This is a genomic window from Gaiella sp. (assembly GCF_057140465.1).
Genome location: NZ_DBNHWK010000068.1, coordinates 1 through 57,671, shown reverse-complemented (window position 1 = coordinate 57,671; position 57,671 = coordinate 1). Strand labels below are relative to the sequence as shown.

At 71.9% G+C, this 57,671-nt stretch carries 50 protein-coding genes and 1 tRNA gene (1 of these 51 running past the window's edge); 42 read left to right on the top strand and 9 right to left on the bottom strand.

The genetic code is table 11. The annotated features are described in order from the left end of the window. Positions 1-154, bottom strand: the 5' portion of a protein-coding gene (gene lysA, locus AC162C_RS10310) for a diaminopimelate decarboxylase (RefSeq protein WP_484097468.1). The gene continues 1,112 nt to the left of window position 1, outside the view; only the first 154 of its 1,266 coding nucleotides appear in the window; the start codon lies at positions 152-154; the stop codon falls past the left edge of the window. Positions 155-381: 227 nt separating this feature from the next. Between lysA and leuS the strand changes: the two genes are divergently transcribed. The 4 genes from leuS to holA all read left to right on the top strand — a co-directional run bounded on the left by leuS (position 382) and on the right by holA (position 6,909). Next, positions 382-2,826 carry a leucine--tRNA ligase gene (leuS, locus tag AC162C_RS10305; protein ID WP_484097467.1) on the top strand — a complete coding sequence of 815 codons (2,445 nt, stop codon included), beginning with the start codon at positions 382-384 and terminating at the stop codon, positions 2,824-2,826. Between the two features lie 178 nt (positions 2,827-3,004). Then, positions 3,005-3,601 (top strand): helix-hairpin-helix domain-containing protein, encoded by a 597-nt coding sequence (locus tag AC162C_RS10300; RefSeq protein ID WP_484097466.1) that lies wholly within the window; start codon positions 3,005-3,007, stop codon positions 3,599-3,601. Then, positions 3,598-5,889 carry a DNA internalization-related competence protein ComEC/Rec2 gene (locus AC162C_RS10295; RefSeq protein ID WP_484097465.1) on the top strand — a complete coding sequence of 764 codons (2,292 nt, stop codon included), beginning with the start codon at positions 3,598-3,600 and terminating at the stop codon, positions 5,887-5,889. The genes AC162C_RS10300 and AC162C_RS10295 overlap by 4 nt, the downstream gene beginning before the upstream one ends. A gap of 9 nt (positions 5,890-5,898) precedes the next feature. Beyond that, on the top strand, positions 5,899-6,909 hold the full coding sequence (gene holA / locus AC162C_RS10290; protein ID WP_484097464.1) for a DNA polymerase III subunit delta: 1,011 nt from the start codon (positions 5,899-5,901) through the stop codon (positions 6,907-6,909). 51 nt (positions 6,910-6,960) lie between these two features. On the opposite strand, the gene rpsT is transcribed toward holA, so the two are convergent. Next, positions 6,961-7,221 (bottom strand): 30S ribosomal protein S20, encoded by a 261-nt coding sequence (gene rpsT / locus AC162C_RS10285; protein ID WP_462973287.1) that lies wholly within the window; start codon positions 7,219-7,221, stop codon positions 6,961-6,963. A 173-nt stretch (positions 7,222-7,394) separates the two neighbouring features. On the opposite strand from rpsT, the gene murJ reads away from it, so the two are divergent. The 22 genes from murJ to AC162C_RS10175 all read left to right on the top strand — a co-directional run bounded on the left by murJ (position 7,395) and on the right by AC162C_RS10175 (position 30,870). Beyond that, a complete protein-coding gene (gene murJ, locus AC162C_RS10280; RefSeq protein ID WP_484097463.1) occupies positions 7,395-9,014 on the top strand; it encodes a murein biosynthesis integral membrane protein MurJ in 1,620 nt (539 codons plus the stop codon). Between the two features lie 3 nt (positions 9,015-9,017). Then, complete coding sequence (lepA, locus tag AC162C_RS10275) at positions 9,018-10,808, top strand: translation elongation factor 4 (RefSeq protein ID WP_484097462.1); 1,791 nt, start codon at positions 9,018-9,020, stop codon at positions 10,806-10,808. A gap of 85 nt (positions 10,809-10,893) precedes the next feature. Next, complete coding sequence (gene hemW / locus AC162C_RS10270; protein WP_484097461.1) at positions 10,894-12,060, top strand: radical SAM family heme chaperone HemW; 1,167 nt, start codon at positions 10,894-10,896, stop codon at positions 12,058-12,060. A gap of 2 nt (positions 12,061-12,062) precedes the next feature. Further along, the gene (hrcA, locus tag AC162C_RS10265) at positions 12,063-13,094 is read left to right on the top strand and encodes a heat-inducible transcriptional repressor HrcA (RefSeq protein WP_484097460.1); all 1,032 of its coding nucleotides are present in this window, start codon (positions 12,063-12,065) and stop codon (positions 13,092-13,094) included. Between the two features lie 80 nt (positions 13,095-13,174). After that, on the top strand, positions 13,175-14,293 hold the full coding sequence (locus tag AC162C_RS10260) for a J domain-containing protein (RefSeq protein WP_484097459.1): 1,119 nt from the start codon (positions 13,175-13,177) through the stop codon (positions 14,291-14,293). A 17-nt stretch (positions 14,294-14,310) separates the two neighbouring features. After that, positions 14,311-15,057 carry a 50S ribosomal protein L11 methyltransferase gene (locus tag AC162C_RS10255; RefSeq protein ID WP_484097458.1) on the top strand — a complete coding sequence of 249 codons (747 nt, stop codon included), beginning with the start codon at positions 14,311-14,313 and terminating at the stop codon, positions 15,055-15,057. Positions 15,058-15,141: 84 nt separating this feature from the next. Then, positions 15,142-16,338, top strand: coding sequence for a MiaB/RimO family radical SAM methylthiotransferase (locus AC162C_RS10250; RefSeq protein WP_484097457.1), 1,197 nt, complete (start codon positions 15,142-15,144; stop codon positions 16,336-16,338). Then, positions 16,328-16,660 (top strand): HIT domain-containing protein, encoded by a 333-nt coding sequence (locus AC162C_RS10245; RefSeq protein WP_484097456.1) that lies wholly within the window; start codon positions 16,328-16,330, stop codon positions 16,658-16,660. The genes AC162C_RS10250 and AC162C_RS10245 overlap by 11 nt, the downstream gene beginning before the upstream one ends. A 13-nt stretch (positions 16,661-16,673) precedes the next feature. After that, positions 16,674-17,117, top strand: a complete 444-nt coding sequence (locus AC162C_RS10240) for a GatB/YqeY domain-containing protein (RefSeq protein WP_484097455.1) — start codon at positions 16,674-16,676, stop codon at positions 17,115-17,117. Between the two features lie 190 nt (positions 17,118-17,307). Beyond that, on the top strand, positions 17,308-18,267 hold the full coding sequence (locus AC162C_RS10235) for a PhoH family protein (RefSeq protein ID WP_484097454.1): 960 nt from the start codon (positions 17,308-17,310) through the stop codon (positions 18,265-18,267). A 5-nt stretch (positions 18,268-18,272) separates the two neighbouring features. Continuing rightward, entirely contained in the window at positions 18,273-18,650 is a 378-nt protein-coding gene (ybeY, locus tag AC162C_RS10230) for an rRNA maturation RNase YbeY (RefSeq protein WP_484097453.1), read from the top strand. Continuing rightward, entirely contained in the window at positions 18,647-19,369 is a 723-nt protein-coding gene (locus tag AC162C_RS10225; RefSeq protein ID WP_462973299.1) for a diacylglycerol kinase, read from the top strand. Before ybeY ends, AC162C_RS10225 begins: the two co-directional genes overlap by 4 nt. Beyond that, positions 19,366-19,749, top strand: coding sequence for a cytidine deaminase (gene cdd / locus AC162C_RS10220; protein WP_462973300.1), 384 nt, complete (start codon positions 19,366-19,368; stop codon positions 19,747-19,749). Before AC162C_RS10225 ends, cdd begins: the two co-directional genes overlap by 4 nt. Then, positions 19,746-20,606 carry a GTPase Era gene (gene era, locus AC162C_RS10215; protein WP_484097452.1) on the top strand — a complete coding sequence of 287 codons (861 nt, stop codon included), beginning with the start codon at positions 19,746-19,748 and terminating at the stop codon, positions 20,604-20,606. The genes cdd and era overlap by 4 nt, the downstream gene beginning before the upstream one ends. A 159-nt stretch (positions 20,607-20,765) precedes the next feature. Continuing rightward, positions 20,766-21,485, top strand: coding sequence for an ABC transporter ATP-binding protein (locus AC162C_RS10210; protein ID WP_484097451.1), 720 nt, complete (start codon positions 20,766-20,768; stop codon positions 21,483-21,485). Further along, entirely contained in the window at positions 21,460-21,771 is a 312-nt protein-coding gene (locus tag AC162C_RS10205; protein ID WP_462973303.1) for a hypothetical protein, read from the top strand. The genes AC162C_RS10210 and AC162C_RS10205 overlap by 26 nt, the downstream gene beginning before the upstream one ends. A gap of 3 nt (positions 21,772-21,774) precedes the next feature. Continuing rightward, entirely contained in the window at positions 21,775-24,780 is a 3,006-nt protein-coding gene (locus tag AC162C_RS10200) for an ABC transporter permease (RefSeq protein WP_484097450.1), read from the top strand. 49 nt (positions 24,781-24,829) lie between these two features. Then, complete coding sequence (gene deoC, locus AC162C_RS10195) at positions 24,830-25,768, top strand: deoxyribose-phosphate aldolase (protein WP_462973307.1); 939 nt, start codon at positions 24,830-24,832, stop codon at positions 25,766-25,768. Beyond that, the gene (locus AC162C_RS10190; RefSeq protein WP_484097449.1) at positions 25,769-27,247 is read left to right on the top strand and encodes an aldehyde dehydrogenase family protein; all 1,479 of its coding nucleotides are present in this window, start codon (positions 25,769-25,771) and stop codon (positions 27,245-27,247) included. Further along, the gene (locus AC162C_RS10185; protein WP_484097470.1) at positions 27,244-28,041 is read left to right on the top strand and encodes an aldehyde dehydrogenase family protein; all 798 of its coding nucleotides are present in this window, start codon (positions 27,244-27,246) and stop codon (positions 28,039-28,041) included. The genes AC162C_RS10190 and AC162C_RS10185 overlap by 4 nt, the downstream gene beginning before the upstream one ends. Before the next feature lie 359 nt (positions 28,042-28,400). Next, positions 28,401-28,982, top strand: a complete 582-nt coding sequence (locus AC162C_RS10180; protein WP_484097448.1) for a beta/alpha barrel domain-containing protein — start codon at positions 28,401-28,403, stop codon at positions 28,980-28,982. Between the two features lie 241 nt (positions 28,983-29,223). Further along, the gene (locus AC162C_RS10175; RefSeq protein WP_484097447.1) at positions 29,224-30,870 is read left to right on the top strand and encodes a spermidine synthase; all 1,647 of its coding nucleotides are present in this window, start codon (positions 29,224-29,226) and stop codon (positions 30,868-30,870) included. Here AC162C_RS10175 and AC162C_RS10170 read toward each other — a convergent pair. Genes AC162C_RS10170 through AC162C_RS10160 form a run of 3 tightly spaced genes read right to left on the bottom strand, consistent with a single transcriptional unit; the run spans position 30,827 to position 33,886 of the window. Beyond that, entirely contained in the window at positions 30,827-31,666 is an 840-nt protein-coding gene (locus AC162C_RS10170) for a Cof-type HAD-IIB family hydrolase (protein WP_462973311.1), read from the bottom strand. The two genes, AC162C_RS10175 and AC162C_RS10170, sit on opposite strands and share 44 nt — an antisense overlap. Before the next feature lies 1 nt (position 31,667). Next, entirely contained in the window at positions 31,668-32,693 is a 1,026-nt protein-coding gene (locus AC162C_RS10165; protein ID WP_484097446.1) for a 6-phosphofructokinase, read from the bottom strand. A gap of 44 nt (positions 32,694-32,737) precedes the next feature. Next, positions 32,738-33,886, bottom strand: coding sequence for a 6-phosphofructokinase (locus tag AC162C_RS10160; RefSeq protein WP_484097445.1), 1,149 nt, complete (start codon positions 33,884-33,886; stop codon positions 32,738-32,740). A 34-nt stretch (positions 33,887-33,920) separates the two neighbouring features. Here AC162C_RS10160 and AC162C_RS10155 point away from each other — a divergent pair. The 6 genes from AC162C_RS10155 (at position 33,921) to AC162C_RS10130 (ending at position 39,636) form a co-directional block, all read left to right on the top strand. Beyond that, positions 33,921-34,004: transfer RNA gene (locus AC162C_RS10155), tRNA-Leu, on the top strand. A gap of 445 nt (positions 34,005-34,449) precedes the next feature. Next, positions 34,450-35,793 (top strand): branched-chain amino acid ABC transporter substrate-binding protein, encoded by a 1,344-nt coding sequence (locus AC162C_RS10150; protein WP_484097444.1) that lies wholly within the window; start codon positions 34,450-34,452, stop codon positions 35,791-35,793. Between the two features lie 78 nt (positions 35,794-35,871). Continuing rightward, the gene (locus AC162C_RS10145; protein WP_484097443.1) at positions 35,872-36,915 is read left to right on the top strand and encodes a branched-chain amino acid ABC transporter permease; all 1,044 of its coding nucleotides are present in this window, start codon (positions 35,872-35,874) and stop codon (positions 36,913-36,915) included. After that, positions 36,912-38,114: a branched-chain amino acid ABC transporter permease gene (locus AC162C_RS10140; protein WP_484097442.1), complete on the top strand. Its 1,203-nt coding sequence runs from the start codon at positions 36,912-36,914 to the stop codon at positions 38,112-38,114. The genes AC162C_RS10145 and AC162C_RS10140 overlap by 4 nt, the downstream gene beginning before the upstream one ends. Continuing rightward, positions 38,114-38,899, top strand: coding sequence for an ABC transporter ATP-binding protein (locus AC162C_RS10135; RefSeq protein ID WP_484097441.1), 786 nt, complete (start codon positions 38,114-38,116; stop codon positions 38,897-38,899). Before AC162C_RS10140 ends, AC162C_RS10135 begins: the two co-directional genes overlap by 1 nt. After that, positions 38,896-39,636 (top strand): ABC transporter ATP-binding protein, encoded by a 741-nt coding sequence (locus AC162C_RS10130; RefSeq protein ID WP_484097440.1) that lies wholly within the window; start codon positions 38,896-38,898, stop codon positions 39,634-39,636. Before AC162C_RS10135 ends, AC162C_RS10130 begins: the two co-directional genes overlap by 4 nt. A 32-nt stretch (positions 39,637-39,668) precedes the next feature. Here the strand turns inward: AC162C_RS10130 and AC162C_RS10125 are convergent, their stop codons facing one another. Further along, entirely contained in the window at positions 39,669-41,165 is a 1,497-nt protein-coding gene (locus AC162C_RS10125) for a lactate racemase domain-containing protein (RefSeq protein WP_484097439.1), read from the bottom strand. Between the two features lie 25 nt (positions 41,166-41,190). Then, on the bottom strand, positions 41,191-42,126 hold the full coding sequence (locus tag AC162C_RS10120) for a GNAT family N-acetyltransferase (RefSeq protein WP_484097438.1): 936 nt from the start codon (positions 42,124-42,126) through the stop codon (positions 41,191-41,193). Between the two features lie 28 nt (positions 42,127-42,154). On the opposite strand from AC162C_RS10120, the gene AC162C_RS10115 reads away from it, so the two are divergent. The 4 genes from AC162C_RS10115 (at position 42,155) to AC162C_RS10100 (ending at position 47,399) form a co-directional block, all read left to right on the top strand. Next, positions 42,155-44,731: a DNA polymerase I gene (locus AC162C_RS10115; protein WP_484097437.1), complete on the top strand. Its 2,577-nt coding sequence runs from the start codon at positions 42,155-42,157 to the stop codon at positions 44,729-44,731. Positions 44,732-44,820: 89 nt separating this feature from the next. Next, positions 44,821-46,206 carry a 30S ribosomal protein S1 gene (gene rpsA, locus AC162C_RS10110; RefSeq protein WP_484097436.1) on the top strand — a complete coding sequence of 462 codons (1,386 nt, stop codon included), beginning with the start codon at positions 44,821-44,823 and terminating at the stop codon, positions 46,204-46,206. A 9-nt stretch (positions 46,207-46,215) separates the two neighbouring features. Next, a complete protein-coding gene (coaE, locus tag AC162C_RS10105; protein ID WP_484097435.1) occupies positions 46,216-46,851 on the top strand; it encodes a dephospho-CoA kinase in 636 nt (211 codons plus the stop codon). Further along, positions 46,848-47,399 carry a lytic transglycosylase domain-containing protein gene (locus AC162C_RS10100; protein WP_462973324.1) on the top strand — a complete coding sequence of 184 codons (552 nt, stop codon included), beginning with the start codon at positions 46,848-46,850 and terminating at the stop codon, positions 47,397-47,399. The genes coaE and AC162C_RS10100 overlap by 4 nt, the downstream gene beginning before the upstream one ends. Here AC162C_RS10100 and AC162C_RS10095 read toward each other — a convergent pair. Beyond that, positions 47,372-47,968 (bottom strand): TetR/AcrR family transcriptional regulator, encoded by a 597-nt coding sequence (locus AC162C_RS10095; RefSeq protein ID WP_484097434.1) that lies wholly within the window; start codon positions 47,966-47,968, stop codon positions 47,372-47,374. The two genes, AC162C_RS10100 and AC162C_RS10095, sit on opposite strands and share 28 nt — an antisense overlap. A gap of 43 nt (positions 47,969-48,011) precedes the next feature. Here AC162C_RS10095 and AC162C_RS10090 point away from each other — a divergent pair, with 43 nt between their 5' ends. Both AC162C_RS10090 and AC162C_RS10085 read left to right on the top strand, forming a co-directional pair. Beyond that, positions 48,012-49,088 carry an aminopeptidase gene (locus tag AC162C_RS10090; RefSeq protein WP_484097433.1) on the top strand — a complete coding sequence of 359 codons (1,077 nt, stop codon included), beginning with the start codon at positions 48,012-48,014 and terminating at the stop codon, positions 49,086-49,088. 13 nt (positions 49,089-49,101) lie between these two features. Then, positions 49,102-50,313 carry an MFS transporter gene (locus AC162C_RS10085; protein ID WP_484097432.1) on the top strand — a complete coding sequence of 404 codons (1,212 nt, stop codon included), beginning with the start codon at positions 49,102-49,104 and terminating at the stop codon, positions 50,311-50,313. 15 nt (positions 50,314-50,328) lie between these two features. Here AC162C_RS10085 and AC162C_RS10080 read toward each other — a convergent pair whose 3' ends face one another. Further along, positions 50,329-51,993, bottom strand: coding sequence for a N,N-dimethylformamidase beta subunit family domain-containing protein (locus tag AC162C_RS10080; protein WP_484097431.1), 1,665 nt, complete (start codon positions 51,991-51,993; stop codon positions 50,329-50,331). A gap of 61 nt (positions 51,994-52,054) precedes the next feature. Here AC162C_RS10080 and uvrB point away from each other — a divergent pair, with 61 nt between their 5' ends. The 4 genes from uvrB to AC162C_RS10060 all read left to right on the top strand — a co-directional run bounded on the left by uvrB (position 52,055) and on the right by AC162C_RS10060 (position 57,632). Further along, the gene (gene uvrB, locus AC162C_RS10075; RefSeq protein WP_484097430.1) at positions 52,055-54,064 is read left to right on the top strand and encodes an excinuclease ABC subunit UvrB; all 2,010 of its coding nucleotides are present in this window, start codon (positions 52,055-52,057) and stop codon (positions 54,062-54,064) included. Then, the gene (locus AC162C_RS10070) at positions 54,061-54,510 is read left to right on the top strand and encodes a hypothetical protein (RefSeq protein WP_484097429.1); all 450 of its coding nucleotides are present in this window, start codon (positions 54,061-54,063) and stop codon (positions 54,508-54,510) included. The genes uvrB and AC162C_RS10070 overlap by 4 nt, the downstream gene beginning before the upstream one ends. A 128-nt stretch (positions 54,511-54,638) precedes the next feature. Next, positions 54,639-56,033 carry an HD-GYP domain-containing protein gene (locus AC162C_RS10065; RefSeq protein ID WP_484097428.1) on the top strand — a complete coding sequence of 465 codons (1,395 nt, stop codon included), beginning with the start codon at positions 54,639-54,641 and terminating at the stop codon, positions 56,031-56,033. Between the two features lie 48 nt (positions 56,034-56,081). Further along, positions 56,082-57,632, top strand: coding sequence for an outer membrane protein assembly factor BamB family protein (locus AC162C_RS10060; protein WP_484097427.1), 1,551 nt, complete (start codon positions 56,082-56,084; stop codon positions 57,630-57,632). Positions 57,633-57,671 lie beyond the last annotated feature (39 nt).

The following is a 57,671-nucleotide window of genomic DNA, read 5'->3' as shown; positions in this document are numbered from 1 at the left end:
CGGCCGCGAGGGCGCGGGCACGCGCCCGGAGGGTCTCCTCGCAGTAGACGACGAGCGGTGTCCCGTGCTCCGACGCGAGCGTCTCGGCAGCGACCCCGCCGAGGGCGATCGACCCGCGATCGACCCGTGTCGAGTCGGGGAAGAGATCGATCATCCGCCGCGGGCGACACCGAGTCGCGCGGCCGCCGACCCATCGTGCACGCTCGTCCGGTTCGCCCCTGCGTGACCCACGTCGGCGACGGTACCACCTGATAGCCTGTGGCCCGATGTGTCAGCGTCTTCCGTAGTCGAGGGAGGAAACGCGGCGATGCCGCGGCGACTCCCCCTGAGCCTCTCCCGCGAGAGGCTTTTTCGTTCCTGAGGCCGAATCCACGAGGAGAGATGGAGCGCTACGACCCGCAGGCGATCGAGGCGAAGTGGCAGCGCGTCTGGGAGGACGAGCAGGCGTTCGTCGTGCCGAACCCGGAGCCCGGAACGCCGGCCGACGAGCAGACGACGTACGTGCTCGAGATGCTGCCCTACCCCTCGGGCGAGCTCCACATGGGGCACGTGTTCAACTACACGCTCGGCGATGTCTTCACCCACGTCCGCCGCCGGCAGGGGATGCGCGTCCTGCGCCCGATGGGCTACGACGCCTTCGGCCTGAACGCCGAGAACGCTGCGATCCGCGACGGCGGGCATCCGCGCACGATCACCACGACGAACATCGAGACGATCCGCCGGCAGATGCGGCGGATGGGCTGGGCGATCGACTGGTCGCGCGAGGTCTCCACGTGCGAGCCCGACTACTACCGCTGGACGCAGTGGCTCTTCCTGCGCTTCTACGAGCGGGGCCTCGCCTATCGCAAGGAGGCCCCGGTCAAGTGGTGCCCGAACGACCAGACCGTCCTCGCCAACGAGCAGGTGATCGACGGCCTCTGCGAGCGCTGCGGCGCGGAGGTCGAGTCGCGCAGCCTCACCCAGTGGTTCTTCAGGATCACCGACTACGCCGACGCGCTCCTCGAGGAGATGGCCCTGCTCGAGTCCTGGCCGGAGCGCGTCCTCACGATGCAGCGCAACTGGATCGGCCGCTCGGAGGGGGCGCGCGTCGTCTTCACGGTCGAGGGGAGCGGGGAGGAGCTCCCTGTCTTCACGACCCGCCCGGACACGCTCTTCGGCGCCACCTTCTTCGTGCTCGCGCCGGAGCACCCGCTCGTCCCCGACCTCGTCGCCGGAGGCGAGCACGAGGAGGAGGTGCTCGCATACGTGAGGCGCACGGCCGGCAGGTCGGCGGTCGAGCGAGAGACGAAGGAGAAGGACGGCGTCTTCACGGGGCGCTACGCGGTCAACCCGGTCAACGACGAGCGCATCCCGATCTGGGTCGCCGACTACGTGCTCGTCGAGTACGGCACCGGTGCGATCATGGCCGTGCCCGCCCACGACGAGCGAGACCACGCGTTCGCCGAGACCTACGGGCTCGAGATCCGCCCGGTGGTCGAGCCGGCGGACGGCTCCGCGGTCGAGCTGCCCTGGACGGACAAGACGGACGCCGCCCGCTCCGTCAATTCGGCGCAGTTCTCGGGGCTGCCGACCCCCGAGGCGCTGTCCGCGATCGTCGCGTGGCTCGCGGAGACCCGGCGGGGCGAGGCGACGATCGGGTATCGCCTGCGCGACTGGCTCCTCTCGCGCCAGCGCTACTGGGGTTGCCCGATCCCGATCGTCCACTGCGAGGCCTGCGGGATGGTGCCCGTGCCCGACGACGAGCTCCCGGTCGAGCTGCCCTTCGTCGAGGACTACAAGCCGAAGGGTCGCTCGCCGCTCGCGACGGCCGAGGAGTGGCTGCACACGACGTGCCCGTCGTGCGGCGGGCCCGCGCTGCGCGAGACCGACACGATGGACACGTTCGTCGACTCGTCCTGGTACTTCCTGCGCTACACCGACGCCCGGAACGAGACGGCGCCCTTCGACCGCCGTCTCGCCGACTACTGGATGCCTGTGCGCCAGTACATCGGCGGGATCGAGCACGCGGTGCTGCACCTGCTGTACGCGCGGTTCTTCACGAAGGTGCTGAACGACCTCGGGCTGCTCGGCGTGCGCGAGCCGTTCGCGCGGCTGTTCACGCAGGGGATGATCTACCGCTTCGGCGCGAAGATGTCGAAGTCGAAGGGCAACGTCGTCGCGCCGGACGAGGCGATCGAGCGCTACGGCGCAGACGCGCTGCGGCTGTACATCCTCTACATGGGCCCCGCCGAGGCGGACAAGGAGTGGCAGGACGAGGGGATCGACGGGACGGCGCGGTTGCTCGACCGGATCTGGCGCCTGGTGCTCGAGGTCGCCGACGACGGACCGGTCGACGTGCCCGGCGACGGAGAGCTGATCCGCGCGTCGCACCGCACGATCGCGAAGGTGTCCGACGACGTCCTGCGCCGCTTCCAGTTCCACACGCCGATCGCGGCCCTCTTCGAGCTCGTCAACGAGACGTACCGGGCGAAGGACGACCCTGCCCGCGCCGGCGAGGTGCGGTTCACCACGGAGACGGTGCTCTCGCTGATCCAGCCCTACGCTCCGCACATCGCCGAGGAGCTGTGGTCCGTCCTCGGCGGAACGCGCCTCTGGGAGCGGCCGTGGCCCGAGCCCGACCCGGCGCTGCTCGAGCAGGAGACGGTGGAGGTCGTGTTCCAGGTGAACGGCAAGGTGCGCGACCGGGTGCAGGTGCCGGCGGGGACGTCCGAGGACGAGCTCGTCGCGCTCGCGCTCGCCTCCGACCGTGTGCGTGCGCACCTCGACGGCGGGGAGCCACGGCGCACGATCGTCGTCCCCGACAAGCTCGTGAACATCGTCGTCTAGGGCCGCGGCGGGGCATCGCCCGCCGCACCACGCGAGGTGGTCGAAGAGCGCCCGTGGTGGGTGCCCGGGCCGACTCGGCGCAGACGGTGGAGGCGGGGCGGCACCGACGTCGTCCCGGGCACGGATTCGGCACGAAGCAGGCCCACAGCCGTGACGTGCGTGGGGCGACGCTGGGCCCATGCTCTCCGTGACCCGCGCGCAGGTCGTCGGGCTCCTCGCTCCCGTGCTCGCGCTCCTCGTCTTCGTCGGGGCCCGTCACGTCCGATCGGGGTCGGCCGACGAGCAGCGCGTCGACGCCCTCCGGCCGGTCGTCGAGAACGTCCGTGGGGCCGACGGTCGACGCCTCGTCGTCCACGTGGTCGGCGCCGTCCGCCGTGCGGGCCTCTACCGGCTCGCCGACGGGGCCCGCATCGACGATGCGATCAGGCGTGCGGGCGGTGCCACGCCGCGGGCGGACCTGGCGCTCGTCAACCTCGCGGCGCCGCTCGTCGACGGCCAGCAGGTGATCGTCCCCGCCCGTCGGCGACCGGCCGGTGGGGACACCGTGGGAGCCCGGCCGGAGGGCGCTCTCCCCGGGGCCCCCGCGGCGATCAGCCTCGCAACCGCGACGCTCGAGCAGCTCGACACGCTCCCGGGGATCGGGCCGGTGACGGCGCAGCGGATCGTCGACTGGCGCCAGGCCCACGGCCCGTTCTCGTCGGTCGACGACCTCGACGCGGTCCCGGGCATCGGAGAGGCACGGATCGAGCAGCTGCGCGACCTCGTGACACCATGACGCCGTCGTTCGGTGCCAGACGGTGGCCGACGTTGCTGCTGCTCGCAGGATGTGTCGGGCTCGCACTCCCGGCCTTCTGGTCGCCGCCGGCTGCACTCGCGATCGCGCTCGGCGTCCTGGCTGGGGCCGTGGCGATCGCAGCTCCCCGGGGAGCCGCGAGGTTGCTCTGCGTCGCGGTCGCCCTCGGGGCGGTCGGGCTCGCCTGGGGCGGACTGCGCATGGACGACCTCGGGCGGAGCTCCCTGCGCCATCGGGTCGGTGAGTCGGCGAGCGCTCGGCTCGTCGTGACGTCCCCCGGGCGCCCGTGGGGCCGGTCGACACGGGTCTTCGCGGACCTCGTGCGGTTCGGCTCCGACCACCTCCGCGAACGCGTCCTCGCCGAGCTCCCGGACGAACGGGCGCCTCCCCGTGGGGCGATCGTCGAGATCGTGCGCGCGCGGCTGCGGGCGCCGCGCGGGCCCGAGACCGGCTTCGACGAGCGCGCCTGGCTCACGCGGCGAGGGATCAGCGTCGTCGCTCGCGTGGACGGGATGCGCGTCGTCGGCCGGCGGGGCGGGATCGGAGGCGTCGCCGATCGGCTGCGCGCGCACGTCGAGCACGCGCTCTCCCTCGGCGTGAGCGGTGAGCGGAGAGCCTTGCTGCGCGGGATCGTCCTCGGCGACGACGGCGACCTCGGGCCGGCGCTCCGGGACGACTTCCGCGCGTCGGGGCTCGCCCACCTCACAGCCGTCTCCGGGCAGAACGTCGCGATCGTCGCGCTCGGTCTCACGGCACTGTCGTGGCTGGTCGCGGTCGGCCGTCTGGGGGCACAGGTGGTCGCGGTCGCGGGCATCCTCGGGTACGCGCTCGCCGTCGGCTGGGAGCCGTCGGTGGCCCGGGCGACGGTCGCCGGAACGGTCGCGTGCGTCGCCGTGCTGGGGTCGCGTCGCAGCGACGGGTGGCACGCGCTCGTGCTCGGCGCCGTGCTCCTGCTGGCCTGGCGCCCGACCACCGCCCTCGACCCGGGCTTCCAGCTGTCCTTCGCCGCGGTCGCTGCGATCCTCGTGACCGTGCCGCGCGTCCAGGCGGTCGCCGCGGGCTACCCGCCGATCGCCCGTCCCGTCGTGTGGGCGGCGGTCGCGCTCGCGTGCAGCGTCGCCACGGCGCCGATCGTGTGGCTCCATTTCGGATACGTCGCGGTCTGGTCGGTTCCGGCGAACGTCGCGGCGGAGCCGGCGATGCCGTTGGTGCTCGGGCTGGCGCTGACCGGCGCGATCCTCGAGCCCGTTCTGCCCGAGGCGACGACGGCGCTGTCGTGGCTCGCCGGTGAGGCGGCAGCGTGGATCGCGGCCTGTGCGCGCCTGTTCGCCCGCCTCCCGCAGGTCGAGGCGCACGCGGGAGCCGTCGTCGGGGCGCTCGTCGTCGGGGGGTTGGCGGTGTGGTGGGTGTCACGGCTGCCGCCTCACCGTCGACGGCAGGTGTCCGTGACCTCGGTCGCCGTCGCGATCGTCCTCGCCCTCGCCGTCGTCGTGACCCAGCGCTCACCGCGATGGGTTGCTCCGTCGGGCCTGCGCGTCACGTTCCTCGACGTCGGTCAGGGCGACGCGGTGCTCCTGGAGGCTCCAGGGGCTGCAGTGCTCGTGGACGAGGGCCCGCCCGAGGCGCGCGTCGACCGGCTGCTCCGGGACCGGGGGATCACATCGCTGTCGGCCCTCGTGCTGACGCACCCGCAGAGGGACCACGTCGGCGGGGCCGCGGATGTGATCCGGTCGCTCGCAGTCGAGCGCGTGCTCGAGCCCGGTCTCGCGGTGACGAGCGAGGATCGAGACCGGGCGCTCTCGGTCGCGCGCGAGCGGGGCTCCCCCGTGTCCGTCGTCCGGGCGGGAGACGAGTTCACACTGGGGCGTCTCCGGCTCCGTGTGCTCTGGCCGTCGTCGCCGGGCCGCGCAGACGAGGACCCCAACGAGAACGCGATCGTCATGCTCGCGAGCTTCGGCCGTGTCGACGTGCTGCTGACAGCGGACGCAGAGTCGAACGTCACGGCACGGCTTCCGCTCCGCTCCGTCGAGGTGCTCAAGGTGGCACACCACGGCTCCGAGGATCGCGGCCTGCCGGCCCTCCTGCGTGTGCTGCGTCCGACGGTCGCGGTCGTCTCCGTCGGTCGCCGCAACGAGTACGGTCATCCGCGCGAGGAGACACTCGCAGCTCTGCGCGCGGTGCCCGGTCTCCGCCTGCTCCGGACCGATCGCGACGGGGACGTCGTGATCGAGTCGGACGGTCGTCGGCTGACGATCTCGAGACGCCGCTAGGCTCCCTGCGTGAGCGTCGAGCTCGGGCCCGTGTACCTGATCACCGGTTCCGACCGTCCGAAGGTGGCGACGGCGCTCGAGAGGCTCCGGCGGCACTTCGTGCCGGAGTCGATCGAGCGGGTGGCGGCGCAGGAGTCGACGGGGGACGACGTCGTGGCGCTGTGCAACGCGGGGAGCCTCTTCGGCGGGCGGCGTCTCGTGATCGTGGACGACGTCGACGGACGGCCGAACGCGGAGGGGCAGCTTCGCGCCGCCTGGAAGGCAGCGGACGTCGATGCGGTCGTGGCGTACCTGGCGTCCCCTGCGCCCGATGCGGTGCTGGCGCTCGTCGCGCGAGGGCTTCGGCGCGACGCTCCGCTTGCCAAGGCGTGTGCGAAGGTCGGCGACGTGCTCGCCTACGACGTGCCCAAGGGGCGGTTGGCGGCATGGGTGAGAGAGCGGTTCAAGGCGCAGGGTGTCACGGCCGATCCCGACGCGTGTGCTGCGCTCGTGCAGCTCGTCGGTGACGACCTCCACGCGCTCGCCGCCGAGATCGACAAGATCACGACGTGGTCGGCCGGCGAGCCGGTCGGCGCGCTCGAGGTGGAACGCCTCGTGGCGGCGTCCGCGGACACGCCGGTGTACGCGATCACGGACGCCTGGGGCCGCCGCGATGTCGGCCGGGCGCTCGAGGCGGCGGAAGCGGCGCTCGAGCGCTCACCTCGCCCGGTCGCGGCGATGGTGCCGATGATCGCTGCACAACTCGCGCGGCAGGTGGGCGTCGTCCGGCGCGCACGCCACCTGGAGGAGCACGGGGTTCGTCCGAAGGACGCGATGAAGCAGCTCGGGGTCCGCTACGAGTTCCAGGCCCAGCGGGCGTTCGAGTTCGGGCGGAACTTCAGCGACGCGGAGCTGGACGCTGCGCTCGTCCGCGTGGCCGAGCTCGACCACGCGCTCAAGGGCGGCAGTCGGCTCCAGCCCGAGCTGGAGCTGCAGCGTGCGCTCGTCGACATCACCGCCGGGGCCCGCCGCGGCACGTAGGCCGATCCCGGGTCGCGGGCCGGCGCACCGGCCCGGGTCGAGTCCGGGACGCTAGACCGTCGCGAGCATCCGCGCGGCCTGCGACTTCTTCCGCGCCGCGGTGTTCCGGTGGAGCGCCCCGCGCGCGGCGGCGCGATCGATCATCCGGACGAGGTCACGGTGCTCGCTGGCGGCGAGCTCGGCGTCGCCGTCCGCCACGGCAGTCTCGAGCCGCTTCGTCAGCGTCTTGATCGTCGATCGATAGCGCAGGTTCTCGAGCCGCTGGCGTGCGGCGCTTCGGACTCGCTTCTCCTGCTGCTTGATGTTCGGCATACCGGTCCTGTGCGAGAGAAAGCCCGCTCCCGCGGGCGCGCAGATCGTATCAGGTTCGGGCCCCACCGCTGTGGCGCCCTGCCGCAGGGGGCCACCACTCCTCCACCCCGCTGTTCATGCTATCGAGCACACGCGCGCAGGCCTGTGCCATGCCTGTGCCGAAACTGTGTCGAATGGGCGGTTCACGACCTTCGGAGGACGATCGCGAGGAGCGGGCGGCGGCATCGCCGCCTCGCCGTCGGCTGGCTCGATCGACGGCGATCTTCTCCGCCGCCACCGGCCTCTCGCGCCTCCTCGGCCTCGTCCGGGAGATGGTCGCGGCCGCACTCTTCGGGGTCACGGGGCCGATCAACGCGTTCACCGTCGCCTTCCAGATCCCGAACCTCGTGCGCGCGCTCGTCGCCGACGCCGCCCTCACGGGGGCGTTCGTCCCCATCTTCAGCGGCCTGCTCGAGTCGGGTGACCGTCGCCGGGCCTGGCGCGTCGCGTCGACGATCTTCTGGCTGGTGCTCCTCGGGCTCGGCGGGCTGACGGCGCTCTTCATGCTCGCCGCCCCGCTCGTGATCGGGGTGTTCGGCGATCCCGGCGGCGACGTCGACCTCGCCGTCGGTCTCTCCCGGGTGCTCTTCCCGATCGTCGTCCTCCTCGGCCTCTCCGGGATCGTCGTCGGGATCCTCAACGCCTACGACCAGTTCACCGCGCCGGCGCTCGCCCCGGTCGCCTGGAACCTCGTGATCATCCTCGGCCTCGTGCTCGGCGTCCCCGCGACCGACACCGACAGCGCCGCCCTCTACCTGTACGCCGGCTCGATCGTGGTCGCCACGCTCGTCCAGTTCCTCCTGCCCGTGCCCTGGCTGCGTGGGCTCGACGGACGCCTGACCGTCGTCGTCGACTGGCGCGACCCCGCCGTCCGCCGCTTCTTCGCGCTGATGCTTCCGGTCACGATCACCCTCGGGCTGATCAACGTCAGCGCCGTCATCGGCACGCTCTTCGCGTCACGGCTGATCGACCCGGAGCTCGCGCCGGCCGCCATCGACAAGGCGTTCCGGCTGTACATGCTCCCGCAGGGGATGTTCGCGGTGGCCGTGACGACCGTCCTCTTCCCGACGCTGTCCCGCCTCTCGGCCCGGCGGGACATGGCCGGGTTCGGCCGCACGCTCGACATGGGGCTGCGGCAGGTCGCGTTCCTGCTCGTCCCCGCCGGCCTCGTGGCCGCGGTGCTCGCCGCGCCGATCGTCCGGCTCGTGTACGAGCGCGGCGAGTTCACCTCCGCGGACACGACCGTCGTCGCCGGGGCCCTCGCCGCCTTCTCCGTCGGGCTCGTCTTCAACGGCTGGATGCTGCTCTTCAACCGCAGCTTCTACTCGCTCCAGGCGAACTGGATCCCGACCGCCGTCGCCACCGGCACGCTCACCCTCAACGTCGTCCTCGACATCGCCCTCTACCGCGTGGGCGTCTGGGGGATCCCGCTCGCCACGTCCCTGTCCAATCTCGCCGGGGCGACGACGCTGATCGTGCTCATGCGCCGGCGTGTCGAGGACGTCCAGGAGCGGCGCACCGCTTCGAGCCTCCTCCGCATCGTCGCCGCCGCCGCGGCGCTCGCGGTCGTCGCGCTCGGCGTCTGGTGGGCGCTCGACGCCGCCCTCGGCCGGTCGCTCTGGGCGCAGGTCGTGTCGCTCGGCAGCGCGCTCGTCGCGGGAGGCCTCGTCTACCTCGGGGCCTGCCGCGCGCTCCACGTGCGCGAGCTCGATGCGTTGCTAGCGTTGCGACGACGCCCAACAGCGGCGAAATGACGTATGGACCAGGCCGACATCCGCAACTTCTCGATCATCGCCCACATCGACCACGGGAAGTCGACGCTGGCCGATCGCGTGCTCCAGCTCACGGACGCCGTGAGCGAGCGCGAGATGCGCGACCAGCTGCTCGACTCGATGGAGCTCGAGCGCGAGCGCGGGATCACGATCAAGGCCCAGGCGGTGCGCGTGCACTGGAAGGGCTACGAGCTCAACCTCATCGACACACCGGGCCACGTCGACTTCACCTACGAGGTCTCCCGCTCGTTGCAGGCGTGCGAGGGCGCGGTGCTCGTCGTCGACGCGGCGCAGGGCATCCAGGCGCAGACCCTCGCCAACGCCTACCTCGCGATCGAGAACGACCTCGAGATCGTCCCGGTCGTCAACAAGATCGACCTTCCCCAGGCCGATCCCGAGGGGGCGGCCCGAGAGGTCTGCGAGCTCCTCGGCGGCGATCCCGGCGACGTCGTCCGCATCTCCGCGAAGACGGGCCAGAACGTCGAGCAGGTCCTCGATGCGATCGTCGAGCGCGTCCCGCCGCCGTCGGGGGACGCGGATGCCCCGGCCCGCGCGCTCATCTTCGACTCGTCGTACGACCAATACCGTGGCGTGATCGCGTTCGTGCGCGTCGTCGACGGGCGGCTCGAGACCGGTGCCGGCCTGACGACGATGGCCACCGGCACCCAGTTCCCCGCGGAGGAGCTCGGGTTCATGTCGCCGCAGCGGCGCCCCGTCACCAGCCTCGACGCCGGCGAGGTCGGCTACGTCGTGACGGGCCTGAAGGACGTCTCCCGGCTCCGCGTCGGCGACACGTTGACGACCCGGCAGCGCCCCGCGTCCGACCCGCTCCCCGGGTACAAGGACGTCAAGCCGATGGTGTTCGCGGGCCTGTTCCCGACCGACTCCGACGAGTACCCGGCGCTGCGTGACGCGCTCGAGCGCCTGAAGCTGAACGACGCGGCGCTGTTCTACGAGCCCGAGACGTCCCAGGCGCTCGGCTTCGGGTTCCGCTGCGGGTTCCTCGGGCTCCTGCACATGGAGATCGTCCGCGAGCGACTCGAGCGCGAGTTCGACCTCGACCTGCTCGTCACCGCGCCCAACGTCGCCTACCGCGTCGAGCGCCGGACCGGCGAGCTCGTCGAGGTGCACAACCCCGCCGAGATGCCGCGCGAGGCGGAGCGCGTCGAGGAGCCGTACGTCCGGGCGACGGTGATCGTGCCGAAGGACTACGTCGGCGCCGTGATGGAGCTCTGCACCGACCGGCGCGGCAGCTTCGACCACATGGAGTACCTCTCGGAGCAGCGGGTGCTGCTCGCGTACGAGCTCCCGCTCGGCGAGATCGTGATCGACTTCTACGACCAGCTGAAGTCCCGCACCCGGGGCTACGCGAGCTTCGACTACGACGTCGCGGGCTTCCGGGAGGGCGATCTCGCGCGCGTCGACATCCTCGTCGGCGGCGAGCAGGTGGACGCGCTCTCGCTCATCGTCCATCGCGCCGCCGCCCACGACCGCGGAAAGGCGCTCGTCGAGCGGCTGCGCGAGGAGATCCCCCGGCAGATGTTCGACGTCCCGATCCAGGCCGCAATCGGCTCGCGCGTGATCGCACGCGAGACCGTGAAGGCGAAGCGCAAGGACGTCCTCGCCAAGTGCTACGGCGGCGACATCTCCCGCAAGCGCAAGCTGCTGGAGAAGCAGAAGAAGGGGAAGAAGCGGATGAAGCAGGTCGGCGGTGTCGAGGTGCCGCAGGAGGCGTTCCTCGCCGTCCTCAACCTCGACGGCGATCGCGTGAAGTAGTCGCCGTGTCCCCGGCCGCCGCGGACTCCCGCTCGCACTCCCACGTCGGGCCGCGGCCCTGGACGTCCCGTGGAGCAGCGCCGTCGTGAGCGCGTCGCCCGTCAGGCACCTCTACGTCCACGTGCCGTTCTGTGTCCACCGATGCGGCTACTGCGACTTCGTGACCGCCGTCGGGGGCCACGACCTGCACGCCCGCTACGTCGAGGCGCTCCTCGGCGAGCTCCGCCGGGAGCGCCACCTGCTCGACGACACGGTCGACACGGTGTTCGTCGGCGGGGGGACGCCGACGTTCACCGAGCTCGCGTCGCTCCGCCGGCTCCTCGCGGAGCTCCCCCGGGCGCGCGAGACGACCGTCGAGGCCAATCCCGAGACGGTCACGCCCGAGGTCGCCGAGACGCTCGCACAGGCAGGGGTGACACGCGTCTCGATCGGCGCACAGTCCTTCTCGCCCGCCCTCCTCGCCGTGCTCGAGAGGACGGCCAGCCCCGATCAGGTGCGGCGTGCGGCGCACCTGCTGCGGGACGTCGGGATCGACAACCTCTCCCTCGACCTGCTGTACGGCATCCCTGGGCAGAGCGCGGCCGACCTCGCGAGCGACCTCGAAGAGGCGCTCGCGCTCGGGCCCGACCACCTCTCCTGCTACGAGCTCGAGGCGAAGCCGGGGACGCGCTTCGCACACGCGTGGGGCGCCGAGCTCGAGGCGCAGGCCGACGCGATGGAGCGGCATCTCGAGCAGGTCGTGCGCACCCTGACGGCAGCCGGGCTCCGCTGGTACGAGACCGCCAACTTCTGCCGGGCTCCGTCGCCCGGCGAGCGCCGCGACCTCCGCGCGCAGCACAATCTCGCCGTCTGGCGCGGCGCGGACTACCTCGGCCTCGGCGTCGGGGCGGTGTCGACACTCGGCCCCCTCCGGCGGCGGAACGCACCCTCCCTGCCCGCGTACCTCGCCGCGGTCGAGTCGGGGCAGGCCCCGCGCCGCGAGGTCGAGCACCTGGACACGGCGACACGGGCACGGGAGCGGCTGATGCTCGGGCTGCGCCTCGACGAGCCTGTCGACCTCGACGGGCTCGGCGGCGTCGTCGACGACGGCGCGCTGCACCGGCTGGTCGAGGCGGGGCTCGTCGCCGTCACCGACGGGTCGTCCCTCCTCCTGACCACTCGCGGCCGGTTCCTCGGCGGCGCCGTCACGAGCGCCCTGATCTCCTGGGAGCCGCACCCGACCGGGGACACACCGCCGATACGATGCGGGTGACGATGACCGAGCTGAGCCCACGCAAGCGGGAGATCCTCCGGCGCGTGGTCGAGGAGTACGTCGCCACGGGCCAGCCCGTCGGCTCCCGGACACTCGTGGAGCGCGCCGGTGTCGGCGCGTCCCCGTCCACCGTCCGCGGTGAGCTCGCGGAGCTCGAGGCGCTCGGGCTGCTCATGCACCCGCACACGTCGGCGGGACGCGTGCCGACCGAGCGCGGCTACCGCTTCTACGCCGAGGAGCTCGTCGACACGATCGAGGGAAAGCCGGGGCCGTTCCCGGTCGACCTGTCGGCGATGCGGAACGAGCTCGAGGTCGCGCTGCAGCAGACGACCGAGGCGCTGTCCCAGGCGACCCGGCTGCTCGCGCTCGTCACCGCCCCCTCGCTCCACGCGGCGGCGATCCGTCACGTCGAGGTCCTGCAGCTGCAGCCGCACGTCGTGCTCGTCGTCGTGATCACGTCGTCCGGCGGCGTCACGAAGCGGATGATCGAGCTGGGCGCTTCCGCCGACCCCGGTCTCGTCGAGTGGGTGCGCGCGTACCTGAACGAGACGACCGAGGGGCTCCGTCTCGGCGGCGCTCCGCTGCGCCGCTGCTTCGAGGATCCGGGGCTCGACCAGCGCGAGCGCGACATCCTCGACGCGCTCCGTCCCGCCTTCGACGACGCGCTCGACGAGAGCGGCGCGCAGCTCTACGTCGGTGGGGCCGCCGGGCTGCTCGGAGAGGCCCGGGGCGCCGAGCTCGACGCGTGCCAGCACCTCCTCGAGCTCCTCGAGCGCCGCGCCGTCGTGCTCGAGCTCCTCTCGGATGCGCTCGACCCGCGGCGGCCCGTGGTCAGGGTCGGGCCGGAGGTGGACGGGGCCGAGCTCAGCGACGTGTCCTACGTCGGTGCGACGTACGGCCTGTCCCACCGCTCGCTCGGGGGCGTCGGGCTCCTCGGCCCGCTGCGGATGGACTACGAGAAGGCGATCCAGGTCGTGCGCGCCGCCGCCTTCGAGCTCTCGCGCCTCGTCGAGGAGGTCTACGAGGACGCCTGACACCCGGCCCGCCGGCAGGCGGCGCCGTGACAGGAAGGGGCGGTACCGGTCGCCGGGCGTCGGGCTACCCTTGGATCGCGATGGCGACGGCGGAACACGACTACTACGAGGTGCTCGGCGTCGAGCGCTCCGCGAGCGACGCCGAGATCAAGAAGGCGTTCCGTCGCCTCGCGCGCGAGCTGCATCCGGACGTCAACGGGTCGCCGGACGCGGAGCACCGGTTCCGCGAGGTCGCCGAGGCGTACGAGGTGCTCTCCGACGCCGGGCGCCGAGAGACCTACGACCGCTACGGGCACGCCGGGCTGCGCAGCGGCGGCTTCCGGCCCACCGACTTCGACGTCGGGAACCTGTCCGACATCTTCACCGCCTTCTTCGGCGACTCGTTCTTCGGTGCCCCTGCACAGGCCCGCCCGGCGCGCGGCGGCGACGTCTCGATCGCCGTCGAGGTCGCGCTCGTCGACGCGTTCACGGGAACGACCGTCCGCGTGCCGCTCCGTGTCGCGCGCCTCTGCGGCCGCTGCAACGGTGCGCGAGCCGAGCCGGGGACGACGGCCGTCCCCTGCGAGACGTGTGGCGGTGTCGGGCACGTGCAGCACGTGTCGCAGTCGGTCTTCGGGCAGTTCGTCCGCTCGGCGACCTGCCCCCGCTGCGACGGGCTCGGCGAGACCGTGCCGACACCCTGCCGTGAGTGCGACGGTGCCGGGCGGCTGCTCGCCGAGCACGAGGTCGACGTCGACGTTCCGGCTGGGATCCACGACGGGCAGCGCATCCGCCTGCGCGGCGAGGGGCACGCGGGCCCGCTCGGCGGGCCCGCCGGAGACGCCTTCGTCCTCGTGCGCGTCCGCCCGCAGGCCGGGCTCGAGCGCGACGGCGACCATCTCGTGGCCCTCGCCCCGGTCACCTTCACGCAGGCGGCGCTCGGCTCGTCCGTCGTCGTCCCGTCGCCCGAGGGCGACGTCGCGGTCGACGTCCCGGCCGGATCGCAGCCGGGCGAGGTGATCGTCCTCCGGGGACGCGGCATGCCGTCGCTGCAGTCGGGGCGTCGCGGAGACCTGCGCGTCCACGTCGACGTCCGCGTCCCGAGACGCCTCACACCCGAGCAGCGCGAACAGCTCGAGAGGGTCGACGCGGCGCTCGACGACGATGCGTACCGCGACGACGAGGGGTTCTTCGACCGGCTGAAGAGCGCGTTCCGCTGAGCGAGCCGCTGCTGCGAGTGACGGTGTCGGTCGCGCACGCGCGGGCAGAGCCGGCGCGGGCCCGTGTGCTCGAGCTCGCGCCGGAGGGCTTCGAGGAGGTCGCCGTCGGCGAGCGCGTCGAGCTGGTGGCCTTCGTCGACGCCGGTCGCGCCTCGGCCCTCGTCCAGACGTTCCCCGAGGCGACCGTCGCGCCGCTCGAGGAGGGGTGGGAGGACGCCTGGCGCTCGTACCATCGACCGGTCGTCGCCGGCGGCGTGTGGATCGGCCCCCCGTGGGAGTCGCCCCCGGCGGGCCGGCCGTCCGTCGTGATCGACCCGGGACGGGCGTTCGGGACCGGGGCACATCCGACGACGCGCCTCTCCCTCGAGCTGCTCGCGCGCTGCGACCGGGGCTCGCTGCTCGACGTCGGATGCGGGTCCGGGGTGCTCGCGCTCGCCGCCGCACGGCTCGGCTTCGGCCCGATCACCGCCGTCGACGTCGATCCGGTGGCCGTCGCCACGACGTCCGACAACGCCGGCGCGAACGGGGTCGAGCTGACGACGCGCGCGCTCGACGCCGAGCACGACCCGCTTCCGTGTGCGGACGTCGCCGTCGCCAACGTGCTCCTCGGCCCGGTGGAGGCCATCCTCGCGAGGCTCGAGACGTCCTCGGCCGTGACCTCCGGCTACCTCGTGGGCGAACGCCCGCGCCACCCGGGCTGGGCGCACGTGGAGACCGCGGAGCAGGAAGGGTGGTCGGCCGACCGCTTCCGCCGCGTGGGATGATCCCTCGATGCGTGACGTGACCCCGAAACGGCCCGGGCGCCGCCTGCGACCCGCCGACCCGGTGTGCGCGAGGGGCCGGCTCCCGTGACGACCTTCGCCACGCGCTTCCTGGGGTGCAAGGTCTCGTTCTCCGACGCGCAGGCCGTCCGCGAGCGGCTGCTCACCGACGGCCATGCCGAGGCCGCCGAGGCGGGCGCGGAGGTCGTCGTCGTCAACACCTGCTGCGTGACGCACGAGGCCGTGTCGAAGTCCAGGCAGGCCGTCGCCCGCGCGGCCCGTACGGCGCGCGCCGTGTACGTCACCGGGTGCGCGTCGAGGCTCGAGGGCTCGTTCGACGGACTGCCCGCGAACGTCGTCGTCACGCGCGCGCTCGGCGAGGACGCCGCGGAGACGGTCGCGGGCGACGTCGGCGCGATCGGCTGCGTCCGGGCCGACCACCGGCTCGATCGCGTGCGGGCCTTCGTGCGCATCCAGGACGGGTGCTCCTTCTCGTGCCACTTCTGCGTGATCCCTCTCGTGCGCGGGGGCACGCGGAGCCGCGCCGCCACGGCGGTGCTCGCCGAGATCCGCCGCCGCGTCGCCCAGGGCCACCGGGAGGTGGTGCTGACGGGGGTCAATCTCGGCTGCTTCCGCGATCGTGTGGCGCGGTACACGCTCGCGCGGCTCGTGCGCGAGGCGGGCGCGATCGAGGGGCTCGAGCGGCTGCGTCTGTCCTCGATCGAGATCAACCACGTCGACGACGACCTCGTCGCGGCGCTCCGGGAGACGCCGACCGTGTCCCCGCACCTCCACGTCCCGCTCCAGTCGGGGGACGACCGCGTGCTGCGGGCGATGGGGCGCCGGTACACGGCCGCCCAGTTCCTCGCGAAGCTCGCGCCACTCCGCGACTTCAACCTCACCAGCGACGTGATCGTCGGCTTCCCCGGCGAGGACGAGGACGCCTTCGCGGCGACGCTCGACCTCGTCGAGCGCGTGGGGCTGACCAAGGTCCACGTCTTCCCGTACTCCCCGCGGCCGGGGACGAGGACGGCCGCCGACGACACGGTCCCGGTGGTGGAGAAGCGTCGGCGGGGGGCACGGCTGCGGGCGCTCTCCACCGAGCTCTGTCGGCGACGCTGGACGACGAAGGTCGGGATGACGGATCGCGTGCTCGTCGATCGCCCCGGCCGGGGATACGGTGACGACTACACGCCGTGGCTCGTCGAGGCACCGGTCGGGGCGTTCGTCACCGCTCGTGCCGTCGACGTCTCCGAGGAGGGGGTGCTCGCCCTTGCCGCCTGACGACTGCCTGTTCTGCACGCTCGTCCGCGAGGGTGACCACGTCCACGCCAGCGACGGCTTCGTCGCGATCCGCGACATCGCGCCGAAGGCGCCCACGCACCTGCTCGTGCTCCCGGAGCGCCACGTGGACACCTTCCGGGAGGTCGGGGCGTTCCCGGACGAGGAGGCGGCGCAGATGCTCCGTTTCGTCGCCGAGACCGCCGCACGGGCGGGGCTCGAGGACTACCGTGTGCTCGTCAACGTCGGGCCCGGGGCGGGCCAGACCGTCTTCCACCTCCACTGGCACGTGCTCGGCGGGACTAGCCTCGAGCGCTTCGAGTAGGCAAGGTGTACGCGTGAGCCTGATCACAGAGATCCAAAACGACCTCAAGGAGGCTCGCCTCGCGCGCGACGACCGGCTCCGGGACGCGCTCTCGCTGATCCTGAACGCGCTCCTGGCGGCCGAGAAGGAGCTGCAGCGCCCGCTCTCCGAGGACGAGGAGCTGCAGGTGCTCCAGCGGGAGCGCAAGAAGCGCGTCGAGGCGATCGAGGCGTACGAGCAGGCCGGTCGCGACGAGGCGGCGGAGCGCGAGGAGTACGAGCTCGACGTGCTCGAGGACTTCATGCCCGAGCCGCTCACCGACGAGGAGATCGAGGAGATCGTCGACGACGTGATCGCCGAGGTCGGCGCCACCTCGATCCGTGATCTCGGCCGGGTGATGGCCGACGTGATGCCGCAGATCTCCGGTCGCGCAGACGGGTCGGTCGTCAGCCAGCTCGTCCGCGAGAAGCTCGCCTAGCGCCCGAGGTTCACCGGGGCGCGACCGTTCCCGGAACGCCCGTCGGCCCGCAGCCCGAGGCCCCGGCCGGCGTCGGCGACGGCCGCCTCGGCCGTTCCGCGCGTCCCCGCTCCCGGGCGGCTGCAGGCGGGGATCCCACCGTGCCCGGCGCGCGGGGGAACGGCACGAGCCGCCACTACACTCAGACCGGATGCAGGACGTGCTCGTCGTTCCGAACGAGGTCGCCGCGGAGCTGGCCGGCGTCGGCGACGGCGTGCTCGAGACGCTCCGCGAGCGTCTCGGGTGCGTGGTCGCGCTGCGCGGCAACCGGCTCACGCTCGACGGCGACCCGTTGCACGTCGCCGAGGCGCGCGCCGTGCTCGACGAGCTCGTCGAGCTCGTCGAGGGCGGGCACCAGATCGGCCCGGACACGGTCGGAGCCGTGCTCGCCGCGCTCGACCAGGCACAGAACATCAGCGAGGTGTTCGACGACGTCGTCTGGCGCCACCGAGGCAAGAAGATCGCGCCGAAGACGGTGACCCAGAAGCACTACGTCGACGCGATCCGCGCGCGCACCGTGACCTTCGGGATCGGCCCCGCGGGCACCGGCAAGACGTACCTCGCGATCGCGCTCGCCGTCGCCGCCCTCTCGGAGAAGGCCGTGGGCCGGATCATCCTCACCCGTCCCGCGGTCGAGGCCGGCGAGCGGCTCGGCTTCCTCCCCGGCGACGTCCTGGCGAAGGTCGACCCGTACATGCGCCCGCTCTTCGACGCGCTCTACGACACGATGGACCCGGACCGGCTGAACGCGTACATCGAGCGGGGGACGATCGAGGTGGCGCCGCTCGCCTTCATGCGCGGCCGCACGCTCAACGACTCGTTCGTGATCCTCGACGAGGCGCAGAACACGACGCCGGAGCAGATGCAGATGTTCCTGACACGGCTCGGCTTCGGCTCGAAGATGGTCGTGACGGGCGACGTGACGCAGATCGACCTCCCCCGGGAGCAGGCATCGGGGCTGATCCAGGTACGCAAGATCCTCGCGGGCGTCGACGGCATCGGGTTCGTCGAGTTCACCCACCAGGACGTCGTGCGGCACAAGCTCGTCCAGCGGATCGTCGAGGCGTACAAGCAGCACGCCGAGCAGACCGGCGACAGCAGGCGCCGCTGACGTCGATGGTCGACGTCGAGGTCGACAACCGCAGCGGGCTCGAGGTCGACGCGACCGCGGCCGTCGCCTTCGCCCGCCGCGTGCTCGCGGCCGAGGGCGTCGACGGCGGTGAGCTCGGCATCGCGTTCGTCGAGCCCGACGAGATCCGCGCCCTCAAGCGCGAGCACCTCGGCCTCGACGAGGCGACGGACGTGCTCTCGTTCCCGATCGACGGCCGCGAGCCGCTCCCCGCCGGCGTCCCTCGCCAGCTGGGGGACGTCGTCCTCTGCCCGCAGGTGGTCGGCGACGAGTGGCGTGCCGCGCTCGCCCACGGGCTGCTGCACCTCCTCGGGTACGAGCACGGCCAGGCGATGGAGGCGCGCGAGCAGGCGGTGCTCGGGTGAGGCCGCGGCGCGCCCCCACGATCCTCGACAGCTTCAACTACGCGTTCGAGGGGATCATCCACGTGCTCCGCACGCAGCGGAACATGCGGATCCACTTCGCGATCGCCGCCGGCGTGCTGATCGCCGCACTCTCGTTCGACGTCACGCGGCTCGAGCTGATCGCCCTCCTACTGGCGATCGCGTTCGTCCTCATCGCCGAGATGATCAACTCCGCGGTCGAGGCCGCCGTCGACGTCGCGTCGACCTCCTTCGACCCGCTGGCGAAGCTCGCGAAGGACATCGCGGCGGGCGCCGTGCTGATCGCGTCCCTGAACGCGGTCGCGATCGGCTACCTCGTCTTCTCCGGCGACGTCGCCCGCGAGAGCGGGCGGTTCCTCGACCGGCTCTCGGAGACGCCGGAGGAGCTGACGCTGGTCGCGCTCGCCCTGACCACGATCGGCGTGATCGCGATGAAGGCGATCGCGGGACGCGGGACGCCGCTCCGCGGCGGCTGGCCGTCGGGGCACGCGGCCGTCGCCTTCGCGGGCTGGATGGCGGTGACGCTGGCCCTCGACGACTCGGGGCACCGCTTCCTGATCTCGGCGCTGACGTTCATCATGGCGTTGCTCGTGGCACAGACGCGGATCGAATCGGGAGTGCACTCCACGGTCGAGGTGGTGGCCGGGGCCCTGCTCGGGGCGCTCGTCACCCTCGCCGTCTACCAGCTGTTCGCCGCATGACGGTCTCCGACGACGACCTGCTGGGCCTCGCCGACGCCGCGGCGGCGCGTGCGTACGCGCCGTACTCGCGCTTCCACGTCGGCTGCGCGGTGCTCGCCCGCGACGGCCGGGTGATCGAGGGCGTCAACGTCGAGAACGCCTCGTACCCACTCGGCGTGTGTGCCGAGCGCGCGGCGTTCTCGCGCGCGGTCGCCGAGGGCTACCGGCCGGGGGACTTCGTGGTCGCTGCGATCACCGCGTCGCCGTGCGGGGGCTGCCGTCAGTGGCTCGCCGAGATGGCCGTCGAGCGCGTCGTCTTCCGCAACGGAGGCCGCGTGGTGACGATGACCGTCGACGAGCTGTTGCCGGAGCAGTTCGAGTCGACGTCGCTGCCCGAATGAGGTCCGGCTTCGTCGCCGTCGCCGGCCGTCCCAACGTCGGCAAGTCGACGCTCGTCAACGCGCTCTGCGGCGACAAGGTCGCGATCACCTCGACGGTGCCGAACACGACGCGACGCCGCATCCACGGCGTCGTCAACGGCGACGACTGGCAGCTCGTGCTCGTCGACCTGCCCGGGTTCCAGCGGCCGATGGACGCCCTCACCGAGCGCATGCAGGAGACCGTCGACGGATCGATGGAGGACGTCGATGCGGTGCTGCTCGTGGTCAGCGCCCGCGACCGCATCGGGGCGGGCGACCGCTTCGTCGCCCGCCGCGTGTTCGCACTCGGCGTGCCCGTGATCATCGTCGTGAACAAGATCGACCGGCTCAAGCACGGGCATGTCGCGTCGCAGATGAAGACGGCGGCGACGCTCGGCGACTTCCACGCGCTCCATCCGGTGAGCGCGAAGACGCGCGACGGGATCGGCGAGCTCCGTGACGACCTCGTGTCGCTCCTCCCGGAGGGCCCTGCCTACTTCTCGCGGGAGACCGCGACCGACCTCCCGCTCGAGGAGCGCGTCGCGGAGGCGATCCGCGAGCAGGCGCTCCACCTCACGCGGGAGGAGGTGCCGCACGCCGTCACCGTCGTCGTCCAGGAGATCGGGGAACGGGACGTCGACGCCGTGCTCTACGTCGAGACCGAGTCCCAGAAGGGGATCCTCGTCGGGAAGCGCGGGTCGATGGTGCGCGAGATCGGCACGCGGGCGCGGCCGGAGGTCGAGGCGCTCGTCGGCCGCCCGGTGTTCCTCCGCCTCGTCGTCAAGGTGCGTCCGAAGTGGCGCCGCGACCCGAGGGAGCTCGAGCGGCTCGGCCTCTAGGCCGTCGCCGGAGCAGCGCGCCGGTGCGCCCCGCGGTCGCCGACAGCGCGTCGCCGGACGCGCGACCTCCGTAGTCCCCCGAAGGCGCGCTGAGTGCACCCACCGATGCCGCATGCGCGCGACGGCGGGAGACTGGAGCAAGCGATTCAAGGAGGCGCAATGGCTCCGATCGTCGAGGCGCGCTCGATCGCGAAGGCCTACGACACCGGCGTCGTCCAGGTGCAGGCCCTCCGCGGGATCGATCTCGAGCTCGAGCAAGGAGAGATGGTCGCGATCATGGGCCCGAGCGGCTGCGGCAAGACGACGCTGCTCAACTGCCTGTCCGGGCTCGACTCGATCGACGCCGGCGAGGTGCTGATCGAGGGGACGGCCCTCTCGAAGATGTCCGATCGGGAGCGAACCGACTACCGCGCACGGCGGATGGGGTTCGTCTTCCAGTTCTACAACCTGATGCCCGTGCTGACCGCGGTCGAGAACGTGGAGCTGCCGCTCCTCGTCGGCCGCGTGAGGGCGGGCGACGCCCGCAGGCGGGCCGTCGAGGCACTCGCCCTCGTCGGGCTCGCCGATCGGGCGCACCACGTCCCCGATGCCCTCTCGGGCGGCGAGCGCCAGCGTGCCACGATCGCGCGCTCGCTCGTCAACGACCCCGCGATCGTCTGGGCCGACGAGCCCACCGGCGACCTCGACTCGGAGAACGCGGCCGAGATCGTCGAGCTCATGCGCAGGCTCAACGTCGAGCAGGGGCTGACGTTCCTCATCGTCACACACGACATCGCCGTCGGCCGCCGGACCGACCGCATCGTCCGGATGCTCGACGGCCTGGTCGTCGAGGAGCAGCGACTGGAGGTGCCGCATGTACTCGCGGGTCACGCAGCTTGAGGTCGACACCGTTCGCTTCACCATCGACGACGCCGTCGCGCTCTTCGGCGAGCACGTGCTGCCGGCGCTCCGCGAGTTCCCCGGCTTCGAGGGCATCGTCGTGATGGCGACGCCGGAGGGGAAGGGCGAGATCGTCACGTTCTGGGAGACCGCGGAGGAGGCGGCGGCGGCGGCGGCCTTCGGCAGCGAGGCGCTCGAGCGGTTCGTCACGCTCTTCCGGGCGCCCGCCGGCCGTGAGCAGTACGAGGTCCTGCTGGCCGAGCTCCCGGAGGCGATCGCGCACTAGGCGATGAACGAGCTCTTCGGCATCCCGGTCGACACGCTGCTCGTGATCCTCGGCGTGGCGCTCGTCGTCTCGCTCGGGATCGTCGCCGTGCTCGCCCTCCGCAACCGGATCCTGCTCAGGCTCGCGGTGCGGAACGTCGGTCGCCGCCGCGGCAGGAGCGCGCTGATCGTCGTCGGGCTGATGCTGGCGACGACGATCATGGCCGCCGCACTGACGACGGGGGAGACGATGACCCACACGATCCGCGCCTCCGCCGTCGACACGCTCGGCACGACCGACGAGACCGTCGCGCCGAAGGGGGCGACGGAGGACATTCCCGGTGCGCTCGGGGCGGCCACCGGGACGGGGTGGATCGACGAGAGCGCCGTCGACCAGGTCGAGCAGGCGCTCGCGGACACCGGGCTCGCCGACGGGGTCAACGGCGCGATCGTCGAGCAGGTCGCGGTCCAGGCACCGGTGCAGCGGCAGAGCGAGCCGAGCGTCGTCCTCTTCGCAGCCGACCCGGCACGGATGGAGGGCTTCTCGCCGATCACGGGCTCCGACGGCGACACGTTGTCGCTCGGCGACCTCCGGCCCGGCGAGGTCTACCTGAACCGCAAGGCGGCGAGCCAGCTGCTCGTCGGCCCGGGCGACCGTGTCGTCGTCTACACCGGCGCGCAGGGGCACGACGCCAAGGTGCGCGACGTCGTCCGCTTCGACGGGGCCGGGACGGCGGACGCGGCGCTGCTCGTCTCGCTCGGCACGGCGCAGCGCCTGTACGGCCATCCCGGCGAGATCCGGGCCGTGCTCGTGTCCAACACGGGCGACGCGTTCGGCGGGGCGGCGCTCTCCGACGAGGTGGTCGCGGCCCTCGTGCCGGTGACCGCCGAGCTCGGCCTCGAGGTGCAGACGCTCAAGCAGGACGCGATCGAGGCCGCGGACGAGGCCGGGGCCGCGTTCGTCGGGTTCTTCACGACCTTCGGCACGTTCTCGATCGCCGCGGGGATCCTGCTCATCTTCCTCATCTTCGTGATGCTCGCCGCCGAGCGACGGGGCGAGCTCGGCATCGCCCGCGCGATCGGCACCAGGCGCAACCACCTCGTCGAGATGTTCACCTTCGAGGGCGCCGCCTACGACCTCGCCGCAGCGGTCGTCGGTGCGCTGCTCGGCGCCGTGGTCGCCCTCGTGATGGTGCTCGTGCTGGCGGGCGCCTTCGGTTCGGCGGACGCCGACGAGGGCCTGCAGATCCAGTTCGCGGTCTCGCCCCGGAGCCTGATCATCGCCTTCGCGATCGGGCTCCTGCTCACGCTCGCCGTCGTCGCCTTCTCGGCCTGGCGCGTGAGCACGATGACGATCTCGACGGCGATCCGGGGGCTCCCCGAGCCGCGGACGCCGAAGCGCCGCCGCCGGCTCGCGGCCTCACTGCTCGGGCTCGCGTTCGGGGCGGCGCTCGCACTCTTGGGCGCCTCGTCGGAGAGCGCGACGCCGCTGATGCTGGGAGTCTCGCTCGTCGTCGTCAGCCTCGTGCCGCTGCTGCGGCTCGCGGGCGTGCCGGAGCGGATCGCCTTCACCGTGTGCGGGCTCACGGTCGTCGTCCTGCTGATGCTGCCGTGGCGGGCGTGGGAGGCGGTCTTCGGGGAGATGTCGATGGACTTCTCCACCTGGATCGTCGCGGGCCTGATGATCGTCGTCGGCACGGTCTGGGTGATCGTCTACAACGCCGACGTCGTGCTCGGGCTGGTGATGCGCGTCGCCGGCCGCATCCGCGTCCTGGCCCCCGTGCTGCGCATGGCGATGGCCTATCCGCTCAAGGCGCGCTTCCGGACGGGCGCCACCCTCGCGATGTTCACGCTCGTCGTGTTCACGCTGGTCACCGGCACTGCGTCCACCGAGTCGTTCACGGCGGCGTTCGACGACGTCGAGGAGTTCGGCGGCGGCTACGACGTCCGCGGGGGCACCTCCGGCTCGGCCCCGATCGCGGACATCGGGATGGCGCTCCGCTCGACACCGGGCGTCCGCGCGTCCGACTTCACGGCCGTCGGCAGCCAGTCCGTCCTCTCGCTCGACGCGGTGCAGGTCGACACGGGCCGGGCGCGAGAGCCCTATCCGGTGCGCGGCCTCGACCGGGCGTTCCTCGACCATACGACGTTCGGGCTCGGGGCGATCGCGCGCGGCTACGACTCCTCGCGCGCGGTGTGGGCGGCGATCGCGGAGACCCCCGGGCTCGCGGTCGTGGACGCCCTCGTCGTCCCGCGGCGCGACCAGTTCGGCTTCGGCGTGTTCCCGGACTTCACGCTGACGGGCTTCTACTTCGAGGACGGCGTCTTCGACCCGATCCCCGTAGACGTCGTCGACCGGCAGACCGGCGCCCACGTCCAACTGACGGTGATCGGCGTGCTCAAGGACGTCGCCCCGTTCGAGATGATCGGGCTCTCGACGTCGCAGGAGACGCTGGCGACGGCCTTCCCGGGTCGTGCCGAGCCGACGATCCACTACCTCGCCACCGCGCCCGGCGTCGATCCGGCCGCGGCGGCGGCGTCGCTCGAGTCGGCGTTCCTCGCCAACGGCTTCGAGGCGCAGACGATGCAGGAGGTCGTCGACGACGCGGTCGGCCTCAACCGCACGTTCAACCGCGTGATCCAGGGATTCATCGGTCTCGGGCTCGTCGTCGGCGTCGCGGCCCTCGGGGTGATCAGCGCCCGCTCGGTGGCCGAGCGGCGGCAGCAGATCGGGATCCTGCGGGCGATCGGCTTCCGCCGGCGCATGGTCCAGGCGGCCTTCCTGCTCGAGTCGTCGTTCGTCGCCCTCACGGCGATCGTCGTCGGCACGCTGCTCGGGCTCGTGCTCGCCTGGGACATCGTCGACGACTCGCGCCGTCAGCCGAGCTGGGAGAACCTCAGGCTCGTCGTGCCCTGGTGGAACCTCCTCGTCGTCTACCTCGTCGTCTACGCGGTCGCCATGCTCGCCACCCTCGCTCCTGCCATACGCGCATCCCGCATCCGGCCGTCCGAGGCGCTGCGCTACCAGTAGCCGATCGCGCGCCGCCGGAACGGTGCATGCGCAGGGTTACACTCAGGCGATGGCGCAGGCACCGGCATTGCCCGGCGGCTTCGAGTTGCCGCTCGAGCCGCGGATCCCGCGCGTCGGCTCCGTCGACGCCGTCGCGCTCGAGGCCCGCGCCGCCGAGCTCGCGAAGCGCTCGATCAAGCGCGAGGCGAAGCTCTTCGCCCTCGACCTCGCGGTGCGCATGATCGACCTCACGACGCTCGAGGGCGCGGACACGCCGGGCAAGGTGGCCGCCCTCTGCTCGAAGGCCGTGCGGCCCGACCCCGTCGATCGGAGCGTGCCGTCGGTGGCGGCCGTGTGCGTCTACCCGAACCTCGTCCCCACCGCGCGGCAGCGTCTGCAGGGGACGACGGTGAAGGTGGCGGCGGTCGCGACGGCGTTCCCCGCGGGACAGTCACCGCTCGACGTCAAGCTCGCGGACGTCCGCGACGCCGTGGCGTTCGGCGCGGACGAGGTCGACATGGTGATCGACCGCGGCGCCTTCCTCTCCGGCCGCTACGGCAAGGTCTACGACGAGATCGTTCGCGTCAAGGAGACCTGCGGCGACGCGCACCTGAAGGTGATCCTCGAGACGGGGGAGCTCGGGACGTACGACAACGTCCGGCGGGCCTCGCTGCTCGCGATGGCCGCGGGCGCCGACTTCATCAAGACCTCGACCGGGAAGGTGTCGCCCGCGGCGACGCTCCCGGTCACGCTCTGCATGCTCGAGGCGATCCGCGACGTCCACGACGAGACGGGGCGAATGGTGGGGATGAAGCCGGCCGGCGGCATCCGCGTCGCGAAGCAGGCGATCCAGTACCTCTGCGTGCTCCACGAGACCCTCGGCGTCGCGTGGCTGACGCCCGACCTCTTCCGGTTCGGCGCCTCCTCGCTGCTCAACGACCTGCTCCTGCAGATCCGCAAGCAGAAGACCGGCGCCTACCAGTCCGGCGACTACTTCACCATTGACTGAATGAGCGACGTCGCGAAGAGGGAGTCGGGCGTCCCTGCCCCCCTGGCGTGGGACTACGCGCCCGCGCCGGAGGCACGGGACATCGTCTCGTTCGAGACGCGCTACGGCCTCTACATCGGCGGCGAGCACGTCGAGCCGCGCTCCGGGGAGTGGTACGCGACGATCTCCCCCGCGAACGAGGAGCACCTCGCAGAGGTGGCGACGGCGCGTGCCGAGGACGTGGACGTCGCCGTGCAGGCGGCACGGGAGGCGTTCGAGAACGGCTGGTCGGCACTGCGCCCGGCCGAGCGTGCGAAGTACCTGTTCCGGATCGCGCGCATCCTGCTCGAGCGCTCGCGCGAGTTCGCCGTCGCCGAGTCGTTGAACAGCGGCAAGCCGATCAAGGAGTCGCGGGACGTCGACCTCCCGATCTCGGCGGCCCACTTCTTCTACTACGCCGGCTGGGCCGACAAGCTCGAGTACGCGTTCCCCAACCGGCGGCCCCGCCCCGTCGGCGTCGCCGGCCAGATCATCCCGTGGAACTTCCCGCTCCTGATGCTCGCGTGGAAGATCGCCCCCGCCCTCGCCTGCGGCAACACGGTCGTCCTCAAGCCGTCGCACACGACGCCGCTGACCGCGCTCCTCTTCACGGAGGTCTGCCGGCAGGCCGAGGTGCCGCCGGGTGTCGTCAACATCGTCACCGGTGACGGGCAGACGGGCGCGGAGCTCGTGCGGCATCCGGGCGTCGACAAGATCGCCTTCACCGGCTCGACCGAGGTCGGCAAGGAGATCCAGCGTGCGATCGCCGGGACGTCGAAGCGGCTGACCCTCGAGCTCGGCGGCAAGGCGGCGAACATCGTCTTCGACGACGCCGCCCTCGACCAGGCGGTCGAGGGGATCATCAACGGCATCTACTTCAACCAGGGTGAGGTCTGCTGCGCAGGCTCGCGGCTACTCGTGCAGGAGTCGATCTACGAGCAGCTGATCGTGAAGCTCAAGCGGCGCATGGAGACGCTCCGGGTCGGCGACCCGCTCGACAAGAACACGGACGTCGGGGCGATCAACTCGCGCGAGCAGCTCGAGAAGATCGCCGAGCTCGTCGCGAGCGGGGAGGAGGAGGGCGCCGAGATCTTCCAGCCCTCGTGCGCGCTGCCGGAGCGCGGGTTCTGGTTCCGGCCGACGGTCTTCACCAATGTCGCGCAGAGCTACCGGATCGCGCAGGAGGAGATCTTCGGCCCCGTGCTCAGCGTGCTCACGTTCCGTACGCCGGAGGAGGCGGTCGAGAAGGCGAACAACACCGCGTACGGGCTGTCGGCGGGGGTCTGGACGGAGAAGGGCTCCCGGATCCTGTGGATGGCGGAGCGCCTGCGCGCCGGCGTCGTCTGGGCCAACACCTTCAACCGCTTCGATCCGGCGTCGCCGTTCGGCGGCTACAAGGAGTCCGGCTTCGGCCGCGAAGGCGGTCGCCACGGGCTGGAGCCCTACCTGCGGTTCGACTGATGGCGAGGCTCCCCGTCAGGAAGACGTACAAGCTCTACGTGGGCGGTGCGTTCCCGCGCTCGGAGTCCGGGCGGTCGTACGAGGCGGACGGCCAGAACGTCGCCCGCGCGTCGCGCAAGGACGTCCGTGACGCCGTCCGCGCCGCGCGCGGTGCGTTCGCCGGATGGTCGGGTGCCACCGCCTACAACCGCGGCCAGGTGCTGTACCGGCTCGCCGAGATGATGGAGGCTCGCGCCGCCGACCTCGCGGCCGTCTGCTCCGGGACGGCCGAGGTGGAGGACGCCGTCGACCGCGTCGTCTGGTACGCGGGGTGGGCCGACAAGCTCCCGCAGGTGCTGGGCGGGACGAACCCCGTCGCCGGCCCCTACTTCAACTTCACGATCCCCGAGCCGACGGGCGTCGTCGCCGTGATCGCCCCGGAGGAGCCGCCGCTCGACGGCATCGTGTCGCGTGTCCTTCCCGCCGTCGTCGGCGGCAACACCGTCGTCGCGGTTGCCTCGCAGGCGCACCCGCTGGCCGCCGTCGAGCTCGCCGAGTGCTGCGCGACGAGCGATCTCCCGGGCGGCGTCCTCAACGTCCTCACCGGCTATCGGGACGAGCTGGCGCCGGTGCTCGCGGCGCACATGGATGTGAACGCGATCGACCTCACGGGTGTCGACGGCGATGCCGCGGAGCTCGAGCGCGCCGCTGCCGACAACGTCAAGCGCATCGTGCGGCAGGTCGAGGAGCAGAGCCCGTGGGAGATCGCCCGCTTCCTCGAGCTCAAGACCGTCTGGCACCCGATCGGCGCCTAGGCGGGTGACCGCGGGCTCGCCCGCGGAGCCCGCCACGGAGGTGTTCCGCCTGGAAGTCGCCTGCTCGTGGACGTCCGCGCCATCGGGGCACCCCATCCCACCACCCACTGCCGAGTCTACTCGGATGCGTTGCCGAGATGTGCAACGCACCAGTGTCGATTTCGTGCCGATCGCGGGCGTCGTGCGCCGTCCGAGAGGAGTGCGGCCTCGGGTGCCGGGTCGGATCGTCCCTCCGACGTTCCCGCCGACGCCGGGGCCCGAGGCGGCGAGGCGTCGGTCGTTGCGGTCGGGTCACCCTCGGCCGCGGGCATCGCTCGCGCGGCGAGCCGCGGGCGTCCCGGATGAGTACGATCAGCGCCGTGAGCGGCTCGCGACACCTGAGCCAGGCGATCTCGGAAGGGGAGCGGATCTCCGTCCTCGTCGAAGTGCGGGACGGCGAGGCCGCCCGTGCTGCTGCCGAGCACGGAGCCACCGGCGTCGTCCTCCGGGGGCTCGCCGACGGTCTCGCGGATCGGCCGGACGTCCCGGTGCTCGTCTACGGGCCCTCGGCGCGGGATGCAGCGGAGATCGGCGCCGACGCCGTCGTGCTCGGCGTGGACGGTGACGACGACCTGCTCGGCGAGCTCGTCCACCAGGCTGCCGCGCTCGGGCTCGAGTGCGTCGTGCGCGTCGGTGACGAGGGCGAGCTCCAGCGCGCGCTCGAGCTCGTCGACCCCGAGATCGTCCTGCACGTCGCCGAGGGTGCCGACGACGACGAGGCGCCGCTCGACCGACTGCTCGCGCTCCTCCCGGACGTGCCCGCCGGCAAGCTGGCGATCGCCGAGCTCGCAGGCGCACTTCACGACGACGTCCAGGAGCTCGAGCGAGCCGGTGTCGACGCCGTCCTCGTGAGCGACACGGACGTGCGCGCGCTCGTCACCGAGGGCCCGCCTGACGTCTGAGCGCCGCCTGCCGTAGGCTCGACAGGGCCACGGACGGCGCGGTGCGATGCGGCGCACGCGCGCCGCCGACGCGGGCTGAACGTCATCAGCGCGCCGTCACCCGGCGCCGGGTGCGACGGGATCGTGGGGGCCGTTGTCGCGGGAGGCGTCACCGGAGCCCACGCCGCGTGTCCCCGTTCCGCCCGGGCGTGGCCGGCTCGTGGCCGCTGGCTGCGGGCCCACCCTGGGTAGCCTGTCGGCAATGGGGTCGACGCCGAACCACGACCGGCGCGCGGCAGTCGCGCTCGGGATCGCCGTCTTTCTCTCAGGCGGTGTCCTTCTCGGCCTCGAGATCACCGCCAGCCGTGTGCTCGCGCCCGCCTTCGGCAGCTCGATCTTCGTGTGGGGAGCGCTGATCGGGGTCGTGCTCTCGGGTCTCGCCGCCGGCTACTGGGTGGGTGGCGCGCTCGCCGACCGGCTGCCGACGCCGTACCTCCTCGTCGGCACCCTCTCGCTCGGCGCCGGCCTCGTGATGCTGATCCCGTACGTCGACCGGTTCGTGATCGAGCTCGTGGTCGACTGGGATCTCGGCCCTCGCGCCGACCCGCTCGTCGCGGCGACGATGCTCTTCGGGCCGATGTCCGTCGTCCTCGCCGCGGCGACGCCGATCGCGGTGCGCCTCGCCGCGCACTCGCTCGAGCGCCTCGGCACGATCGCCGGTCGGCTGTTCGCGATCTCGACGATCGGGAGCATCGTCGGCACGTTCGTGACCGCGTTCTGGCTCGTCCCGGAGCTCGGCACCGACCAGGTGATCGCGTCGGGTGCCGTCGTCCTGCTCGTGGCAGCCGGCGTCGTCTCGGTGGCAAACGGCCTCCGCCTCGCCGCCGTTGCCTCCGCGGCCGCTGCGGCCGCCTCGGTCGCGGTCGTCCTCTCCCTCGCGCCCGAGCAGGGCGGCACCCTGACCGCGGAGGACGTCCAGAACTACTCGCCGCTCTACCGGCAACGCGAGGAGCGGACGCCGCGCAAGCTCGACCCGGCCGACGTCGCCACCCTCGCCTCCGGGTTCACGGTGCGCGAGGCGCGCGAGACGCAGTACCACCGGCTCCTCGTCGTCGACGACGAGGAGTCGCGGTACCTGCGCTTCGACAGCTCGTTCCAGAGCGGCATGTACCTCGACGACCCGTACAGGACCCGGTTCGTCTACACCGACTACCTCGACCTCGGGATCGCGTACCAGCCCGACGCGTCGCGCGTGCTCTTCATCGGGCTGGGCGGCGGCTCTGCTCCCAAGCGGGCGTACCGTGACTTCCCGTCGCTCACGCTCCACGCCGTCGAGCTCGACCCGGACGTCGTGCAGACCGCGTACGCGTGGTTCGCGCTGCCGCGCGACGACCGGCTCCAGGTCTCCGTCGAGGACGGTCGGCGCTTCCTGCGGCGCGACGAGCAGACGTGGGACGTGATCGCGATCGACGCCTTCTACTCGGACTCGATTCCGTTCCACATGACGACCGCCGAGTTCGTCGAGCTGGCGCGCTCCCGCCTCGCACCCGGCGGCGTGATCGTCGTCAACGTGATCGGCGCGCTCACGGGCGAGTCGTCCCGGCTCCTGCGGTCGGTCGCGAAGACGTACGCGTCGGTGTTCCGTACGGTGCAGCTGCACCCGGTCTACGAGGGCGAGTACGACCGGGATCCGGAGAGCATCCGCAACGTGATCCTCGTCGCCACCGATCGCGACGACCCGGGGACGGCGGAGCTCGCACGCTCGTGGGCGAGCGTCAGGGAGCGCGCACCGACCGCGCCGGATCTCACGGCGGCGATCGAGGATCGGTGGCCCGAGCCGCTCGATCCCGACGGTGTGCCCGTGCTCACGGACGGGTACGCCCCGACCGACGCCCTTCTGCTCGACTGACGAGACGCTCGAGGACGACGGCGACACCGTCGTCGTCGTTCGACGCCGTCACCTCGTCCGCCGCCTCGAGCGCGTCGGGGTGGGCGTTCGCGGGTGCGACCCCGAGCCCCGCCCAGCGGAGCATCCCGACGTCGGTGACGTGGTCGCCGAAGGCGGCGACGGCGTCAGGCGCGACGCCGCGTGCCGCGGTCAGCTCCACGAGCGCCGCCTCCTTCGAGACGCCCACCGCCATGAACTCGACGAACGCGGTGCCCGTCAACGTCGCCTCGGCGTCGCCGCCGGCGAGGCCCCGGGCGGTCACCAGCACCTCGTCGAGGTCTGCGCCCGGGAGGCGCGCGAGCAGCTTCGTCATCGGACGATCCCACGCGAGTGGGTCGATCGGCGGGTACGAGTCGTCCGGGCGCGGCCACCACGAGTCGTCGCGCAACGCCTCGTACGCGGGCTCGCTCCCGAAGCGGAGCTCGTACTCCCACCCGAAGACGACGCCCGGGACGAGCTCCCGCATGCCCGCGACGAGCCGTTGCGCGACGGCGCGGGGCAACGGGCGGTGCCTCTCGATCCGCTCGGTGTCGAGGTCGAAGAGCGTCGCCCCGTTCGCGCAGATCGCCGTTCCGGCCAGGCCCGCGTCGCGCGCGATCTGGCGGACGCTCCTCGGCGAGCGCGCCGTGACCGCCGCGACCGTGATCCCCGCGGATCGGGCGGCCGTGATCGCGGCTCGTGACCGGTCGGAGACGGTGAGGTCGCTGCGGAGCAGCGTCCCGTCGAGGTCGAGCGCGACGAAGCCGATCTCGCCCACGTCAGCCGTAGAACGTGCGCGCGACGTCGAGGAGCCCCGGGGGGACGCCACGGATCTCGGAGCACGCGTCGGCGAGCGGAACCGTGACGATCTCCTCGCCCCTGACGGCCACCATCGTCCCGACGTCCCCGGTGGCCACGGCGTCCGCCGCCCGCACGCCGAGGCGTGTCGCGAGCACGCGGTCGAACGCGGACGGCGTGCCTCCGCGCTGCAGGTGGCCGAGCACCGTGACGCGCGACTCGAAGCCGGTCAGCGTCTCGAGGCCCGCGGCGACCGCCGCCGAGACGCCACCCAGCCGCTCGAAGCCGAGGGCGTCGGTCCCGGCCGTCCACCCGCTTCCGGGGGGCGGCGCCACCCCCTCGGCGACGACGACGACGGAGTAGCGGTGCCCGCGCCGGTGGCGAGCCCGGATGATGTCCGCGACCTGCTCGAGGTCGTACGGCTCCTCGGGGACGAGGATCGCGTCGGCGCCGCCGGCAATCCCGGCGTAGGTCGCGATCCACCCCTTCGACCGGCCCATCACCTCGACGACCATCACGCGGTTGTGCGCCTCCGCGGTCGTCGTCAGGCGGTCGATCGCATCCGTCGCGATCTGCACTGCCGTGTGGAAGCCGAACGTGACGTCAGTCCCGGCGATGTCGTTGTCGATCGTCTTCGGCACGCCGACGATCGGGAGCCCCTCGTCGGAGAGTCGCAGCGCGGTGCGCAGCGAGCCGTCGCCGCCGACGACGACGAGCGCGCCGATCGCGTTCGCCTCGACCGTCCGACGCACGCTCGCGAACCCGTCACTGTGGACGTACGGGTCGAAGCGGGACGTGCCGAGGATCGTCCCGCCGCGCTGGAGGATCCCCCGCACGTCGTCGCGGTCGAGCCTCCGGGTACGTCCCTCCATCAATCCGAGCCAGCCGTCCGCGACGCCGACGACCTCGGTGTCGTGCCGCTCGATCGCGCGGGCGACGACGCCGCGGATCACGGCGTTCAGCCCTGGGCAGTCACCGCCCGCGGTGAGGATCCCGACCGCGCTCACGTCGCCATCGTAGGCGGGACGCGCGGGTGCCGGCGCAGCCCGCGTCAGTACAGGAACATCGGCTTGCCGGCGACGTGGCGCACCTTCGGGACGTACTCCTCGGCGTCGTACAGCTCGTCCACGTCGACGCGCTTCACGCCCTCCCCCGTGACCGAGATCGGGACGCTGGTATACGTGCCGCTGCGCAGCGCGACCATCCGCCCGTGGGCCCCTTCGAGCGCGAGGTCCGCCGCCATCACGGCGTAGTTCGTGCCGACCATCAGGTCGAGCGAGTCGGGGCTCCCGGATCGCATCAGGTACGCGAGCTGCTGGTAGATGATGTCCTCGCCCGTGCGCTCCTTGAGCAGCTCGCCGAGGTGCGCGCCGACACCGCCAAGCTTGCGGTGCCCGAACGCATCCGCCTCGCCCGAGAGCACGAGGTCGCCGCCCTCGAGCGTCGCCCCCTCGGAGACGGTCACCATCGCGTAGCACGAGGGATTCGACCGCTTGTCGGCGAGAACGAGCTCGGCCAGGCGATCCACGTCGCAGGGCACCTCCGAGATCACCGCCCGGTCGACGCCGGCGAGGTACGCGGTGACGAGCGACGTCTCCCCGCTGTAGCGGCCGAAGAGCTCGATCACGGCGATCCGCTCGTGCGATCCCGCGCTCGTGCGGAGGTTGTGGATGAACTGGACGCCGCGCGTGACGGCGGTCGAGAACCCCACGCAGTAGTCGGTGCCGTGCACGTCGTTGTCCATCGTCTTCGGGATCGCGACCACGGGGATGCCCTCCTGGTGCAGCCGCAGCGCGTACGACAGCGTGTCGTCGCCGCCGATCGGGATCAGGGCGTCGATCCTCTCGCTCTCGAGCACACGGAGCGCGTGCGCGGTGACGTCGACCGTGTTGCCGTCCGCCACGATGTGCGCGAGGTGCGGCGGGAGTGTCGCCACCTTCGCCTTCGCCGGGTTCGTGCGTGACGTGTGGAGCATCGTCCCGCCGCTCCGGTCGATCGTCCGCACCGCGGCGCGATCGAGCGGCGTAAACCACTGTGCGGCCGAGGCCGGGTCGTCGGGATCGTGTCCGACGAGCGCCGCCCAGCCGCGTCGCAGCCCCACGACCTCGGCGCCGTTCGCCGCGACGCGGTTCACGACCGCCTTGATGCACGGGTTGAGCCCGGGCACGTCGCCGCCGCCGGTGAGGATCCCGATCCGCACGCCCGCAGCCTAACGCGGGCTACGATCCTCCCGGGCCGGAGTGGCGGAACTGGCAGACGCGCGGGACTCAAAATCCCGTGTCCCTCGGGACGTGTGGGTTCGAGCCCCACCTCCGGCATCGGTGGGTGTGGTCGCCCGTGGGGGCTGGGCGGGTAGTGGGCGGGTAGTGGGTGGTGTGGCCGGAGGTCGGCTTGGCCGGCCGGGAGGCCTGTGTCGGTTGGTGGCGGGGCGGCGGTGAGGTGGGGGAACCGGGGGTTCCCCCACGGTGAGACGCGAGGGACTCGAGATCCCGTGTCCCTCGGGACGTGTGGGTTCGAGCCCGACCTCCGGCACATCGTGCGGTGCGGCGGTGCACGCCTGGGTCCGGTGCGCCGCGACCGGTCGGCGCGTGGGTGGGCGGTCGCCCCGGTCACGGCTCGTGTCGACGAGACCGTGCGTCGTCCAGTGGTTCTGCGCCCGAAAATCCCCTAGACTCTCCTGCCACGCAAGAGCGGGGCCGTGGGCGTACGGGTCGTCGGGCTCGAGCGGCAAGCGGCTGGTCACGTCGAACGAGGAGGAAGGTCTTGACGGTCAAGAGGAAGAGCATGTTCCTCATCGGGCTGATCGTCGTTGCGCTCGCGCTGGTGGCGGCCGGTTGCGGCGGCGACGGTGGGGGAGAGGCCCCTGAGGCGCTGCCGTCGTCGTCCTGTACGGCGATCGAGTACGAGGGTGACGGCAACCCGGACTACATCATTGCGTCCGACTTCCCGCTGCAGGGGTCGTCGCGCACGCAGACGGAGCAGATGATCGCGGCGATCCGCCAGGTGCTGACGGATGCCGACTGGAAGGCCGGCGACTACAAGATCGGCTACCAGTCGTGTGACGACGCCACCGCCCAGGCGGGCAAGTGGGACTCCGGGAAGTGCAACCAGAACGCGAACGCCTACGCCGCGAACGACAAGGTGATCGGCGTCATCGGCACCTTCAACTCCGGCTGCGCGGCGATCATCATCCCGGTGCTGAACCAGGCGCCGGACGGCGGGATCGCGATGATCTCCCCGGCGAACACGTACACGTGCCTCACGGTGAACATCCCGGGCGGATGTGACTCGACCGAGCCGGACAAGTACTACCCGGCGGGCTCGCGCAACTACACGCGCGTCGCCCCCTCGGACGACTACCAGGGCGCGTTCCTCGCGGAGTTCGCGAAGGAGCAGGGCACGACCAAGATGTACGTGCTGAACGACAAGGAGGCGTACGGCCTCGGCGTGGCGACCACGACGAGGAAGGCGCTCGAGCACGTCGGCATCGAGGTCGTCGGCTTCGACGCCTGGGATCCGAAGGCGTCGAGCTACGAGGCGCTGATGAAGAAGATCCAGGGCACCGGGGCGGACGGCGTCTTCCTCGGCGGCCTGATCGACGAGAACGGCGCCCAGCTGATCAAGGACAAGGTCGCCGTGCTCGGCCCGAACGACGGCGACGTCAAGCTGTACGCGCCGGACGGCTTCACGGCCCAGGCGACGATCGACGAGACGGGCCCCGCGTCCGCCGGCATGTTCATGTCGGTGGCGGGCGTGCCGATCGACGAGTTCAAGGGCGCCGCCCTCGACTTCGTCGACTCGCTCCTCGCCGGCGAGCTCGCCGGGAAGGAGATCGACCCGTACGCGATCTACGGCGGCCAGGCCGCGCAGATCCTGATGGATGCGATCGCCAACTCCGACGGGACGCGCACGAGCGTGATCGAGCAGATGTTCGCGACCGAGGTCACGGACGGCCTGCTCGGCTCGTTCTCGTTCAACGAGAACGGCGACCCGCAGGACGCCTCGGGAGCAGTGGTCGGCTTCACGATGTACGTGGCCACGGACACCCTGACGACCGAGGACTCGTTCTCGCCCGACCCGGAGACGGTGCAGGCCGCAGGCGCATAGGCGGGTATCCGAAGGACCCGACGAAACGGCGGGAGGGCGTTGCCCTCCCGCCGTTTCCCGTCTAGAGTCACGTCCCCAATGGCGACTGCTGCGACAGCGACGCTGCAACGCGTCCGGCAGGCGAGCATCATCGACGCTATCGGGGTCGCTCTCCTCGTGCTCGCGATCGGCTGGGCGGTCTTCAAGTTCGTCGATGACCCGACACGGTTCATCAACGTCTCGATCATCGGGCTCACGAACGGCGCCATCTACGGCGTCGTCGCGATCGGCTACACGCTCGTCTACGGGATCCTGCAGCTGATCAACTTCGCGCACGGCGACGTGTTCGCGCTCTCCGGCCTCGTCGCCAGCACGATCATCCTCTCCGTCCTCGGCATGGACGCGGACACGGGTGCCCTGTTGGTCATCCTCGGGCTCATCGCCACGCTCGCGATCACCGTGCCCGGGTTCTCGGTGGTGAACGCGACGATCGAGCGGATCGCCTACAAGCCGCTCCGCCGTGCGCCACGGCTGGCGCCGCTGATCACGGCCGTCGGCGTGTCGTTCATCATCCAGAACGTCTCGCTCGCCCTGTACGGCGTCGACTTCGAGTCCGTGCCGAACTTCATCCCGCGCACGGCGGCGATCACGATCGGCGACGTCGTCATCCAGTGGAACAAGCTCGCGGTCTTCATGATCGTGATCCCGGTGCTGGCCCTGCTCACGTGGTTCGTCCGCTCGACGCGGCAGGGCAAGGCGATGCGCGCCGTCTCCCAGGACACCGACGCGTCGGCGATGCTCGGCATCGACGTCAACCGGACGATCTCCGTGACGTTCATGCTCGCCGGCGGCCTCGCCGCGGTCGCCGGGCTCGTCTACCTGCTGCAGTTCAACATGCGCTACGACACCGGCTTCGAGCTCGGTCTGATCGCGTTCACCTCGGCGGTGCTCGGCGGGATCGGGAACATCCCGGGCGCGGTGCTCGGCGCGGTCCTGATCGGTCTCGTGCAGGCGCTGAACGAGGGCCTCGACGGGACTCCGGGCAGCGACTGGACGCGGACGATGGTCTTCGGGATCCTGATCCTGATCCTCGTCTTCCGCCCGCAGGGCATCCTCGGTGAGCGCACGCCGGAGGGGGCATGAGCACCGCGCAGTCGCTCGCCGGGAGACTTGCGCCCGCGCACCGGCGGAGCGCGGTGATCGCGGGCGTGCTGATCGTGCTCGCGATCGTCTACCCGTGGATCGTGGACGGGCTGCAGGACCTGCCGCTGATCGGCGACTTCGTGCCGGCCACGGGGTCGATGGTGGTGATGCTCGTCGTGACGATGATGGCGCTCGGGCTCAACGTCGTCGTCGGCTACGCCGGGCTGCTCGACCTCGGGTACGTCGCCTTCTACGCCGCGGGCGCCTACATGGCGGGCTGGCTCGCCTCGGTGCAGTTCGAGGACGTCTCGTTCCACCTCGGGAGCACGGTCGACGACGCGCTCCCGGGGATCCACATCTCGATGTGGCTCGTGATGATCGCGGCCGGCGTGTTCACGACGATCGTCGGCATCGCGATCGGCCTGCCGACGCTGCGGCTCCGCGGCGACTACCTCGCGATCGTCACGCTCGGCTTCGGCGAGATCGTCCCGCAGTTCGTCCGGAACGCGGACTCGATCGGCGGTTTCGACCTCACGAACGGCACGTACGGGATCAGCCCGATCGACTCGCTTGGCATCGGCGGCTTCGTGTTCCGCACCGAGCGGAACACCGCCGACCTCTACTACTGGACCGGCGTCGCCCTGCTCCTCTTCACCGTCTTCTGCTGTGTCCGCCTGCGCGACTCCCGCCTCGGCCGGGCGTGGATCGCGATCCGGGAGGACGAGACGGCGGCAGGGGCGATGGGCGTCCCGCTGATGCGCACGAAGACGTGGTCGTATGCGATCGGCGCCTTCTTCGGCGGTGTCGCGGGCGCGTTCTACGCGAGCTTCAAGGCAGGCGCGTTCCCCGCGGACTTCTTCTTCAACTTCTCGATCTTCCTGCTCTGCATGGTGATCCTCGGCGGGATGGGCTCGATCTGGGGCGTGCTGCTCGGCGGGATGATCCTCGGCTACCTGAACATCGAGGGGCTCGCCACGATCGGCTCGAAGGTGCAGGAGGCCGGCCTCGACTTCGATCCCACGAAGTACCAGTTCGGCATCTACGGCGTGATCATCGTCGCGATGATGCTCTTCCGGCCCACCGGCCTGATCCCGGAGCGGCGGCACAAGATCGAGATGGAGGAAGGCGTCCACGACACGCCGTTCTACGACGTGCAGCACGAGGGCTCCCTCACCGACCGCGACCCCACCGACGACTGATGGCGATCACCTCCGACAACCTCCTCGTTGCGACCAAGGTGCGCAAGGAGTTCGGCGGGCTCGTCGCCACCGACGACATCGACTTCACGATCCCGCGCGGGTCGATCGTGTCCCTGATCGGCCCGAACGGCGCCGGGAAGACGACCTTCTTCAACCAGATCACGGGCGTGTACGTGCCGACCTCCGGCTCGATCGTCTTCGACGGCACCGAGGTCGTCCGGAAGCCGCCGCACGCGATCGTCGAGCTCGGCATCGGTCGCACCTTCCAGAACATCCGCCTCTTCCACCAGATGACGGCGATCGAGAACGTGATGGTCGGCATGCACTGCCGGCTGAAGGGCGGGATCTTCGGATCGATCCTCGGCACCCGCCGGGTGAAGCGCGAGGAGGCGGAGGCGTTGGACCGCGCCCAGGAGCTGCTCGTCTACTGCGGGCTGCCGCGGCGGCACGAGGAGCTCGCGAGCTCCCTGCCCTACGGCGACCAGCGCCGCCTGGAGGTGGCGCGGGCTCTCGCCACCGACCCGAAGCTGCTCCTGCTCGACGAGCCGACGGCGGGCATGAACCCCCAGGAGACGGCGGAGTTCACGGCGTTCGTCTCGCGCGTCCGCGACGACCGCGGGCTCACGGTGCTCCTGATCGAGCACGACATGAAGGTCGTGATGGGCGTGTCGGAGCGCGTCACCGTGCTCGAGTACGGCGCGAAGATCGCCGAGGGCACCCCGGCCGAGGTGCAGCGCGACGAGCGCGTGATCGAGGCGTACCTCGGGAAGGCGGCGACGGCGTGAGCGAGACCGGCGCGCGGTCGACGGAGCCCGTCCTCGACGTCGAGGACATCCACGTCTACTACGGCGCGATCCACGCGCTCAAGGGGGTGTCGCTCCGGGTCGGCGCCAGCGAGATCGTGACGCTGATCGGCGCGAACGGCGCCGGCAAGTCGACGACACTGCGGGCGATCAACGGCCTCAACCATCCGCGGCAGGGCGCGATCCGGTTCGAGGGGCGGGACATCACGACGGCGACGCCGCACTCGATCGTGCAGGGCGGGATCGCCCAGAGCCCCGAGGGGCGCCGTCTCTTCCCGCGCATGTCGGTCACCGAGAACCTCGAGATGGGGGCGTTCCAGCGCACCGACCGCGAGCACTTCAAGGAGGACATGGACCGGGTGTTCGAGCTCTTCCCGCGGCTGCACGAGCGGCGTCACCAGAAGGCAGGGACGATGTCCGGCGGTGAGCAGCAGATGTGCGCGATCGGACGGGCGCTGATGGCGCGGCCGAAGCTGCTCCTGCTGGACGAGCCGTCGATGGGGCTGGCGCCGATCTTCGTGGAGAAGATCTTCGAGATCGTGCGCGAGATCAATGCCGGAGGGACGCCCGTGCTGCTCGTCGAGCAGAACGCCCTGATGGCGCTCGACACGGCCCACCGTGCATACGTGATGGAGACCGGCAGGATCGCGCTCCAGGGCCCCGCGGCCGAGCTGAAGACCAACGAGCGCGTGCAGAAGGCGTACCTCGGGCTCGAATAGCGACGGGCCGCGGCCCGTCTTCGCCGTCCGCGCTACCCGCCGACGACGAGTGGGGGATAGGGCGGGGCGACGAGCACGGCCATCGTGTCGCCGCCGGTGACACCTCGCGCCATGTCCAGTGCGGTGTCGATGTTGTGGCTCGGGATGAACCCGAGCGTGCGGGCGGCGGCGGCGTCCCGGCACCCGCCGACGATGATCCGGCCGGCCCGCGCACGGGTCGCTGCTCCTGCATCCCACTCGGCGAACGGCAGCAGTGGATGCGGCGCCCTGCCGGACCGGTACTCGGCGAGCGCGACCGGGTCGGCCGCGACCTCGCGCTCCGCCTCGACGAGCGCGGCGGGCCCGCCGGCCCGGAGCGTCTCGTAGACGACCCGGTGCGGTCGTGTCGAGGGGCGGGCGAACGCCGTGCGGAAGCTGTGGACGAGGACGACCGCCCCGCCCTCCACGAGCGGCGGGCGATTCCGCCACAGGCGGGCCGCGATCCCGAGCCCGATCACCGTCGCCGCGAGCGGGTGCACTGCGTCCCGGGGGACGGTCGCCGACTTCCAGGGCACCGGGACGACGAGCGTCTCGACGGGGGACGAGAGCGTCGCGGATCGCACCGCGACCCCGCGCAGCAGCGCCTCGACGTGCGCGGTCGCAGGCGGCCCCGCCTGCACGCCGACGACCTCGAGCTCTCGGCCGAGGTGCTGCAGGAGACGGCGGCGGACTCCCGTCGGCGCACCGTTGTGAACACGACGGAGGTGCGATCGCGCCAGCCGGCGGCGCGTGTCGGGGTCGTGCGGCCAGCCGCGCCAGCGTCCGGTGGGGCGGGGGTGGTCGAGCACGAGCGAGACGCCGATCACGGGCACCCGTGCGCCGAGGGCCGCGAGCGTCTCCCGCGCGAGGCGCCAGCCCTCGGAGCGGCTCGGCTCGAGCAGCGACTCGCCGCGCGTGGCGAGTCGCGCCGTCTCCGCCCCGCAGGCGCCGAGGAGCGCGGCGGGCCCGCCGTGGAGCACCGTCTCGGCCGCGGTCACGAGCACCACGAGATCGGTCTCGACGAGGGCGCGTGCGACGCGCAACGGGCCGGCCGACGTGTCGCCGACCGGGACCAGCGCCTCGTCCTCGCAGTCGTGGACGACGACGTCGCCGTGGAACGCGCGGGCCCGATCCGGGCGCAGGAGCGCCTCGAGCTCGCGGCGTCCCGCTCGTCGACCAAGGCCGCCCGCGGCGAGGATCGTCTGTCGCTCCGAGGGCACCCCGAGCCGTCGCAGGTCGTCGACGACGGCCGCGACGGCGTCGCGACGCGGATCGTCCGGGACACCGGGCAGGGGGAGGACCGGCGGCTCGACGACGATCGTCACCCGGCCGCGCCGTTCGGCCACCTCGTCGAGTGACGGCCCCTCGAGCGGGAAGTGCACGGCGTCGCGCACCGCGGCCGCGACGTCTCCGATCGCCTCGAGGGGCGGGGGGGCGGAGAGCGTCCTCGTGCCGTCGGGCACGTCGATCGCCTGGACGCTGGAGCCGGACAGGATCGGGATCCGGGTCACGGTGCCGTCGGGTGCGCGTGCCGCGTCACGGCACGGAGCGGAAGAGACGGAGGAACGTGGGCCGGAACCCGCGTCGGGGCCAGAAGCGTGACGCCAGCAGGTTCACGGAGCGCCAGTCGGTGGTCATCGACCGGTAGCCGTGCTCGTCCGCCCAGCGCAGCGCCTGCGCCGTGAGTGCGAGCCCGACGCCGTTGCCCCGGAGGTCGGGGACCGTCGCGGCGTGTGCGAGGTCGATGTTCCGGTCGGGGACCCGGAGGTCGCCCGTCGGCCGCCGGTAGAGCAGGAGATGACCGGCGACCCGGCCCTCGAGCTCCGCGACGAAGTGGGGGAACGTGTCCGGCGCGTCCCACGTGTCTCTCCACTCGCCGACGAAGTCCTCCGCGTCGACGTCGAGGCCCGAGAAGCTCGGCGAGCCCGCCTGCAGCCGCCAGAGGGCCCGGTCGAGCGAGGCGACCGGCTCCAGGTCGTCTGGCGTTCCGCGGCGGACGACGATCGCGGTCGGGGTGTCGGCGAGGGGGTCGGTCTCGCGGGCCGCCGTCACGAACTGGCAGCCGAAGGCGAGCCGGAACCAGGCGTCGACGAGTCGCTCGTCGCTCGCGGGCACCATCGCCGCGAAGCGCCGCAGCCCCTCGTCGTACCAGCGGGCGGCGATGGCGGTGAACAGGTCCCGCACGTCCTCGGGGTCGGTGGCCGCGCATCCTGCGAGGTCGACGAAGCCCAAGGGCTCCGGTGCGCTGTGCTCGACGCGCCCGACGAGGTACCCGACGACGGCGCCGCCGCGGCGGGCGACGACCCCGGTCGTCCGCTCGTGCGCGAGGTCGCGCGCGATCTGGCCGCGGAAGTCGTCGCACTCGGCGAGCAGCGGCTCCGATCGGCGGTGACGCTCGTGCCGGTCGGCGAGCAGGGCGGCCGCATCGTCGACGTGCTCGTCGTCGAGGGGCAGGATCTCGAGACGCGGCATGCCGGTCGGGACGATAGCGTTGCGGCGGATGTCACCGAAGGCCGTCACCGGGGAGGAGCTCGTCCTCGACGACGGCCCGGCGCGCGACGCCGAGCTGTTCCTCGTCGACGGCAACAACCTCGCGTACCGGGCGTTCTTCGCGCTCCCCGAGGAGCTGCAGACGACCGACGGGCAGCCGACGAACGCGCTGCTCGGCTTCGCGAACATGCTCTTCAAGCTCCTCGCCGACTACCGCCCGCGGGGCGTGGCGGTCGCGTGGGACACGCGGCCGACCCATCGCACGGAGATCGCCGAGACGTACAAGGAGGGGCGGCGGCCGATGCCCGACCTCCTCCGCGAGCAGTTCCCCCACTTCCGTCCGATCGTCGAGGCCTTCGGGTACCGGAACCTCGAGTTCGAAGGGTGGGAGGCGGACGACGTGATCGCGACGCTCGCGACGCGGGCAGACGAGGCCGGCATCAGGACGTGCGTCGTCTCCACGGACCGCGACGCCTTCCAGCTCTGCTCCGACAACGTGACGCTGATGATGACGCCCCGGGGCGTCGCCGACGTCAACGTCTACACGCCGGAGCGCGTCGAGGCGCGGTACGGCGTACGCCCGGATCAGGTTCCCGACTTCATCGGGCTCAAGGGCGACACGTCCGACAACATCCCGGGCGTCCCCGGGATCGGGGACAAGACGGCCGGGCAGCTGATCGCGCAGTACGGGTCGCTCGAAGAGGTGCTGGCGCATGCGGACGAGCTCTCCCCTGCACGCGGCAAGGCCGTGCGCGAGCACGAAGAGCAGGCGCGGGACTCGAAGCTGCTCGCGACGATGCGCCGGGACCTGCCGCTCGACGTCGAACCCGACGCGCTCGTGTCCGCGGCCCCCGACCGCTCGCGCCTCAAGGAGATCTTCCGTCGGTTCGAGTTCCGCGCCCTGCTCGGGCGTGTCGACGAGCTCGACGAAGCGGTGCCCGCCGCGGAGCGCCCGGCGACGGAGTCGACGCTCCTGCGGTGGCGCGAGGGCGAGCTTCCGGCGCTCCACGGACGGGTCGGCATCGCCGTCGACGGCGACCGGGCCGCGATCACGATCGACGGCGAGGTCGTGGTCGTGCCCCGGCCGGGCGTCACCGCGCTCCAGGCACCCGGGCTCGAGCTCGTCGTCCACGACGCGAAGCCACTCCGGGTCGGGGCACCCGTCGCCGACGACACGATGCTCGCCGCCTACCTCGTCGATCCCGGCCGCTCCGGGTACGAGCTCGACGACCTCGCCGCCGAGCACGGGATCGAGCTCGTCCCGAATCCGCCGGCGGAGGAGAGCACCGAGGCGCTCGTCCGCCGTGCGCAGGCGACCCTGCTCCTCGCCGGCCCGCTGCGCGACAAGGTGCGGGAGCGAGGCTCGGAACGGCTGTACGACGAGGTCGAGCTGCCGCTCACGGTCGTCCTCGGCGCGATCGAGGACGCCGGGGTTCGCATCGACACGTACCGGATGGGGGAGATCACGGCCCGACTCGCCGACCGGGTCGCGGAGCTCGAGGCGCGGGCGGTCGAGCTCGCCGGCGAGCCCTTCCTGCTCGGCTCCTCGCAGCAGGTCGCACGCATCCTGTTCGAGGTGCTCGGTCTCACGCCCGGCCGCAAGGGCAAGACCGGGTACTCGACCGACAGCCGCGTGCTGCGCTCGATCCGCTCGGAGCACGAGATCGTCCCCGTGATCGAGGAGTGGCGCGAGCTCTCCAAGCTCGTGAACACCTATCTCGTGCCGCTCCCCGAGCTGATCGACGAGCGTGACGGCCGCCTGCACACGACGTTCAACCAGACGGTCGCGGCGACGGGGCGGCTGTCGACGACGAACCCGAACCTCCAGTCGATCCCGATCCGGACCGGGCTCGGGCGCGAGATCCGCTCGGCGTTCGTCGCCGCGGAGGGGACGAGGCTCCTGTCCGCCGACTACAGCCAGGTCGAGCTCAGGATCCTCGCCCACATCTCCGGAGAGCCGGTCCTGCGCGAGGCCTTCGCCCGCGGCGAGGACATCCATGCGGCCACGGCGGCGGAGGTGCTCGGCAAGGAGCGCGCGTCGCTGACGAAGGACGAGCGCACGGTCGCGAAGATGGTGAACTTCGGGATCATCTACGGGATCTCGGCCTTCGGTCTCGCGGAGAACCTCGAGATCCCGCGTGACGAGGCGCAGGCGTACATCGACACGTACCTCGCGCGCTTCCCCCGGGTGCAGGAGCTGATCGCGCGCACCGTCGCCCAGGCCGCGGCCGACGGCTACGTGACGACGCTGCTCGGGCGGCGCCGGGCGATCCCGGAGCTCCGGGCCTCGAACCGCCAGACGCGGGCGCTGGGCGAGCGCCTGGCGGTCAACACCCTGATGCAGGGGACGGCGGCCGACGTGATCAAGGTCGCGATGGTGCGCATCCACGAACGCCTCGGCCGCGAGGGGCGTGCGGCGCGCCTCGTGCTCCAGGTCCACGACGAGCTGCTCCTCGAGGTGCCCGAGGTCGAGGTGACCGCCGTCCGCACGCTCGTGCGGGAGGAGATGGTCGGCGCGTACCCCCTCGACCCACCGCTCGCGGTGGACGTGGGGGTCGGCGACAACTGGGCCGAGGCCAAGGACTGACGGCCCCGGGGAGGGTGCCGGCTGCACCCGCGCCCGTGCGCCGACCGCCGTTCCCGCCGCAAATCCCGGCTATACTCGGCGGCTCCGCCATGACCAACGACACCGTGGAGATACCGACGGCTGCCGAAGAGGGCGTCTGGACGACCGGCCCCGACGGCGAGCTCGTCCCCGACTACGACGCGACCTTCCCGACGATCAACGAGGGAGAGGTCGTTCACGGCACCGTCGTCCGCGTCGACAAGGACGAGGTGCTCGTCGACATCGGCTACAAGAGCGAGGGCGTGATCCCCGTCGCCGAGCTGTCGATCCGCCGCAACGTCAACCCGGGCGACGAAGTGTCCGTCGGCGACGAGATCGACGCGCTCGTGATGACGAAGGAGGACGCCGAAGGGCGCCTCATCCTCTCGAAGAAGCGCGCCCGCTTCGAGCTCGCCTGGAAGGCGATCGAGGGCGCGTCCGAGAGCGGCGAGCCGGTGAACGGCCGTGTGATCGAGGTCGTCAAGGGCGGCCTCATCCTCGACCTCGGCGTCCGCGGCTTCCTGCCCGCGTCGCTCGTCGACATCCGACGGGTCCACGACCTCGACGACTTCCTCGGCACGGAGCTCCGCTGCAAGGTGATCGAGCTCAACCGCTCGCGCAACAACGTCGTGCTCTCGCGGCGCGCAGTGCTCGAGGACGAGCGCAAGGAGATGCGCCAGGCGATCCTCGACCGGCTCAACCCCGGCGACGTCGTCGAGGGCACGATCTCGAACATCGTCGACTTCGGGGCGTTCGTCGACCTCGACGGGATGGACGGCCTGATCCACATCTCCGAGCTCTCGTGGTCGCACGTGAACCATCCCTCCGAGGTGCTGGAGATCGGGCAGACCGTGCAGGTCAAGGTGCTCGACATCGACCGTGAGCGGCAGCGGATCTCGCTCGGCCTCAAGCAGACGCAGGCCGACCCCTGGCAGCAGGTGCTCGACCACTACGAGGAGGGCGACGTCGTCGAGGGCCGTGTGACGAAGGTCGTCACGTTCGGCGCGTTCGTCGAGATCCTCCCGGGCGTCGAGGGCCTCGTGCACATCTCCGAGCTCGCGAACCACCACGTCGAGAACCCGCGCGAGGTGGTGGCCCAGGGCGAGCCCGTGAACGTGCTCGTCCTCGAGATCGACGGCGAGCGACGGCGGCTCTCCCTGTCGTTGAAGCGCGTCGAGGAGGGGGCCGTCCCCCTGCCGCGGCCGGACGGCCAGCCGTCCGTGCACGACGTGCCGACGCCGGACCTGAAGCTCTCGGAGGAGGCCTTCCCCACGACCGCCGCGGCGGTGCAGGAGGCCGAGGCGGCCGAGGCCGAGGAGGTCGAGGAGGAGGAGGGCGCGGAGTCGGAGGCGGCTCCGGAGGCCGAAGCGTCGGCCGCGGTCGACGATGCCGCCGAGGCATCGGACGAGCCCGAGGCCGAGCACGCGGACGAGCCCGAGGACGAGAGCTCCTCGTAGGGCGAGGGCGTGCCGCGCCCGGACATCCACCGGCCGATCGCGGTCGCGATCACGGGTGGGATCGGTGCGGGCAAGTCGACGGCGCTGGCCGCGTTTCGCGCGCACGGGGCCGCGACCGTCTCGAGCGACGAGATCGTCCATCACCTCCTCGCGTCGGACGACGCGGTGCGCGACGCGCTCGTCGCGCGGTTCGGTGACGGGATCCTCGGGGACGACGGCCGTCCCGACCGAGCGGCGGTCGGCCGCCGCGTCTTCGGTGACGCCGACGCGCTCGCCTGGCTCGAGTCGCTCCTGCACCCTCTGGTCTCGGGGGAGTACCTGCGGTGGCGTGAGCAGCTCGCGGGCCTGCCCGACCCGCCGGACGTCTGTGTGACCGAGGTGCCCCTGCTGTACGAGGTCGGCGCCGAGGAGCGCTTCGACGCCGTGGTCGTGATCACCGCGCCGCGACAGCTCCGGGAGCAGCGCCGCCGGGTGCCCCGTGACGACCGCGACGACCGCCTGCTCCCCGACCGGGAGAAGGTCCGGCGCGCGGACTTCCACTACGTGAACACGGGCACGTACGAGGACCTCGACGCGTGGGTCGTCGAGACGCTCGCCGAGCTCCGTCGCCGCGCCCGGGCCGGCGACACGTCGCCGCCGGCGTGAGGCGCGCGCTCCTCGTCCTGCTCGTCGGCGCGGTCGCCATCGCAGCGGCGGCGGCGTACGTCGTCCGGACGGAGCCGACCTGGTACCTCAGGGTGAGGTATCCGCTCCGCTACGAGGCGATCGTCACCGCGCACGCGCGCAACTACCGTCTCGACCCGGCGCTGCTGGCGGCCGTGATCTACACCGAGAGCCGCTTCGACGCCGACGCCGAGTCGGGGGCCGGGGCGGTCGGGCTCATGCAGCTGCTCCCGGACACCGCGAAGGGCATCGCCCTCCGTACCGGCGGTCGCGGGTTCACCGTCGCCGACCTCTACGACCCCGAGATCAACGTCCGCTACGGCTCCTGGTACCTGCGCAACCTGCTCGACCGGTACGGCACCGTGCGTCTCGCGCTCGCCGCCTACCACGCGGGCCAGGGCAACGTCGATCGCTGGCGTCGTCGGGGCGCGGGCATCCGCTTCCCGGAGACCCGTGCGTACGTCGACGCGGTCGTCTCCGCCCGTGCGAAGTACCGACGTGCCTACGCCGACGAGCTCGGGTCCGGCTGAGCGTCGGGCTCGCCGCCGCTGATCGCGTCCTCCACGAGCCGCACGACGACGTTCGGATCGATGCCGTCGAAGCCCATCCCCCGCTGCAGCACGATGCCGTCGAGGACGATGCCGAGGAACCGGCTCAGCTGCTGCACGGTGACGTCGCCGCGGAGGCGCCCGCTCACCTGGGCCGACGTCAGCTGCGAGTGCACGCGCTCCCGGACGTCCGGTGCCGCGCGCTCCTGCCACCGCGCGCGGAAGTCCGCGTCTGCGCGCAGGCGGCGCCCGAACTCGAGGTAGACGGCGAGCCAGTCGGCGTCCTCCTCGGTGACCGCCTGCACGAGCGCCTCGAACCCCTCGTCCGCGAAGAGCGACATCAAGCGCTCGTTGTCACGGCGGGCGAGCTCGACGAAGAGCTCCTCCTTGGAGGGGAACCAGTTGAAGATCGCCCCCCGCGAGAGCCCGATCTCCTCCTCCAGCCGTGCGACGGTGGCCCCTTCGTAGCCGTATTGGGCGAAGCAGCGGCGCGCGCCTCCGAGGACCCGCTCGATCCGCTCCTGCCTCTGCTCCTCGGTGATCTTCGGCATGCTCCCACTTTACAAAACAGTACGTTCGTTTTATTATAGCGCCATGAGAGATTCCCGACATTCCCAGTTGGCCGAACTCCTCGTCGACACGTGTCTGGGCGTCCAGCCCGGCTGGCAGGTGGTGATCCTGTCCTCGCCGCTCGCCCGGCCACTGCTCGAGGAGCTCGGAGGCCAGATCGGCCGTCGCGGCGCCTACGCGATCTTCAAGATCGGCTTCGCCGGCGTCGGCAGCGCGCGCTGGACGAAGGAGGCGCCGATCGAGCTGCTCGGGACGATGGCGGACATCGACCGGCACGCGCTCATGACGTGTGACGCACTGATCCAGGTGATGGCTCCCGAGAACACGCGCGAGGCGTCGGGGATCGACGCCGAGCGCCTGCAGAAGCTCCAGTTCGCGTTCCAGCCCGCCCTGGAGAGGATCGCCGACGAGAAGATCCCGTGGGTCGGCTGCCAGTTCCCGACTCCCGCCCTCGCACAGGAGGCGGAGATGTCGACGGAGGACTTCGCCGAGTTCCTCTACGGCGCCTGCCTGCTCGACTGGGACGCGGAGCGCGAGCGCATGCAGCGCTACGCGGATCGCTTCGACGCCGCACGCACGGTGCGCATCGTCGGCGCCGGCACCGACCTCACGCTCTCGATCGACGGGCGCACCATGCACGTCGACGCTGGGGGCAAGAACATCCCGGGCGGGGAGGTCTTCACCTCGCCGCTCGAGGACTCCGCGGAGGGGGAGATCGCGTTCTCGGAGTTCCCCGCGGTCTACGCGGGACGGGAGGTACGGGGGATCCGACTCCGCTTCGAGGGCGGCCGCGTCGTCGACGCATCGGCCGAGGCGAACGAGGAGTTCCTGCTGCAGATGCTCGACACGGACGAGGGCGCACGCCGGCTCGGGGAGCTCGGGATCGGCTGCAACCCGGGGATCACGCGCCACATGCGGAACACGCTGTTCGACGAGAAGATCGACGGCACCGTCCACCTCGCCCTCGGCAAGGGGCTCGCCGAGGTCGGAGGCGTCAACGAGTCGGCGATCCACTGGGACATCGTCAAGGACCTTCGGGACGGCGGGCGCATCGAGCTCGACGGCGACGTCGTCCAGGAGAGCGGCCGATGGCTCGTCTGAGCATCACGGGCTGATGCGGTCGCCGCTCCTGCAGCGGTCGATCGTCGCGCTCGTCGGCGCCCAGGTCGTGTCCGCCCTGGGCACGCAGATGACGTTCCTCGCGCTGCCCTGGTTCGTGCTCGAGACGACCGGGTCGCCCGCGCGGATGGGGATCGTGCTCGCGGTCGAGCTCCTGCCGGTCGCGCTCCTCGGGATCCCGAGCGGCTCGATCGTCGCGCGCCTCGGGGCCCGCAACACGATGCTCGTCGGGGACCTCGCACGGGCGCCGCTGATGCTCTCGATCCCGCTGCTGCACGAAGCCGGGCTGCTCACGTTCCCACTCCTCCTCGTGCTCGTCGCGCTCGTCGGGGTCTTCATCGCGCCCTACTTCTCCTCCCAGCTGATCGTGCTGCCCGAGATCCTCGGCGACGACGAGCGCCTCGTAAGCAAGGCGAACGCGATCGTCGAGGGCGCGCGACGTGCGACGAGCCTCCTCGGGCCGGCACTCGCCGGCGTCCTGATCGCGGTGATCGGGGCGACGACGGTGCTCGTCATCGACGCGGCGACCTTCCTCTTCTCGTTCGTCCTGCTCGCGGCCTTCGTGCCACAGCGGAAGCCGCTCGCGCAGGAGGAGGACAGTCGCGGCGTCCTCGCGGGCGTCCGGTACCTCGTGCACGACCGCCTGCTCCGCGTGCTCGGGTTCTCCGCGATGGTCGCCAACGGGCTCGGGATGATGCTCGTGGCGGGCCTTCCGGTGCTCGCCTACGAGGAGTTCGGCGGTAGCTCACGCGTCGCCGGCTCGTTCTTCGCAGCCTTCGGCATCGGCGCCATCGCCGGGAGCGTCGTCGCGCTCAAGCTCGTCGGGCGTATCGAGCCGCTCCGGCTCGGCGCGGCCTCGTTCGTCGCCCTCACGATCCCGATCTTCGTCCTCGGCCTGGAGCTGCCCGTGCTCGGCGTGATGGCGGCGCTTGCGCTCTCGTCCTTCTTCGGGCCGCTCGTCAACGCCCCGCTGATCGGGGTGATCACGACGCGGACGCCCCACCGGCTGCGGGCGAAGGTGACGACGGCGGTGATCACGACGGCGATGCTGGCCGGCCCGCTCGGGTACGTGCTCGCCGGGCCGCTGCTCGAGGCCTTCGGGCCGCGGCCCGTGTTCGTCGTCGTCGCCACCGGTCAGCTGCTCGCCACGATCCCGTTCGTCACGGTGGCCTTCCGCGAGCCCCGCGCGGCGCCCGAGCCGGCCTGACCTCCCGGGAGGCGCCTAGACCGCCGGCGGCGGCGGCACGTCGCTCGTCATGTGCCGCCACAGGTTGTCCAGCATCCGACCGACGGGCCAGGTGAGGAGCGACGTGCAGAAGTCGAGCGTCCCGGCTGAGAAGACGCGGGCTCCGCGGCGGGTCTCGTAGTACGCCATCTCGCCGTGGAGGCCGGGGCCGAGGAGGCTCGGCACGAGGGCGACGAGGACGGTGCCCTCGGGCGAGTCGTTCGTGATCCCGTCGATCTCGATCCCGTAGCCGCCGACGAACTCGCCGAAGCTCGAGCCGTTCTCGATGCGCGTCCCCTGGAACAGCCACGGCACACGATCCGCGCCGACGACGTAGTACACGCCCTGCCGTGATCCGTCGTCGTTGCCCCGGTACTGCACGCCGAGCAGGCCGGCCTCGGGCCGACCGAGATCGCGCCACAGCTTGATCCGGCGGAGCTCCCCGCCCGCCCGTTCGACCTTCCAGAAGAAGTTGTTCGCGGAGAGGAAGATCAGGCGCCCGCCGAGGTCGCGGAAGCCCTCGACCACGTCGTACTCGTGCTCCGTCACGTACTCCGTGTGCCCGGGGAAGACGAGCAGGTCGTACGTGCGCCTGAGCGCGGCGCCGTCCGGGACCTGCTCGAGGTCGTCCTCGGTCAGCACCTCGGGCGCGTGCCCGCGCTTCTCGAGCCAGCGCAGGAACGGGAAGTCGTAGCGCCCGAAGCGCGGCGGCACGCCGCGGTCACGGTACGGGCGGTCGAGCACGACCGGTGGGGCCCCGCCCGCGTACCACGTGTCGCCCCAGCCGTCGCCGTCGGCGTCGTAGAAGTTGTACGCCTGCCACGTGTTCGTGGGGAGGACGACCGCGATCCGGCCCGTCGCACCGAGCGTTGCGGGCCGGAGCACGAACGGGGCGAATCCGATGCGCCCGTCGTCGGTCTCGACCCGGGCGACGTAGAGCCCGGGCGGCCACGAGAGGCCGGCCTGCACGGAGACGGTCCTCGGCGCCGTGCGCTTCCCCGTCCAGTCCATGCTCACGGGCTCACCCATCTGCAGGCCGGTCATCTCGTCGGCCCGCCCCGTCGGGTCGGGGCCGTGACCGACCCGGAGGAAGGTGAGCGTGAGCCGCGGTGCGTCCGCGAAGATCCGCAACGCCATCCCCTCGCCGGCGATGTACGAGCGCTCGGCGAACGCCGCCTCGACGCCCAGCACCCGCGTCACGGGGGCAACGGCGAGCTGCGGCGAGGCCGGGCGCCTCCTGCCGATCACGGTCCGTGCACCGCCGCGCTCGAGCGTCGTGCGCATCACGTACGAGCCGACCGGCGTCTCCGGCTCCGGTGTCCAGGCGAGCTCGTGTCGGCCGACAGGGAGGGTGCGCCGCGTGGACCACACGACCTTCGACTGGCGGGGCGCGGTGCGCACTGCCTCCACCGTCACCGTCGCCGCGCGGCGCAGGGTGACGGCGATGCGCGCCGTGTCGCGCCCCGCGACGCCGGGCGAGACCGTCGCGAAGAGCAGGTGGTCACCGGCGTACCGTCGGCCCGCGTTGCGGACGGCGAGACCTCCGACGGCCGGGCCGAGGCGCGCCCCGGCGCGCGCGAGACCTGCGGTCGCCCCGGTCGCCGCGGCGACGGCCGCGGCGCCCGCGGCGAGGAACCGACGGCGCGTGAGACGCCCGTGCACGATGGAACGGTACCCGCCGGGCGACGGCAAACACACGTTCGACCTCCGCTAGGCTGGCGTCGTGGCCGAGCTCCACGTGACCTCCGACTATCGCCCCACCGGCGACCAGCCGAAGGCGATCGACGAGATCGCCGCCTCCGTCACCTCCGGCAACCGCTTCCAGACGCTGCTCGGCGCCACCGGCACGGGGAAGACGGCGACGATGGCATGGATCATCGAGAAGCTGCAGCGGCCCGCGCTCGTGATCGCGCACAACAAGACGCTGGCCGCCCAGCTCTGCAACGAGTTTCGCGAGTTCTTCCCGTCGAACGCCGTCGAGTACTTCGTCTCCTACTACGACTACTACCAGCCGGAGGCGTACGTCCCACAGGCGGACCTGTACATCGAGAAGGACTCCTCCCAGAACGACGACATCGCGCGCCTGCGCCTCGGCGCGACGTCGGCGCTCCTCACGCGGCGCGACGTCGTCGTCGTCGCGAGCGTCTCGTGCATCTACGGGATCGGCTCGCCCGAGGAGTGGCGCAACCGCGTGCTGATCCTCGAGGTGGGGGAGACGCACGATCGCGACGAGATGCTGCGCCGGTTGATCGACAGTCAGTACGTCCGCAACGACACCGTGCTCGGCCGCGGACGGTTTCGCGTGAAGGGCGACGTGATCGAGGTGCAGCCGGCCAACGCCGAGACGGCGTACCGCATCTCGCTGTTCGGGGACGACGTGGAGCAGATCAGCCACTTCGACCCGCTCACGGGTGAGGTGTACGCCAAGCTCGACAACCTCGCGATCTGGCCCGCGACCGAGTACGTGACCTCGAAGCCGACGATCGAGCGCGCCCTCGAGGAGATCCGCGCCGAGCTGGACGAGCAGGTGGGCCGCTTCGAGGCCGAAGGCCGCATGCTCGAGGCGCACCGGATCCGCCAGCGCACGGAGTACGACCTCGAGATGATGCGCGAGCTCGGCTTCTGCTCCGGGATCGAGAACTACTCGCGCGTGCTCGAGGGCCGCCCGCAGGGATCGCACCCGTTCACCTTGATCGACTACTTCCCGGACGACTTCGTGTGCTTCGTCGACGAGTCGCATCAGACCGTGCCCCAGATCGGCGGGATGTACGAGGGTGATCGGTCGCGGAAGCAGACGCTCGTCGACTACGGCTTCCGTCTCCCGTCGGCGCTCGACAACCGGCCGCTCCGCTTCGACGAGTTCCTCGGCAAGGTGCAGCAGCTGGTCTTCGTCTCGGCGACACCCGGCCCGTTCGAGCTGTCGCGCTCGGCCGCCGTCGCCGAGCAGCTGATCCGCCCGACCGGCATCGTCGACCCGATGGTCGAGCTGCGTGCAACGCGCAACCAGATCGACGACCTGCTCTCGGAAGTGCGGCGTCGGGAGGAGGCCGGCGAGCGGGTGCTGGTGACGACGCTGACGAAGAAGATGGCCGAGGACCTCACCGACTACCTCCTCGAGGCGGGTGTCCGTGCCCGCTACCTCCACTCCGAGATCGACACGCTGCAACGCATCCAGATCATCCGCGAGCTGCGTCTCGGGGAGTTCGACGTGCTCGTCGGCGTGAACCTCCTGCGTGAGGGCCTCGACCTCCCCGAGGTGTCGCTGGTCGCCGTGCTCGACGCCGACAAGGAGGGCTTCCTCCGCGGCAAGACGGCGCTCGTGCAGACGATCGGCCGCGCGGCGCGCAACGTCCACGGGACGGTGCTGCTCTACGCGGACAAGGTGACCGAGGCGATCCAGGGGGCGATGGAGGAGACGGGACGGCGGCGCGACGTGCAGCTCGCCTACAACGCCGAGCACGGGATCACGCCGGAGACGATCGTGAAGGGCGTCTCCGACATCGCCGAGCTGCTCGCGCTCGAGTCCCCGAACGTGCCGACACGCCGGCGGCGCGGTGCGGCGACGGTCGAGGGCATGTCCCGGGACGAGCTCGAGAAGCTCGTGATCACGCTGGAGGAGGAGATGCTCGTCGCCGCGGAGGAGCTTCGCTTCGAGTACGCCGCGAAGCTCCGGGACGAGATCAAGGAGCTGCGGCGCGACCTCGGCGCGCTGGTCGAGACGGCGTCCCGATGAGCTCCGTGGGGCGGGCGCGCCGGTCCCTGTCCCGAGGGGACATCGACGGGGCGCTCGTCGATCTCTGGAACGCCGTCGAGCCGCTGCGGCTGCGTGGTGACCGCTCGGGGCTCGAGCAGGTCGCGCGCATGGCGGCGTCGATCGTGGAGAACGGCGACGGTTCGCAGTCCCGTGAGGCGACGCGCTTGCTCGACGAGATTCGACGCACGGTCGACCCCGATGCGCTCCGGCCCGCGGTCACGGGCGTCGGCGCGCCGGTGCCGGTCGACGACGGGCGCCACGACACCGCCGAGGAGTGGGACGACGCCGGCTGGGACGACGACGTGGTCGAGCCGGAGGTCGGCGAGGAGGAGGCGTCGGGGCCACGCATCGGCCCGCTCGTGTGGGCCCTCATCGTCGCCGCCTTCGTGATCTTCAACATCGTGAGCGGGCTGCTCCGAGAGTAGGCGAGAACCAGCCGCGGAAGCTCGCTCCGTGCCCGCGCGGCCCGGGCATCGGCCCTCGTCCGCGCGGAGGAGAGCGTCTCCCGGGCCGGCGCTTCAAGTCGCCGGAGCTCCCGCCGATAGATGGCCGTATGCGGGAACGCCCGCTCCATCTCCTCGCGCTCGCCGGGTTCGCGACCGTGGCTCCGGTCGCCGTGCTCGTCTACGTGGGCGACGAGAGCGTCTACCTCTCGGGGTGGGTGCACCTCGCCGGCGTCGGCGTCGGCGCGGCGATCGCGACCGCGGCAGCGGCGGCGCTCACCGTCGCCGGCGCGCGTCAGCAGGACGGTCGCGCCGTGCTCGTCGGCGTCGCGTTCTCGGTGATGGCCGCCCTGCTCTTCCTCCATGGCCTGACGACGCCGTTCGTCTGGTTCGACATGAACGGGGTCGTCGCGCTCACCGGCGGCCTCACGCTCCCGGTCGGCGGCGCGATCCTCGCCCTCTCGGCGGTTCCGGCGGTCGGCCGCCCCGGCGCCGTTCGGCCGCTCCTGTGGCTCCTCGCGATCGCCGTCCTCGTGATCCTCGCCCTGGGGGCGGTGGCGTTGCTGCACCCGGCGCTCGTCCCGTCGATCCCCGATCCCCGCAGCCCTGCTGCGCTGCTCCTGCTCACGCTCGGCCTCGCGTTCTTCGCCCTCCTGTTCCTGCGGGCGCTGCGCACGTTCCGCCTCACACATCGGATCGCGGACCTCCTCGTCGCGACGGGGATCGTCTGGCTGGGAGCCGCGCTCGTGCCGGCGCTCGTGCAGACCTACCGGAACCTCGGCTGGTGGCTCGGGCACGGCTTCGAGCTCGTCGGCATCGTGCTCGTCGGCGGCGTCGTCGCCTGGGACCTGTACCGCGGGTCGGCGCGATCGCGGCCCCTGTTCGGCGACCTGCGGGCCGTCGAGCTCGTCCTGCAGGAAGAGGCGTTCCTCGGCTCCCACGTCCGTGCGCTGCTCGTCACGCTCGGCGAGAAGGACACGTCGACGGAAGAGCACACGCGCCGCGTCGCGCTCCGCGCGGTCGAGGTGGGTGAGGAGCTCGGGCTGTCGGCGTCTCGGCTCCGAGGGCTCGCGCTCGGTGGTCTCCTGCACGACGTGGGCAAGCTGTCCGTGCCGACGGCGGTGCTCCGCAAGCCGGCGGCACTGACCGCCGACGAGTTCGAGCTCGTGACCCGTCATCCCGAGGCAGGCGTGCGACTGCTCCGCGACCTGGGTGGGTTCGGGGACGGCGTCTACGGGCTCGTCCGCCACCACCACGAGCGGCTCGACGGCTCCGGGTACCCCGACGGCCTCGATGGCGGGAATCTCGACCTGGACACGCGCATCCTCGCGGTGTGCGACGTCTACGACGCCCTCGTCTCGCCGCGTGTCTACCGCGAGGCGTGGCCGCACGAGCGTGCGGTGGCGCTCCTGCGCGACCCGGTGCAGTTCGACCAGCGCTGCGTCGCCGCGCTCGAACGGGTCGTCGCGCGTCAGCGGGACCCGGGGCTCGCGCTCGCCGTGTAGCACGCGCCGGGTTGCAGGATCGGCCCCGGCGGCGTCGCATCTGTCGTCATGGGCCGGGGTCGCGGCGTGCGCACCTACCGCTCCGAGGCGCGGCGCTACCGAACCGTGTTCCTCACCGCGACCGGGGCGGCCGCCGCGCTGCTTGCGCTCAACGTCGCCCTCCTCGGGGCCGTGCTGGACTCGGGCGCGGCTGCCACGGCTCTCGCCGCGGCGCCGCCCGCGCCTGCGCGGGCTGCCCCGGTCGCCTCACGGCCCGCGGCCGCCGAGCGCCGGACGACGTCATTGCCGGCCGTGCCCGAGGCAGGGCTGTGGACGTTCCGCGGCAACGGTCGGCGCGACCTCTCCGGCGTCGGTCCCGTGCCGCGTTCGAAGCCGCGCATCGTCTGGCGGTACCCGAGCAGCGGCGGCCTGTGCTCCCCGTCTGCCGACGAGAACGGGACGACGGTGTGGTGCGGCGTCGGCTGGACGGGCCAGCCGAACGTGATCCCACGACGCAACGGTCGTGTCGAGGTGCGGATCGGGGCGTTCGACCGCGCGTACCACTTCCTCGACGGAGCGACCGGACGGCGCGTGCGCCCGTCGCTTCCGACCGGCGACCTCGCGAAGGGCTCGGCGACCTCGGACCCCGACGGGTTCCCGCTCTTCTACGCCGGGTCGCGCGACAACAAGCTGCGCGTGGTCGCCCTCGACCGCCCGCGCCCGACGGTGCTCTGGTCCCTCGACAGCCACGAGGGCGGCCCGGTCGTCTGGAACGACGACTGGGACGGCGCTCCGCTCGTGGTCGACGGCCACCTGCTCGTCGGCGGCGAGAACTCGTGGTTCTACGTCGTTCGTCTCAACCGCAGCTACGGACCGGGCGGGAAGGTGCGCGTCCGCCCTCGGGTCCTCGCCCGCGTCCCGAGCTGGGACGCCCGGCTGCTCGCAGTCCGGCCCGACCGAGCCTTCTCGATCGAGTCGTCGGTCTCCTACCACGACGGGATCGCGTACTTCGCCAACTCCGCCGGCCTCGTGCAGGGCTGGGACGTGCGGCCGACGATCCGCCACGGCAAGCCTCCCCGTCGGGTGTTCCGGTTCTGGATGGGTGACGACACGGACGCGACCGTCGTCGTCGACGAGAAGGGCTTCCTGTACGCGGCGAGCGAACTCGAGCGCTTCACCGAGCGGTCGAAGCGGGTCGGGCAGCTCGTCAAGCTCGATCCGCGCCGCCCGCGGAGCCCCGTCGTGTGGTCGGTTCCGCTCCGGCGCGTCGGCTGGATGGGGAAGGCCGGCGCCTGGTCCACGCCCGCCGTCGACCGCCGCACGGTGTACGTCACGACGAACGCCGGCGAGCTCGTCGCCGTCGACCGGCGCACCGGCCGTGTCCGCTGGCGGATCGGGCTCTCGGGGCACGTGTGGGGCTCGCCCGTCGTGGCCGACGGCGTCCTCGTCCAGGGCGACTGCAGCGGCGTGCTGCGCGCCTTCGACGTCCGGGCCGAGCGCCGACGCCCGCGGGAGCTCTGGTCGGTGCAGCTCGGCGGCTGCATCGAGGCGACGCCTGCCGTCTGGCAGGGCCGGATCTACGTCGGCACGCGCGGCGGTGCCCTCTACGCGCTCGGGTGAGTGGCGTGCGCCCTAGGGCGCACGGAGCGTCGCCACCTT

Excerpts from the sequence above, each read along its gene's own strand:
- leuS (WP_484097467.1), top strand. The coding sequence starts at position 382 with ATGGAGCGCTACGACCCGCAGGCGATCGAGGCGAAGTGGCAGCGCGTC.
- AC162C_RS10300 (WP_484097466.1), top strand. The coding sequence starts at position 3,005 with ATGCTCTCCGTGACCCGCGCGCAGGTCGTCGGGCTCCTCGCTCCCGTG.
- AC162C_RS10295 (WP_484097465.1), top strand. The coding sequence starts at position 3,598 with ATGACGCCGTCGTTCGGTGCCAGACGGTGGCCGACGTTGCTGCTGCTC.
- rpsT (WP_462973287.1), bottom strand. The coding sequence starts at position 7,221 with ATGCCGAACATCAAGCAGCAGGAGAAGCGAGTCCGAAGCGCCGCACGC.
- murJ (WP_484097463.1), top strand. The coding sequence starts at position 7,395 with ATGGGCGGTTCACGACCTTCGGAGGACGATCGCGAGGAGCGGGCGGCG.
- lepA (WP_484097462.1), top strand. The coding sequence starts at position 9,018 with ATGGACCAGGCCGACATCCGCAACTTCTCGATCATCGCCCACATCGAC.
- hrcA (WP_484097460.1), top strand. The coding sequence starts at position 12,063 with ATGACCGAGCTGAGCCCACGCAAGCGGGAGATCCTCCGGCGCGTGGTC.
- AC162C_RS10260 (WP_484097459.1), top strand. The coding sequence starts at position 13,175 with ATGGCGACGGCGGAACACGACTACTACGAGGTGCTCGGCGTCGAGCGC.
- AC162C_RS10235 (WP_484097454.1), top strand. The coding sequence starts at position 17,308 with ATGCAGGACGTGCTCGTCGTTCCGAACGAGGTCGCCGCGGAGCTGGCC.
- ybeY (WP_484097453.1), top strand. The coding sequence starts at position 18,273 with ATGGTCGACGTCGAGGTCGACAACCGCAGCGGGCTCGAGGTCGACGCG.
- cdd (WP_462973300.1), top strand. The coding sequence starts at position 19,366 with ATGACGGTCTCCGACGACGACCTGCTGGGCCTCGCCGACGCCGCGGCG.
- era (WP_484097452.1), top strand. The coding sequence starts at position 19,746 with ATGAGGTCCGGCTTCGTCGCCGTCGCCGGCCGTCCCAACGTCGGCAAG.
- AC162C_RS10210 (WP_484097451.1), top strand. The coding sequence starts at position 20,766 with ATGGCTCCGATCGTCGAGGCGCGCTCGATCGCGAAGGCCTACGACACC.
- AC162C_RS10205 (WP_462973303.1), top strand. The coding sequence starts at position 21,460 with ATGTACTCGCGGGTCACGCAGCTTGAGGTCGACACCGTTCGCTTCACC.
- AC162C_RS10200 (WP_484097450.1), top strand. The coding sequence starts at position 21,775 with ATGAACGAGCTCTTCGGCATCCCGGTCGACACGCTGCTCGTGATCCTC.
- deoC (WP_462973307.1), top strand. The coding sequence starts at position 24,830 with ATGGCGCAGGCACCGGCATTGCCCGGCGGCTTCGAGTTGCCGCTCGAG.
- AC162C_RS10190 (WP_484097449.1), top strand. The coding sequence starts at position 25,769 with ATGAGCGACGTCGCGAAGAGGGAGTCGGGCGTCCCTGCCCCCCTGGCG.
- AC162C_RS10175 (WP_484097447.1), top strand. The coding sequence starts at position 29,224 with ATGGGGTCGACGCCGAACCACGACCGGCGCGCGGCAGTCGCGCTCGGG.
- AC162C_RS10145 (WP_484097443.1), top strand. The coding sequence starts at position 35,872 with ATGGCGACTGCTGCGACAGCGACGCTGCAACGCGTCCGGCAGGCGAGC.
- AC162C_RS10140 (WP_484097442.1), top strand. The coding sequence starts at position 36,912 with ATGAGCACCGCGCAGTCGCTCGCCGGGAGACTTGCGCCCGCGCACCGG.
- AC162C_RS10135 (WP_484097441.1), top strand. The coding sequence starts at position 38,114 with ATGGCGATCACCTCCGACAACCTCCTCGTTGCGACCAAGGTGCGCAAG.
- AC162C_RS10120 (WP_484097438.1), bottom strand. The coding sequence starts at position 42,126 with ATGCCGCGTCTCGAGATCCTGCCCCTCGACGACGAGCACGTCGACGAT.
- AC162C_RS10115 (WP_484097437.1), top strand. The coding sequence starts at position 42,155 with ATGTCACCGAAGGCCGTCACCGGGGAGGAGCTCGTCCTCGACGACGGC.
- rpsA (WP_484097436.1), top strand. The coding sequence starts at position 44,821 with ATGACCAACGACACCGTGGAGATACCGACGGCTGCCGAAGAGGGCGTC.
- AC162C_RS10095 (WP_484097434.1), bottom strand. The coding sequence starts at position 47,968 with ATGCCGAAGATCACCGAGGAGCAGAGGCAGGAGCGGATCGAGCGGGTC.
- AC162C_RS10090 (WP_484097433.1), top strand. The coding sequence starts at position 48,012 with ATGAGAGATTCCCGACATTCCCAGTTGGCCGAACTCCTCGTCGACACG.
- AC162C_RS10085 (WP_484097432.1), top strand. The coding sequence starts at position 49,102 with ATGCGGTCGCCGCTCCTGCAGCGGTCGATCGTCGCGCTCGTCGGCGCC.
- AC162C_RS10070 (WP_484097429.1), top strand. The coding sequence starts at position 54,061 with ATGAGCTCCGTGGGGCGGGCGCGCCGGTCCCTGTCCCGAGGGGACATC.
- AC162C_RS10065 (WP_484097428.1), top strand. The coding sequence starts at position 54,639 with ATGCGGGAACGCCCGCTCCATCTCCTCGCGCTCGCCGGGTTCGCGACC.
- AC162C_RS10060 (WP_484097427.1), top strand. The coding sequence starts at position 56,082 with ATGGGCCGGGGTCGCGGCGTGCGCACCTACCGCTCCGAGGCGCGGCGC.